The sequence below is a fragment of the Erwinia sp. TECH1 genome (genome assembly GCF_054057575.1).
This window is the reverse complement of sequence record NZ_JBSRZK010000001.1, coordinates 113058-170728: the sequence shown is the minus strand read 5'-3', so window position 1 is coordinate 170728 and position 57671 is coordinate 113058. Positions and strand designations below refer to the sequence as shown.

Below are 57671 nucleotides of genomic sequence, written 5' to 3'. Positions count from 1 at the left end.
ATGGAACCAACCATGTAGAAAGCCTGCTCTGGCAGATGGTCGAATTCACCGTCCATGATGCCTTTAAAGCCACGGATGGTATCTTTCAGCGACACATACTTGCCCGGAGAACCGGTGAAGACTTCTGCCACGAAGAACGGCTGAGACAGGAAGCGCTGCATCTTACGAGAGCGAGCAACAACCAGCTTGTCGTCTTCAGACAGCTCGTCCATCCCGAGGATAGCGATGATGTCTTTCAGTTCCTGGTAACGCTGCAGCAGAGACTGCACGCCACGAGCCACGTCGTAGTGTTCCTGACCAACAACCAGCGGATCCAGCTGACGGCTGGTAGAATCCAGTGGATCAACCGCCGGGTAGATACCCAGAGACGCGATCTGACGGCTCAGTACCACGGTTGCGTCTAAGTGAGCAAAGGTGGTGGCTGGCGATGGGTCAGTCAAGTCATCCGCAGGCACGTAAACGGCCTGTACGGAGGTGATAGAACCGGTTTTGGTTGAGGTGATACGTTCCTGCAGAACGCCCATCTCTTCCGCCAGCGTTGGCTGGTAGCCTACCGCTGATGGCATACGACCCAGCAGCGCGGACACTTCGGTACCGGCCAGGGTGTAACGGTAGATGTTATCGATGAACAGCAGTACGTCACGACCTTCATCACGGAATTTTTCCGCCATGGTCAGGCCAGTCAGGGCAACGCGCAGGCGGTTTCCTGGTGGCTCGTTCATCTGGCCGTAGACCAGAGATACTTTGTCGATAACGTTGGAGTCGGTCATTTCGTGGTAGAAGTCATTACCTTCACGGGTACGCTCGCCCACACCGGCAAAAACGGAGAAACCTGAGTGCTCAGCCGCAATGTTACGGATCAGCTCCATCATGTTTACGGTTTTACCTACACCCGCGCCGCCGAACAGACCAACTTTACCGCCCTTCGCGAACGGACACATCAGGTCGATTACCTTGATACCGGTTTCCAGCAGCTCCTGAGAGTTGGACTGGTCTTCGTATGAAGGTGCAGAACGGTGGATCGCCCAACGCTCTTCTTCGCCGATGTCGCCTTTCATGTCGATTGGCTCGCCCAGCACGTTCATGATACGGCCAAGCGTTGCGGTACCTACCGGTACTTCGATTGGGTGCGCAAGGTCAGCGACTTCCAGACCGCGCTTCAGGCCGTCGGAAGAACCCATTGCGATGGCGCGAACCACGCCACCACCCAGCTGCTGCTGTACTTCCAGCACCAGACGGGTATCACCATTTTTAGTCTCAAGCGCGCTGTACACTTGTGGTACTGCGTCCTGAGGAAATTCGACGTCAACAACGGCGCCGATTACCTGGACAATTTTTCCAGTAGCCATCTTGAATCCTCTACCTAATTCATTAAACCTGGTTAAACCGCGGAGGCTCCACCGACAATCTCGGTAAGTTCCTGGGTGATGCTGGCCTGACGAGCTTTGTTGTATACCAACTGCAGCTCTTTGATCAGGTTTCCGCCGTTGTCGGTCGCAGCTTTCATCGCCACCATACGCGCGGCCTGCTCGCTGGCCAGGTTTTCTACAACACCCTGGTAAACCTGAGACTCGACGTAGCGACGCAGTAACGTGTCCAGCAGCGCTTTCGGATCCGGTTCATACAGATAATCCCAGGTACTCTTCTTCACTACGCCTTCTTCCGGATCTGCTGGCGGTAACGGCAGCAGCTGGATGATTTGCGGTGACTGGGACATGGTGTTGATAAATTTGTTGCTGACAACATAGAGCTTGTCGATACGACCTTCGTCGTAAGCCTGCAGCATGACTTTTACCGGGCCGATCAGATCGGACAGGGAAGGCTTGTCGCCCATGCCCGTCACCTGAGCAACCACGTTGCCGCCGACAGCGCCGAAAAATGAAACACCTTTAGAGCCGATAATCGCCAGATCGCTCTCGACGCCTTTATCCGCCCAGCCTTTCATATCAGCCAGCACTCTTTTGAACAGGTTAATGTTCAAACCACCACAAAGCCCGCGGTCGGTAGACACGACCAGGTAGCCGACGCGCTTAACGTCGCGCTCCTCCAGGTAAGGGTGCTTGTATTCCAGATTGCCTAACGCAATGTGACCAATCACTTTGCGCATGGTCTCTGCATAAGGACGGCTGGCCGCCATGCGTTCCTGCGATTTACGCATTTTGGAGGCGGCGACCATTTCCATCGCTTTGGTGATCTTTTGCGTATTTTGAACGCTTCCGATCTTACTACGTATCTCTTTTGCGCCGGCCATAAGCTTCTCCTCAAAGCCTTGCGGCCTGCCCCGGAAGGGACAAGCCGCCAGACATTACCAGGACTGGGTTTTCTTGAACGTTTCGAGCAGAGCTTTCAGCTTCGCTTCGATATCGTTGTTGTAGTTACCAGCCTGGTTGATTTCCGCCATCAGCTCGCTGTGGTCGCGATCTGCATAGGCCAGAAGCGCTGCTTCGAAGCTGCCGATTTTCGCCAGCTCAACGTCGTTCAGGAAGCCACGCTCGGCGGCAAACAGCACCAGACCCTGCTGCGCTACGGACATCGGCGCATACTGTTTCTGTTTCAGCAGCTCGGTCACTTTCTGACCGTGGCTCAGCTGTTTACGGGTTGCTTCGTCCAGATCGGAAGCGAACTGAGAGAACGCTGCCAGTTCACGATACTGCGCCAGCGCGGTACGAATACCACCGGACAGTTTCTTGATGATCTTGGTCTGCGCAGCGCCACCCACACGGGATACGGAGATCCCTGGGTTAACTGCCGGACGAATACCGGAGTTGAACAGGTTAGTTTCCAGGAAGATCTGACCATCGGTAATCGAGATTACGTTGGTCGGAACGAACGCGGAAACGTCGCCAGCCTGAGTTTCGATGATCGGCAGCGCGGTCAGAGAACCGGTTTTACCTTTTACTGCACCGTTAGTGAAGCGCTCAACGTAGTCGGCGCTCACGCGGGAAGCACGTTCCAGCAGACGGGAGTGGAGGTAGAACACGTCGCCAGGGAAAGCTTCACGACCTGGTGGACGGCGCAGCAGCAGAGAAACCTGACGGTATGCAACGGCCTGCTTGGACAGGTCATCATATACGATCAGCGCGTCTTCACCGCGGTCACGGAAGTATTCGCCCATGGCGCAACCTGCATACGGTGCCAGGTACTGCAGCGCAGCAGACTCGGAAGCGGTAGCCACAACCACGATGGTGTTAGCCAGCGCGTTGTGTTCTTCCAGCTTACGTACCACGTTAGCGATGGTAGAAGCCTTCTGGCCGATAGCCACGTACACGCACTTGATGCCGGAATCGCGCTGGTTGATGATCGCATCGATCGCCATCGCGGTTTTACCGGTCTGACGGTCGCCGATGATCAGCTCACGCTGGCCACGGCCGATTGGGATCATCGCATCTACAGACTTATAACCAGTCTGTACAGGCTGGTCGACCGACTGACGGTCGATAACGCCTGGCGCAATCACTTCGATTGGCGAGAAGCCGTCGTTATCAATGGCGCCTTTGCCATCAATAGGTGCACCCAGGGTGTTCACCACACGACCCAGCAGGCCACGGCCTACCGGAACTTCCAGGATACGACCGGTACACTTAACCTTCATGCCTTCGGCGAGGTCAGCGTATGGGCCCATCACTACGGCACCTACGGAGTCGCGCTCCAGGTTCAGTGCGATAGCGAAGCGGTTGCCCGGCAGTGCGATCATTTCACCCTGCATAACATCGGCCAGGCCGTTTACGCGGATGATGCCGTCGCTGACGGAAACGATAGTACCTTCATTGTGAGCTTCGCTCACGACATTGAACTGAGCAATGCGCTGCTTGATCAGTTCGCTGATTTCGGTGGAATTCAGTTGCATATGCTCCAGTCCCCTTAAGACTGCAAGTCGTCTGCAAGGCGCTCAAGACGGCCGCGTACGCTGCCATCAATGACCATATCACCCGCACGGATGATTACACCTGCCATTACAGACTTATCAATTTTGCAATTCAGCTTAACTTTGCGTGACAGACGTTTTTCCATAGCGGCGCTGATTTTGGTCAGCTGTTCGTCACTCAGTGTAGTGGAAGAGATCACCTCAACGTCCGCGGTCGCATCGTATGCGGCGCGTAGCTGGATAAACTGAGCCAGTACATCGGGAAGCGCTGGTAAACGTTTGTTCTCAGCCATGACCTTAATCAGGTTCTGGCCGGCTTCATCGAGTTGATCACCACAGATAGCGATGAACCGTGCAGACAACGCTTCCGGCGCTAATGCGCCGGAAAGGAGTTCTGCCACTTGTTCATTGCTGGCTACTTCGGTAGCGAACGCCAGCATCTGCTGCCAGCGATCGACATTCTGATGCTCAACAGCAAAGTCAAAAGCTGCTTTGGCGTAGGGGCGAGCTACAGTAGTAAATTCAGACATCAGCCCCTTCCTCCTTACAGTTCAGCGACCAGTTTATCAACGATGTCGCTGTTAGCAGCTTCATCCACGGAACGTTCAATGATTTTCTCGGCGCCGGCGATAGCCAGCATCGCGACCTGCTTACGCAACTCTTCACGTGCACGTTTGCGTTCGGCGTCAATTTCAGCCTGCGCCTGGGTGACGATCTTGTTACGTTCCTGCTCAGCTTCGGCTTTCGCTTCGTCCAGGATCTGCGAACGACGTTTGTTAGCCTGTTCGATGATAACCTGAGCTTCTTCTTTCGCTTTTTTCAGCTGGTCGGACGCATCAGCCTGCGCGAGATCCAAATCTTTTTTGGCACGTTCTGCGGAAGCAAGGCCGTCAGCAACTTCTTTCTGGCGCTTTTCGATAGCAGCCATCAGCGGCGGCCATACGTACTTCATGCAGAACACTACAAACAGGATGAACGCGATGGCCTGGCCGAGGATTGTTGCGTTTAAGTTCACTGCACAATGCCTCTTGTTAAGTTAACTTTTTTCTCCGGTCTGACGACCGGCAGAAGCCGTTCATCGTCGAACTCGCGTCCAACGATGAACATCAGGGTTAGGCGACGGCGAACATCACATACAGACCCAGACCAACAGCGATCATTGGGATTGCATCCACCAGACCCATTACAACAAAGAACTGCGTACGCAGCAGAGGGATCAGATCCGGTTGACGCGCGGCGCCTTCCAGGAATTTACCTCCGAGGATGCCGATACCGATCGCAGCACCGATTGCCGCTAAGCCCATCATCACAGCGGCAGCCATGTACAGCAGATCCATATTCAGGTTTTCCATGACAGTCTCCAGTTTGTTTCAGTTAAAACGCAGTAGTGTTGATAAAAAAATCAGTGTTCTTCAGATGCCATCGACAGATAGACAATCGTCAGTACCATGAAAATGAAAGCCTGTAACGAAATGATCAGGATGTGGAAAATGGCCCATGGCACACTCAGAACCCACTGTGACCACCACGGCAACAGGCCGGCAATCAGGATAAAAATCAATTCACCCGCATACATGTTGCCGAACAGTCGCAGACCGAGAGAAACCGGTTTGGACAGCAGGCTCACGCCTTCAAGGATCAGGTTGATCGGAATGAAGACAGGATGATTGAAGGGTTGCAATGTCAGCTCTTTAGTAAAGCCCCCAATGCCTTTCATCTTGACGCTGTAGAACAGAATCAAAATAAATACGCCCAGCGCCATAGACAGCGTGATGTTCACGTCGGCTGAAGGCACAACACGCAACGCTGGCAGACCCAGAACGTGCTCGCCGATATACGGCAGCAGATCGATAGGCAGCAGGTCCATGAAGTTCATCAGGAAGACCCAGACGAAAATCGTCAGAGCCAGCGGTGCGATTACTTTGCTTTTACCGTGGTACATGTCGCGGACGTTGTTGTCGACGAAGCCAACAACCAGTTCAATCGCCGCCTGCAGTTTTCCCGGAACGCCGCTGGTGGCTGATTTCGCAACTTTGCGAAACAGCACCAGGAATACCAGTCCCAGCACCACAGAGAAAAACATGGAGTCAATATTTAATACCCAGAACGACGGTGCGTCGTGCGGATTCACTAGCTCGAAGGTACGCAGGTCCAGCTGAAGGTTATTCAGGTGGTGACCTATGTATTCCTGCGGCGTAGAGATTTCTCCTGCAGCCATGATGCCTCTTACCCTTTGTTGTTAATTACAGCCGGTGCGACGATTTGCACAATCAGCACCGATAACCAGGTCAGTCCGAGCGGCGTAAATGCCGCCCCAAACACCGCCAGCGCCACGACAAGCAGAAGAATGGTTGCCAGAACCTTCAGCACTTCACCCAGAGCGAAGCTCCAGGCCACGCGTCCTTTAACCGGGTCTCCTGCCTGATGACGCCAGGCAAAAATCATAAACAATACGTTCGGTAGCCAGGCCGCCAGTCCACCCGCAAGCGCGGACAGGCCCCAGGTCAACTCTTTCAGGGCGAACAGCGCGCCGATTATGACAAAAATCACCAGCTGAAGAAGCAGCACGGTTCGGGCAAATTTCACTCTGTAAAGGGACACTGACATGACGCTGAAACTCTCCTGCCCCGTCGGGGGTATGTCGCGTGTCGTATAAAACTGCCTTTGCCGCTTTGAGTCAAGCAGCAAAAAACGAGCAAATTATACGGCGCGCCCCTGCGATTTCAATGGATAAGTAGCGAAATGGTGAACAATTATTTAAATTTCTTTCGCGGGCGCGCTTTTTCAAAACTGTCAGGAATGGCCGACAGGCGGAAAATGCATACGATAAAGGCCAAATATCGCTCATAAAGCGTGCGGAAGATCACAATTCAGTAATATTTTATCCGCATTCCGTTAAGGAATATTCTTAATATCGCTCAGAAAAATATAATTATATCAATAACATTCAACTACTTACTATTTTTTACCGTAAAACCAGCCTGCCAGCCGGATTAAAAGTGTTAATTGACAGTCATTGCAGCCAAAATTTCAGGCTAATCCGCCAGGCAAGCAAAATAAATATCACCACATTATTTTTCACTTCGCGCTGAAAAAGGCGGATCTCGTCCCGAAGAGGTAATATCCTTGATAACACTTTGTGAAATTAACGTTAAATGTAACCAGGTGTGAACGATAATTTCTGCGCGTCATTTTAACCTTACTGAAACATTCCCACCTGAAAAAAAATCACCGCGTATCGCCCGAAAGGCTAAATTTTCGTCGGGCTTTTTAGCCTTTCGCGTTACCTGCGCCTTCCTCTCCCCTGCCCTGCCGGGCTGACTTAACTAAAATCGGGTTTGGTAAGCCTGTGCCGTTCAGCCGCTTTGCTGAATAATCAGGCGATAATACGGTAAAAAATTCGGCTTTTCAGCGTTATTTTCAGGTAAATCACGTTCAATCAGCGCTGCTTGCTGCCAGATTTTGCGGATTAATTACCACCAGGTGACGTTCGCCTTCCAGTTCAGGAACGAGAAGCTTCACCGTCTTGTGATGGGTAAAACCTGCCGGCAGCGCGTCGATCTCATCCTGCGGCACGACGCCTTTCAGCGCATAAAATCGCCCTTTTTCGCCAGGCAGATGATGGCACCAGCTCAGCATATCGTTCAGAGAAGCGAAGGCCCGACTGATCACGCCATCAAAAGGCGGCTCGGCAGGAAACACCTCTACCCTGCTCTGTACCGGATCGATATTTTCCAGTTTCAGCTCATGCTGTACCTGCTTAAGAAAGCGTATGCGCTTGCCCAGGCTGTCCAGCAGCGTGAAGTGCGCTTCAGGACGGACGATAGCGAGCGGTACGCCCGGCAGCCCTGGTCCCGTGCCCACATCGATAAAACGGCTTCCTTCCAGATAAGGCTCAACCACGATGCTGTCCATGATATGCCGTACCAGCATCTGCTGCGGGTCACGCACCGACGTCAGGTTATAAGCCTTGTTCCATTTATGCAGCAGCTCAACGTAGCCTGTCAGCTGCTCTTTTTGTCGATCGGTCAGGAAAATATTGGCGGCTTTCAGCAGCGCGGAAAGTTTATTAATCACGATTACATCCAAATCAGTTAAAGGGACGACCGTAGCCGCCCCGCGAAGCATCAGGCGCTTTTGCGCAGCAGCCCCTGCTTTTTCAGGTAGATCAGAAGAATGGAAATAGCCGCAGGCGTGATCCCTGAAATACGCGAAGCCTGACCTATCGATCCCGGCTTGTGATCGTTCAGCTTGGCGATCGCCTCGTTAGAAAGGCCGCTGACCTGACGGTAATCCAGCTCCACCGGCAGCAGCGTGTTCTCGTTGCGCAGCTGGCGATCGATCTCTTCCTGCTGGCGGGCGATATAGCCTTCGTATTTCACCTGAATTTCAACCTGCTCGGCGGCCTGAGCGTCGCTTAAGGCGGGCGCAAAGGTGCTGAGCGTCATCAGCTGCTGATAGGTCATCTCTGGACGACGCAGCAGATCTTCGCCGTTGGCTTCTTTGGTCAGCGCGGCGCTCAGTACGCCATTCACTTCATCCACGGCTTCAGATTTAGGATGCACCCAGATGTCGCGCAGACGCTGACGCTCCTGCTCAATGCTCTCCAGCTTCTCGTTAAAGCGCGCCCAGCGGGCATCGTCTACCAGACCCAGCTCGCGGCCTTCAGCGGTCAGACGCAGATCGGCGTTGTCTTCACGCAGCATCAGACGGTATTCCGCCCTGGAGGTGAACATGCGGTACGGCTCTTTGGTTCCCAACGTGCAGAGATCGTCAACCAGCACGCCCAGATAGGCCTGATCGCGACGCGGCGCCCAGGTTTCTTTGTCCGCAGAGAGGCGACCGGCATTCAGCCCAGCCAGCAAACCTTGCGCTGCGGCTTCTTCATAGCCTGTCGTGCCGTTGATCTGACCGGCAAAGAACAGACCTTCGATAAATTTGCTTTCCAGCGTTGGCTTCAGATCGCGCGGATCGAAGAAGTCATATTCGATGGCATAGCCCGGACGGACGATCTTCGCGTTTTCCAGGCCCTGCATAGAGCGAACAATCTGCATCTGGACATCAAACGGCAGGCTGGTGGAGATGCCGTTTGGATAAATTTCATTGCTGGTCAGCCCTTCCGGCTCCAGGAAGATCTGGTGCGCGTTGCGATCGGCAAAGCGCATCACCTTGTCTTCGATGGAAGGACAGTAGCGTGGGCCAACGCCTTCGATCACGCCAGCGTACATTGGGCTGCGATCCAGGTTGCTGCGGATGACGTCGTGCGTTTTCTCGTTGGTATAGGTGATGTAGCAAGGCACCTGCTGTGGGTGCTGCGCCACGTTGCCCATAAACGAGAAGACCGGCAGCGGCGTATCGCCATGCTGCGGAGCCAGCACGCTGAAATCAATCGTGCGCGCATCGATACGCGGTGGCGTACCGGTTTTCAGACGGCTGACGCGTAAAGGCAGTTCACGCAGGCGACGAGCCAGCGGGATCGAAGGCGGATCGCCAGCACGGCCGCCGCTGTAGTTATCCAGCCCGATGTGGATCTTACCGTCCAGGAAGGTGCCTACGGTCAGCACAACCGCTTTGGCGCGGAATTTGAGCCCCATCTGGGTCACAGCGCCAACGACGCGATCGTTTTCCACAATCAGATCGTCAACCGCCTGCTGGAAGATCATCAGGTTCGGCTGGTTCTCCAGCGCGGTGCGTACGGCCTGACGATAGAGCACGCGATCCGCCTGAGCACGGGTAGCCCTGACGGCGGGCCCTTTGCTGGCGTTTAGTATCCTGAACTGGATACCGGCTTGGTCAATAGCGTGTGCCATCAGGCCGCCCAGCGCGTCCACTTCTTTAACCAGATGTCCTTTTCCGATGCCACCGATCGCCGGATTGCAGGACATTTGTCCAAGCGTATCAATGTTATGCGTTAAAAGCAGGGTTTGCTGACCCATCCGGGCTGCCGCCATAGCGGCTTCCGTGCCCGCATGACCACCACCGATCACGATGACGTCAAAAGGATCTGGATAAAACATGGTACTGAACCTCGCGGTTGTGCGATTTAAAAGAGTGGGGGATGCCCGGGGCGTGAATTCTACTCAACTTTGGCCGAAGGTGAAAGCGCAGGGCCAGACACGTATTAAAAAGAAGATCTTTTTTATTTAGAGATCTCTTTACTGGATCTTCTATTAGGATCGACGATCTCTGTGGATAAGCCTCTTTTCCTTTCCAAGATCATCAGCTTAAGCGGGATCGTTTGCTGTGAAAGATCGGTGATCCTGCGGCGTATAAGCTGGGATCAAAAAGGCATGTTATGCACAGGCTCGATCCGACCGTACGGTTGTTCTTTGGATAACCACCGGTTATTACCGCTGGATCAGCATAGTTATCCACAGTTGATCGCTATTTAAATAGGCAAATCGGGGAGAAATTTACAAAACTTCGCCTGTTTTTCAGGCGTCGATCGCACAAATTGCTGCGATCCGACGCCCGATCGTCAGCCGATCAGCGTTTTCCAGCTCTCGATCCACACCTCAGCGGGATCTTCGGGGATCTCATGTTCGAGCACGTCAATATCCAGACGGTCGCCGATGCGCTGTGCACCACATGCCGTCAACAATTTGTCCATTTTATCGATCGCACCGCAGAAAAGATCGTATTCACGGTTGCCGATACCTACGGCGCCGTAGCGCAGCTGGCTCAGATCCGGACGCTTCTCTTCTATTTCATCAAACAGCGGCTGCAGGTTATCGGGCAGATCGCCGGCTCCATGGGTAGAGGTCACTACCAGCCACGTTCCTGCTGTCGAAAGCTCGTTCAGCTCTGGCCCGTGCAGTAATTCGGTAGAAAAGCCCGCTTCTTCCAGCTTCTCGGCCAGAAGTTCGGCAACATATTCCGCACTGCCCAGGGTGCTGCCAGTGATTAAGGTTACGTCCGCCATGTGAGATCCCTGTTTGCTAAAGGCGGCTATTGTACGCTGTGATCAGTCTGGGATCTACCTGTGGGTAAGTAAGGTTAATAAATGCAGGAGCGGGTTTAACTGCCGCTTTTGTTTTGCGGGCGAATAAGTGAAAGCACGCCGCGAGCGCCACGTGCCGGACGGACAGGAACGTTCCTGACCTGATATGAGATATTTCAACAAAAATGAGGCGCCGATCTTTTGTGGATAATATTGTGCACAGATCAGGGCTTGATCGTCCGCATGATCGGGTTTTGCAGGGAAATTAACGTCTCGGTGGACTGGATCTCGTCAATGGTCTGGATCTTGTTGATCAGCACCTGTTGCAGCGCGTCGATGGATCGGCACATCACCTTAATAAAGATGCTGTAGTGCCCGGTGGTGTACCAGGCCTCCACCACTTCATCAAGCGCGTCCAGCTTCGCCAGCGCGGCCGGATAGTCTCTGGCGCTTTTTAAAATGATGCCAATAAAGCAGCACACGTCATAGCCAAGCTGGCGAGGATCGATTTCCACCCGCGTACCTTTAATGATGCCTGCCTGCTTCATCTTCTCTACGCGGACGTGGATAGTGCCGGGGCTGACGTTGAACTGCTTGGCCAGCTCGGCATAGGCGGTACGTGCGTTGGCCAGCAGCGCATTGAGGATGCCGCGATCGAGATCGTCGGGTTGCAGATTATCGGGCATAAAGGCTCCGTCATTAAGGATTTGATAATTTGTCAGGGAATAATGTGCAGGAAAGTGAAAATGCAGGCAATAAAATAGCGGATAACTTACGTTACCCGCTATGAGGAAAACTCAACCGCCTGGTCATAGCCAGAGGGCTATCTGATGTTAGCGCTTGCGCCAGACGGTTAGCTGGGCGACGGAATGTTGATATTTGCGCGCCGTTTCGCGGATCACAAACGGCACGTCCTGCGGCGCGGCGATCTCTTCGAAATCTGCCGCCAGCAAACGCTGCAACGCCTGGTAGGTGGTCAGCGCCTCGCCGTTTTCGCGGATGCCGCCCAGCCAGTTCTCTTTTGGCGTGTACTCTTCCAGCCAGGTGTACGGCGACGACAGCATCAATACGCCGCCGGTATTGATCATCCTCGTGACGTCCTGCAAAAAGCGCTTCGGCTGACGCAGCCTGTCGATCAGGTTAGCGGCCAGCACCAGGTCGTAACCCGCCTTTTGCGGCTTCAGGTTGCAGGCGTCGCCCTGCATAAACTGAATGCGGCTGGCCTGCTCTGCGCCAAGGCCGAAATCTTTCAGCCGCACCTGGTGATACTCCACCAGGTCGCCCTCTTCCTGGGTCACATAACGGAAATCCTCGCCGCTGGTCAGCTGGAGCGCCACGTCGATAAAGCGCGCGGAGTAATCCATCCCCACCACTTGCTCAAAATAGCGGGCCAGCTCAAAGCTGGCGCGACCGGTGGCGCAGCCGATATCCAGCGCGCGGCCTCGTTTGTCGGTCATGCGACAGGCGATATCCACCAGCGCCTTCGCATAGTTTTCTGTACCGAAGTAGCCCGGCCCGTACTGGAAGTCCAGGTATTGCGACACCATGCTGTCGGTTTCATACGGATTCAGCATTTTCTTTTCCTGATGGTTGGACACGACGTAGCGAAAGCCCGCGTGCTGGAAAAAGTGGCGGCGGAACGCATAGCGGGAGGATTTAATCGCTTCGTTGCCGGTGGAAATCCAGCTGCCGCCTTTGATTAGCGCATGTTTGCCGTCGAAGGTCGGCGTCGAAAAGTCGTCATAAAGCGGATGGACTTTAAAACCTTCCAGCCCGTTTATCGGCGTGGTCGTCCACTGCCAGACGTTCCCCACCACGTCAAAGAATTCGCCCTGGGCAAAGCGATCGACCGGACAGGAAGAAGCCCACCAGGCCAGATTCAGGTTGCCCGGCGCCTGCAGCCAGCGATCGCCTTCAACCTGCTCACGCAGCAGCAGCCATTCGGCCTCGCTGGGGAGCTGAACGGACTTGCCGGTTTTATCGGCTTTCCAGCGGCAAAAGGCGGCCGCCTCCAGCTGGTTGACTTCGACCGGCCAGTCCCACGGCATCGCGACTTCTTCAGTCATCAAACGCAGCCGTAACTGGTCAGGTTCCTCAGGCGATCCCACCCAGAAAGTCGGCATGGTTGCCTGCGCGAAATTGCGCCAGCCCAGACCTTCCTCATCCCACCAGCGATCGTCCCGATAGCCGCCTGCCGTGATAAATGCAAAAAACTCCGCGTTGCTTGCCAGCATCTGGCTGGCTTCAAAAGGCTTCACCTCGGTGGACAGCGTGCCGTATTCATTATCCCAGCCGTAGGTATCGTCGGTTTTCCCCTGCGTGACGCGTGCGCCGGCAACGGCTATCAGTCTGTTCTGCGGCACGGCGTGGCGATCGTGACGGGCGTCGGGACAGGCCGGCCAGTACGGCTGCGGTTTAACCCAGGCGAGCGGCAGCTGGCGGATCAGCACGCTGGAGGTTTCCAGATGGATCCGCTCATGCTCGATCCCCATCAGGATCACCCAAGCCGGGCTGTCCCAGCCGATCGGCAGCGTCAACGGCATCTCTTTAATGACGCTTTCGACAAGATGACGCACCTTGCCGCGATAGTCGCGCAGCTCGGCAAGCGTCGGCCACGCGTAGTGGGTTGCGTCCAGATCGTCCCAGCTCATCTCATCCACGCCGATAGCCATCATCGCTTCGATATGGTCGTCCACGCGGTTGTCGAGCAGGCCGGCCGCTACCAGCTTATTAATATAGAAAGTCGCGGTATGGCCGAAATAGAAAACCAGCGGATGGCGCAGCGAAATCGCCTTAGTGTAATAAGCCTGCTCATCGGCAAGGCAGTCGAACAGGCTCTCGTAGAGCGCCCACGTTTGTTGGAAATAGCCAAGAAGCTCCTGTCGTTTTTGTTCTGCGTCGCTGCCGCTAAGCAACAACGTGTGAGTTGGGGCAGGTAACTCTGGGGAAAAAGCCTGATGATGTTGTGCCACGTAATACTCCTGAGAACCGTAGGCGGGATAAAGCGTAGCTATGACTATAGCAGGAGAGGATTGTCGGGCAGCGGCAAAGGGAAAATCAGCGCTGCCAGCGGCGCAGCAGACGGCTCTTCAGGCCGGTATCAAAACGCCAGATATGGTCGAAAATGCGCATAATACCCGGTTTTCCATGATCGGACAGCGCAACGGCGTGAAAGCGCTGCTGCTGGAGGAGCTGGTGCTTTTTGACGGTTTTAACCAGATCTTCCGGCAGCCGCTGGGCGATAAAATCGGAAATAATGACGGCGTCGGCATCGTTCCACTCCGGTGTGGCGAGCCTGCCCAGCACCGACTGCAAACAGGCTGCCAGATCGGTGCCGCCGCGAAAGCGCTGGCTGAGAAAGCGGATCGCCTGAGCAATGCCGTCGTCTGCGGTCAGCTCGTAGCCCACCACTTCATGCGCGAACAGCATTATGTAGCAGCGACGGTTATCGGCCAGCGCCACCTTCAACAGGGCCAGGCAAAAGGCCTTGGCGCAGCGTTCGTTAAAGCCGCCCATCGAGCCGGAAGTATCCACGCAGACGATAAAAGGCCCGCGCGGCTGTTCTTCATGCTGCTGGTGGCTGACCGGGCGCTGCGAAACCCTGTCATGCCAGGCTTCGCCCTGCAGCCGATAGGTCAGCAGCCGTTTCTCCACCAGCCTGCGATAGAACTCCAGTTCCAGCTCGCTGATGCCCAGCGCCGCCAGCTCCGGCGGCAGCAGGCGCAGCACGTCGTCGCTTTGGTGAATGCCGTTGACCTCTTCCGGCACGCTGGCAGGTTCCCTGACCAGCTGGTGGAACGCCTCCAGCGGCGCCTGCTCGCTCAGTACCGCTTTGGCTTCGCGGCTGCGGCCCAGCTGTTCCGCCAGTTTTTGCAGCATCGGCTGCTGCGCCAGGAAATCGCCGTAATCGACCATCAGCTGATAATCGCCGCGCTGTAGCGGGCTTTTACTCAAATCCCACAGGCGGCTGGCGGCGGCATCGCTGTTATCCGACAGCACCGGCGCCAGCTGGCCGCTCATCGCCAGCCTTTGCTGTAGCTCCGCCAGCAGCTTTTCCCGCTCGCTGTCGAGCAGCTGCTGATTCAGCGACAGGGTTTGCAGCGTCAGGCTCAGCCGCCAGCGCTGTAAAAACAGCGTATGCTGCGGCTCGCTCATGCTCTGGCCCGCGACGCTATGCGCCACCAGCTCGCGGGCTTTGTCTTTAAACGGCGACTGATGCGAATCCAGGTAAAGCAGGATAGACGGAATTTTCAGGCAAAATGCCTGATGGGCGAGCGGCTGGCACTGTTGGAAAAGCGTAAATTCACCGGCAAGCGCTTCCGGCACCGCTGTTTGTTTCAGCTGCGCCAGGAGCTCCGATTTCCAGCGCGGCAAATCGTGCAGCAGCGCCTTTTTCATGCCGGGAAATTTTTCAAAAAAAAGGGCGAGCTGCGGGCTGGCCAACAGCGTCACCACCAGCTCTTCAATCAGGTCGCCTTCGCTGACCGCCAGAAAGGCGCTGAGCGTATCCAGCGATATCAACGACGCACCTGTTTCAGCTGTTCAGCGACCTGTTGCAGGCTCTCTTCGATCTTCGCCAGCCAGTCGTCGCTGATAAACAGGCAGCGATGATGCTGACTGAACAACGTACGTTGGGCATGCAGCTGTGCCTCTACCTCATCAAGCGCCTCGACGATCTCCTGCGGCAGCCCGTGTTCCAGCGGCTGGCCCGGCAGCATCAGCCGCGAAGTCTGGAGGCTGACATCGCGCACTGTCAGGCAGTCGGCGCCGTCGATATGCAGATCCAGCGTCTGGGCAAAACCAATACCGTTAAGCTTGCCGCGCACTTCGCCGCCTTTTTGCAGCCAGTGGTACAGCGGTTCGCGGCCAATCACGATATGGCTGACCTGCATGTCGTGCAGCATCAGCGGCTTTTGCAGCATCAGCGTCAGCGTGTCGGCGGACAGCGCCTCGGGCAGCTCATAGTGGGGTTTACGGCTGAATATGCCGCCGTGCTTCTCCAGCCTTATCGCCTGCTCTACGCTTTTTTCCTGCTGCAGGCTCAGCCGGCGTGAGGCGATTTGCTGCAGTTTGATCAGCATCGGCTGCTGCTGCCAGGCCTGCTGGGTAATCAGGTTGTCTATCTCGCGATCCAGCAGCGCCATTGAGGCAACGTCGTGCCACAGACAATCTTTCAGCAAAATCAGATCTACCGGCGCGATCGCTTTACGACCGCTGTAAAAAGCGCAGGCCTGTAAAAGATGGATCGCTTTTTTCCAGCGGCGATCGGAAATATAAGGCGCTTCCGGCTGGTTCTCCAGCTGCTGGCGCAGCATAAAAATCAGCTCAAACACCTCTTCCGGCAGCGCAACCTGCGCAATGCCTTTTTGCCATTCGCTATACTCTTCATCAGTAATGCAGAGCGACTCCGCGACGGGATTGCTGTTTTCATCCTGCTGATGGGTCAACATGCTGCGAAAGTTCTGCTTTTCATGCACGTTATCAAGCCACAGCCGGATCAGCATCCGGTCATACAGCGCTTCCAGCCCGCTGTCGGCTTCGGGCAGTTCGTTGGAGGCGGTCACCAGCAGCCGCATCGGGATGGCTTCTTCACAATCGCCGTTGCGAAAGCGGCGCTCGTTGATGGCGGTCAGCAGCGTATTGAGGATAGCCGGCCCGGCTTTCCAGATTTCATCCAGAAAGACGATTTCGGCATCAGGCAGGTAGCCTTTGATCAGGCGCTGATAGCGGCCTTCATCTTTCAGCGCCTGAATGGAAAGCGGCCCGAAAACTTCTTCCGGGGTGGAGAAGCGGGTCATCAGATATTCAAAGGCGCGGGCATGCTGAAAGGCATACTTCAGCCGACGGGCTATCAGGCTTTTGGCAATACCTGGCGGGCCAAGCAAAAAAACGCTTTCGCCGCTTAATGCCGCCAGCAGGCAAAGGCGAATAGCGTGATGGCGTTCGTAAAGTCCCTTTTCTAACGCGTTGCTGAGGCGTGCGATTCTTTCCGCCAGGAGGTGAGGCTGGGACATCATCAAACAGTATCCTTTTCTACGTTCTTGCCAGCGGGCGACTGGCGAGCGCAAACACTACTGGCTATGATGCTTGAAAGAGTTGATATACGTCAGCTTTTTTCTTGTCAAAGGGTGACACAGGCCATTGAAGTCGCTTTCCATACTCCAATTAAGGATAGGCATTCAGAATGATTCGTGCATACTGTGCGTTTTTTGATGGCTTGATAAGCTGGGCGCGTTTCAGCAATCAGCTCCAACAAAAGATCTTCCTATGAGTTCTGATAAAAAGCAGTCCCTTGGCGCCGTGACCTTAGCGGCAATAGGCGTCGTCTATGGCGATATCGGCACCAGCCCTCTCTATACGCTGCGGGAGTGTCTCTCCGGCCAGTTCGGTTTCGGCGTGGAGCGCGATGCGGTATTCGGCTTCCTCTCGCTGATTTTCTGGCTATTAGTGCTGGTGGTCTCGTTAAAATATATCAGCTACGTGATGCGCGCTGACAACGCCGGCGAAGGGGGGATTCTGACCCTGATGTCCCTGGCGGGCCGTCATACCGGTGCCAGAGCCACGGCGGTTTTGGTCATTATGGGGCTGATTGGCGGCAGTTTCTTCTATGGCGAAGTGGTGATCACGCCGGCCGTTTCGGTACTTTCCGCTATTGAAGGGCTGGAAATCGCCGCGCCTAACCTTGATGCCTGGATTGTGCCGCTGGCGATAGCGGTGCTGACGCTGCTGTTTATGATCCAGAAACACGGCACGGGTATTGTCGGTAAACTGTTCGCGCCGGTCATGCTGGCATGGTTCATCATTCTGGCCATACTGGGCGCTCGGGGCATTATGGCTAATCCCGACGTGCTGCACGCGTTGAACCCCTATTGGGCAATGCACTTCTTTTTTGAATATAAAACCGTCTCGTTTTTTGCGCTGGGCGCCGTGGTGCTGGCTATTACCGGCGTGGAAGCGCTGTATGCGGATATGGGCCATTTCGGCAAGCTGCCGATCCGTCTGGCCTGGTTCCTGGCGGTGCTGCCGTCGCTGGTGCTGAACTACTTCGGCCAGGGCGCGCTGCTGCTGAAAAATCCCGAAGCGATCAAGAACCCGTTCTTTCTGCTGGCGCCGGACTGGGCGCTGATCCCTATGCTGATCCTGGCGACGCTGGCGACGGTTATCGCTTCTCAGGCGGTGATTTCCGGCGTTTTCTCACTGACTCGCCAGGCGGTTCGTCTGGGCTATTTACCGCCTATGCGCATCGTGCACACTTCTGAAGAGGAATCCGGTCAAATCTACATTCCGGTCATTAACTGGATACTCTTTTTCTCCGTGGTGATCGTGATTGTCGGCTTTAAACACTCCAGCAACCTGGCAGCCGCCTACGGTATCGCCGTAACCGGTACGATGGTGCTGACCTCCATCCTTTGCACCACCGTGGCGATAAAAAACTGGCACTGGAACCGCTATCTGGTGCTGTTTATCCTGCTTTGCATGTTGTGCATCGACGTTTCGCTCTTTTCGGCCAACCTGGTGAAAGTGTTCTCCGGCGGCTGGCTGCCGTTAAGCCTGGCGCTGGTGATGTTTGTGATTATGACCACCTGGAAAAGCGAGCGTTTCCGTTTGCTGCGCCGGATGCATGAACACGGCAACTCGCTGGAAGCGATGATTGTTTCGCTGGAGAAGTCGCCACCGGTACGCGTGCCGGGCACCGCCGTCTATATGTCGCGCGCGCTGAACGTTATTCCTTTTGCCATGCTGCATAATCTCAAGCACAACAAAGTGTTACATGAACGTGTTGTGCTGCTGACGCTGCGGACGGAAGATGCGCCTTACGTCCATAACGTGCGTCGCGTGTCTATTGAACAGCTTTCCCCCACTTTCTGGCGCGTGGTGGCGAGCTACGGCTGGCGGGAAACGCCTAATATGGAAGAGATTTTCCACCGCTGCGGGCTGGAAGGCCTGAACTGCCGGATGATGGAAACCTCGTTCTTTATGTCGCATGAATCGCTGATTATCGGCAAGCGGCCATGGTATTTGCGTCTGCGCGGCAAGCTGTTTATGGCGCTACAGCGCAACGCCCTGCGCGCCCCTGACCAGTTTGAGATCCCGCCAAACCGGGTTATTGAACTGGGCACCCAGGTCGAAATCTGACAAGCCGGGCTACTGTACTGGGCACCCAGGTCGAAATCTGACAAGCCGGGTTATTGCACCGGGTACCCAAGCCGAAACCTGACCCTGCAAGGCCGACAATCGTCGGCCTTTTGTTTTGCTTACCGCCAGGCATATCCTCATCCCGACTCCTGAAAGAAACGTCGGATTTCTAAACCGGCGGCTTACTGAGCTGCGTGTTCCGGCGCGGCTTAGCGGGTTCTGTCGGCATCTAACCGGGCCAGGGTGTCACCACATACCAGCATGTCACTTTGCCACTACGTCACCATGTCAGCATAACTGCAAAGCCGCCGCCGTCACGATTGGCGCAACGCATCTGCATCCCATGCAGGCGGGCAATACGGTTAACGATAGACAGCCCAAGGCCGCTGCCCGATTTTTCCTGCCCCGGCGGCCGATAAAAACGCTGTCCCAGGCGGCACAAATCTTCTTTGCTGACGCCTGGCCCGTTATCCGTGACGGCCAGGCCGTTTTCATTAATGCTCAGCTGCACCAGGTTTCCTGACTGGCCGTAACGCAGGGCGTTTTCTACCAGGTTACGCATCATTAGCGACAGCAGCAAAGCGTTACCGTTACGGATAACGGGCGAAGGCGGTGCTTCCAGCGCTATCTCCATTCCGGCGGCCTGCGCCTGTGAGTAATGGTCGATCACGGCCTGCTGGAGCAGCTGACGCAGATCCAGGCTTTCCGTTGCCAGATCGGCTTTGCTGTCCAGCCTTGAGAGCGTAAGCAGCTGATCCACCAGACGAGTCGCGCGATCGATACCAAGATCCAGGTTTTGCAGCGCGTGGCGGCGCACCGTTTCGTCATCGTGAGCCAGCTGCGCGACCTCCGCCTGAACCTTGAGCGCGGCCAGCGGGCTTCTTAACTCATGCGCGGCATCGGAAGTAAAACGCCGTTCGCGCAGCAGCATTTCGCTGACGCGTGAGAACAGCGCGTTCAGCTCCGTCAGCAAGGGCTTCACCTCGTTCGGCACCCGCTTTTCCACCAGCGGCGTGCCGTCATCAGGCGTGCGCAGACGCAGCTGGCGGGCAATTCTTTTTAACGGCGCCAGCTCGTGCGTAACCAGCCACAGCAGCAGCAGCAGCATAATCGGCAACGCGATCAGCCAGGGGATCAGGTTGGTCTGGACGATATCGCGGGTCATGTCGTCGCGGTATTCCCACTCCTGACCTACCACCACCACATATTGTTTGTCCGGCGTGGGTAGCCAGACCATACGCCATAAATCGTCATCACCCCGGAGCTTGCCATCGGTAAAACCGTCGCGCCTGTGACTAAAGAGAAAATCCTTGCCGTTGTCGCCATCGTTCATCACCATGCGGCCATCCGCAGTGAAAACGGCAAATGCCAGCGCCTCATCCTCCTGTTCGCCGCGATGATGCTTCAGCAGCTTTTTAGTTTTTGGCAGCGTTAACGGTTCGTGACTCAGCTGCTCGGGATTCATGGTCGCCAGCAGTTTGGCAAACAGCATCTGCTGGGTATCAAACAGCTGATTGATGTTGTGCCGCGTCTGCCACCACGAGCCGATGCTGGCAGCACCCCAGCAGATAAGCGTCAGCAGCAGAAAACCCAGCATTAGGCGCAGGCGCAGGCTTAGTCGATGCATTACGCATCTCCCAGCGTATAGCCGACGCCATGAACGGTACGGATAAACGTGCTGCCCAGCTTTTTGCGCAGGTGGTGGATATGAACTTCAACGGCATTGCTGGAGACGTCGTCATCCCAGCCATACAATTTTTCCTCCAGCTGCGCGCGGGTCAATACGCGACCAGGGTTAAGCAAGAACAGCTCCAGCAGGGCCAGTTCGCGCGGCTTCAGGGGGAGCGGCTCGTCGTTCAGGGTGGCCGTATGCGAACCGGAGGCCATCGCAACCGCGCCGTGGCGGAGCACGGGCTGTAGCTGACCGTGACGTCGTCGAATTAATGCCTGTAGCCGGGCGGCGACTTCGCTGAGGGCGAAAGGTTTGCAAAGGTAGTCGTCGGCGCCCTGCTGCAGCCCGGCAAGCCGCTGCTCCAGGGCATCCCGCGCGGTCAGGATCAGTACCGGCTCGTCCCGACCCTGCTGCCGCCAGCCGCGCAGAATATCCAGGCCGTCAATGCCGGGCAGGCTTAAATCCAGCACTACCGCATCGTAAGAGGTAGCGGAAAGCGCCGCCTGCCCCGTTTTGCCCTCGGTAAACCAGTCGACGCTGAAACCCAGCTTGCTCAGACCTGCTTTAATCCCGTCGCCAATCAGGCGATCGTCTTCAATGACCAAAATTTTCATGGCGACTTCCTCTGTGATTAACGGCTTTATACGAAAGGGAACGGGCGCTGTACAGGCAAAAATCGGGAAAAAAGGCTATTTTTCGGTACGGCTCGCAAACCGCGTATTTGATGATGTCTCTTAAGATCCTGTTAAGAAAAGTTTGTTTAACTGAGCCCTGAACACGACGAATCGCGCAGCGAAAGCTGCCTCACTCCATGGAATAAAGGTGACTATGATGAAAAAAACTGCTGCTTTATTTGCCCTTGCCGCTCTGGTTTCCGGCCCGGTATTCGCTGCTCAGAACGGCGGCTTCAGCGACCCAAGTGCGCCGACCGCGCCGACCGCCAACGTGCAGAAAGGCGGTTTCAGCGGGGATGAAACCGTGGTCACGGTCAAACAGGCGCAGGATATGAAGGACGATGCCTGGGTGACAATGCGCGGCAACATTGAAAAGCGCGTCAGCGATGATGACTATATCTTTCGTGACGCAACCGGCACGATGAAAGTGGATATCGATCATAAGCGTTGGGAAGGCCAGAACATCACGCCAAAAGACAAAGTCGAAATCCAGGGCGAACTGGACAAGGACTTTAATTCCGTCGAGCTTGACGTGAAGAAAATCCGCAAGCTGAACTGATTCAGCTTTGATCGGCTGGCCGAAGGTGAGGCCAGCAGCCCGACTGCGCCACCGACGGGTAAGCGACCTTCGGCGGCGTCTGGATCCGGGGCGGCCGCGTTCTTAGCAGCTTGCCCCGGTTGCGGCTAACGGCTTCCGTAACCGCTAAGCTGGCCCCGTAATGGCTAAGTTAGCCCTGAGGCAGCCAGTCAGGCCTCACAATGGCTGAGCAGGTCTCGCTACGGCTCAGGTCGACATCATCGACAGGTGCATAACGGCAGGCGAGCGGTCGAAACGGCGCCAGGCCAGCGCAATATCAGTATTTAACGCCGCATCGTCAACAGGGCGAAACACCACGCCGGGATGCGCGATGCAGCATAGCGATTCCGGCACGATAGCGAAGCCGAAACCCGCGGCCACCATGCCGATGGACGAGGAAATCTGCGGTGACTGCTGCCCGGTATGCGGCTGAAAGCCGGCGCGCAGGCAGGCGCTGATCACCAGTTCATACAGGCTTGGCGCAACCTCGCGCGGAAACATAATCAGCGTGTCATCAGCCAGCTGCGACAGGGAAATTTTCGGCTGCGCGCCCAGCGCATGGCTGGCAGGCAGCGCCACCAGCATCTTTTCGCTGGCTATCACCTTCAGGTTAAACGCTTTGCTGCTCTCACAGGGCAGGCGAACGAAAGCGGCATCCAGCAAGCCCTCCTGCAAGTCGTGCATTAGCGACGCCATATTTTGCTCACGTGTCAGTATCGTCATTGACGGATAGCGAGCCTGAAAATCCTTCATCAACGCAAAAATCGCCGAATGAAAGGCGACCGAGCTGGCGACACCCAGCGAAAGCTTGCCGGTCACGCCGCGGGCTATCCCTTTGGCTTTCTCCAGCGCATGCCCGGTCAGCTCCAGGATCTGGCAGGCATCCTGATAAAAAGCTTCCCCCGCTTCCGTCAGCTCCACGCCGCGTGACAGCCTCCTCAGCAGCGGCGTACCTATTTCCCGTTCCAGACGCAGAATTTGCTGGCTGAGCGGCGGCTGCGAGATCCCCAGCATTTCTGCGGCACGCGTAAAGTGGCGCGTTTGCGCGACCGCGACAAAATAACGCAGATGGCGGAGTTCCATATCTAATTCGTCTCAAAGTGATGGGCTTTCTATATTGGAATTCATAACTGAATCGAGTCAACATTCAATTAGTAATCCTGAACTGTTTTAGCATAGAGGCAAGTTATGAAACATTCTGTAACCGACTGTTTATGTGAGCAACAGCTGGTTTCAACCGTCAGCGGGCTCCATCAGCAAAGACCAGAAAGCGTCATCTATCAAACCTCTCTGATGAGTGCGTTGCTCAGCGGCGTGTACGAAGGCAACGTTACCGTAGCCGACCTGCTGAAGAAGGGCGATTTTGGTTTAGGCACCTTTAACCAGCTCGATGGCGAGCTGATCGCTTTCGACAGCGAGGTTTATCAGCTGCGTTCCGACGGCAGCGCACGGGAAGCCGATCCGCAGCAGAAAACGCCTTTTGCCGTGATGACCTTTTTCCAGCCTCAGTACCGCCATCGTTTCTCTGCACCGGCCAGCCGTCAGGCTATTCACGATCTGATCGACAGCCAGGTGACTTCGGACAATCAGTTTTGTGCGCTGCGGATCAACGGCCGTTTTTCTGCGGCCTCCACGCGTACCGTACCTTGCCAGCATCGACCCTATCGTTCTATGCCGGAAGTGCTTGGCCAGCAGCCTACCTTCCGGTTCAGCCAGCGCGACGGCGTGCTGATTGGTTTCCGTACCCCGCAGTATATGCAGGGCATCAACGTAGCGGGCTATCACGAACATTTCATTACCGACGATCGCCAGGGCGGCGGCCATCTGCTGGATTACCAGCTGGAAGAGGGCGAGCTGACCTTTGGCGAGATCAGCAAGCTGGTCATCGATCTGCCGGGCGACAGTGATTTTCTGCAGGCCAATCTGAATCCGGAAAATCTGGATTCCGCCATTCGCTCCGTTGAAAGCTAATCCTGAGGAATTAAGATGAAAAACCCAACCGAAACCGCTCTCTGGCAGCACGGCGCCGATTTGGTCGTGGCACAGCTGGAGGCGCAGGGCGTAAAACAGGTCTTCGGCATTCCTGGCGCGAAGATCGACAAAATGTTTGATTCGCTGGTGGACTCGACTATCCAGACCATTCCGGTGCGTCATGAAGCCAACGCTGCCTTTATGGCTGCCGCCGTGGGCCGCCTGACCGGCAACGCGGGCGTGGCGCTGGTGACTTCCGGACCGGGCTGCTCGAATCTGATCACGGGCATGGCGACCGCTACCAGCGAAGGCGATCCGGTGGTGGCGCTGGGTGGACAGGTGAAGCGGGCTGACAGCGCCAAACAGGTGCATCAGAGTATGGATACCGTGTCGATGTTTCGTCCGGTCACCAAATATGCCGTCGAGGTCACCGACTCCAACGCGCTGGCGGAAGTGGTCTCCAACGCCTTCCGTCATGCCGAGCACGGTCGCGGCGGCGGCGCCTTTGTCAGCCTGCCGCAGGATATCGTTGACCAGCCCGCTCGCGGTCAGCTGCTGACCAGTAAAGGCCAGCTGCTGCTGGGGCCTGCGCCGGATGCGGCCATTGCCGCCGTTGCCGCGCAAATTGCCAAAGCAAAAAACCCGGTACTGCTGCTGGGCCTGATGGCCAGCCAGCCGGCAAACAGCGATGCGATCCATCGCCTGCTGGAGCGCAGCCGCATTCCGGTTACCAGCACTTATCAGGCCGCCGGCGCGGTCAGACAGGAACACTTCTCACGTTTTGCGGGCCGCGTTGGGCTGTTTAACAACCAGGCGGGCGACCGTCTGCTGCGCGAGGCCGACCTGATTATCACTATCGGCTACAGTCCGGTTGAGTACGAACCGGCCATGTGGAACAGCGGCGGCGCCACGCTGGTACATATCGACGTGCTGCCCTCCGATGCCGATAACTGCTATCTGCCTGATGCGGAACTGATTGGCGATATTGCCGCCACCGTCGACAAGCTGGCCGAGCGCATTGATACGCCTTTACAGCTCAGCGCAGAAGCGGCAGCCATTCTGGACGATCGGCAACAGCAGCGTCAGCTGTTATCAATGCAGGGCAAAAATCTCAACCAGTTCGCGCTGCATCCGCTGCGGATCGTGCGCGCCATGCAGGACATCATTAACAACGACGTCACGCTGACCGTGGATATGGGCAGCTTCCATATCTGGATCGCTCGCTATCTCTATAGCTTCCGCGCCCGCCAGATCATGATCTCCAATGGGCAGCAGACCATGGGCGTGGCGCTGCCATGGGCTATCGGTGCCTGGCTGGTGGATCCGAGTCGTAAAGTGATCTCGGTTTCCGGCGACGGCGGCTTCTTGCAGTCCAGCATGGAGCTGGAAACGGCGGTCAGGCTGAAAGCCAATATCCTGCACATCATCTGGGTCGATGAGGCCTACAACATGGTGGCGATGCAGGAAGAGAAGAAATATCAGCGCGTTTCCGGCGTGAAATTCGGGCCGGTTGATTTTAAAGCCTATGCGCAGGCGTTCGGCGCAGCGGGCTTTGCGGTGGAAAGCGCGGCTGAGCTGGAGCCGACGCTGCGTAAAGCAATGGATGTCAACGGGCCTGCGGTGGTCGCCGTACCGGTGGATTACGCCGATAACCCAATGCTGATGGGTCAGCTGCATCTGAGCCAGATTCTTTAGTATTCAAGGAGATAATATGAAAACGAAAGTAGCCTTAGTCACGGGTAGCGGCCAGGGGATCGGCAAAGCCATAGCGCTGCGTCTGGCAAAAGACGGTTTTGCCGTGGCGGTCGCGGACTATAACAGCCAGACCGCGCGTCAGGTGGCCGACGAAATCGCCAGCGCAGGCGGTAAAGCGATTGCGGTAACGGTAGATGTCTCAAAGCGTGACCAGGTCATCGCTGCGGTGGAACAGGCTCGTAAAGAGCTGGGCGGGTTTGACGTCATCGTCAACAACGCCGGGATTGCGCCAACTACGCCAATTGAAGAGATCACGGCGGAAATGGTGGATAAAGTTTACGATATCAACGTAAAAGGCGTGATTTGGGGAATGCAGGCGGCAATTCAGGCGTTTAAAGCTGAAGGCCACGGCGGCAAAATCATTAATGCCTGTTCGCAGGCGGGCCATGTCGGCAACCCGGAGCTGGCGATCTACAGCTCCAGCAAGTTCGCCGTACGCGGCCTGACGCAAACCGCCGCCCGCGATCTGGCTCCGTTGGGCATTACCGTCAACGCTTACTGCCCGGGCATTGTTAAAACGCCGATGTGGGACGAGATAGATCGTCAGGTGTCAGAAGCGGCAGGTAAACCGCTGGGCTACGGTACGGCAGAGTTTGCCAAACGCATTACGCTGGGCCGCCTGTCTGAACCAGAAGATGTCTCCGCCTGCGTTTCTTTCCTCGCCGGGCCTGACTCCGACTACATGACCGGTCAGTCGCTACTGATCGATGGTGGAATGGTATTTAACTAATCCCTGCCGACCGCCTTACGAGGCGGTCTTTTTTCATACCGTTCTGATGACCGATCGCTCCTCCTTTCCTGTTGCACATCCTGCGCAAAGCTTGTTAACGAAACGTTTCGATGGCGATCACAGTTCCGTATCATGACGATTGTTTTCCGCCGCCGTTTTTTTACACTCCCGATCAGCGAAACGTTTCGCTCTGGAGTGAAAGATGAAAAAAGGCGCCTTACTGAATTCTGCAATCTCTTCCCTGGTTTCCCGCCTGGGCCACACCGACAGCGTCACTATCGGCGATGCGGGCCTGCCCATCCCTTCAGGGCCGGAGCGCATCGACCTGGCGCTGACCAAGGGCATTCCCGGCTTTATGCAGGTAGTCGAAACCGTAACGAAAGAGATGCAGGTCGAGAGCGCCATCATCGCGGAAGAGATCAAATCTCATAATCCACGGCTCCACGACGAACTTTCCGCACTGCTCGATTTACTGCAACAACGCCAGGGAAACACTATCGCCGTTCAGTACGTTTCTCATCAACAGTTCAAACAGTTAACACAGCGCAGCCATGCGGTTATTCGCAGCGGGGAGTGTTCGCCCTACGCGAACATTATCCTTGGCGCTGGCGTGACCTTCTGAGGCCGTCATGCAACCTTTACTGCAACTACAGGGCATTGAAAAAGCCTTTCCCGGCGTCAAAGCGCTGTCCGGCGCTTCGCTGGCGGTTTACCCCGGCCGCGTGATGGCGCTGGTGGGCGAAAACGGCGCCGGAAAATCTACCATGATGAAAGTGATGACCGGTATCTATGCCCGCGACGCCGGCTCCATTAAATGGCTGGGCGAAGAGGTTAACTTCAGCGGGCCGAAAGCGTCGCAGGAAGCGGGTATTGGCATCATTCATCAGGAGCTGAATCTGATCCCGCAGCTTAGCGTGGCGGAGAACATCTTTTTAGGCCGCGAATTCGTTAACGCTTTCGGCGGCATCCGCTGGAAAAAGCTTTATGCGGAAGCGGACAAGCTGTTACAGCGGCTGAACCTGCGTTTCAACAGCCATAAACTGGTCGGCGACCTGTCGATCGGCGACCAGCAAATGGTCGAAATCGCCAAGGTGCTGAGCTTTGAGTCAAAAGTCATCGTGATGGATGAACCCACCGATGCGCTGACCGATACCGAAACGGCCTCGCTGTTTCGCGTTATCCGGGAGCTGAAAGCGCAGGGCTGCGGCATCGTTTATATCTCGCACCGCATGAAAGAGATTTTTGAAATCTGCGATGACGTCACCGTGTTTCGCGACGGGCAGTTTATCGCCGAAAGAGCGGTCGATACGCTGCACGAAGAAGCGCTGATTGAAATGATGGTGGGCCGCAGGCTGGAAGAGCAGTATCCGCGCCTGAACAAAGCACCGGGTGACGTGCGTTTAACCGTGAAAAACCTTAGCGGGCCGGGCGTAAACGACGTCAGCTTTTCACTGCGTCAGGGCGAGATCCTGGGCGTAGCGGGACTGATGGGCGCGGGCCGTACCGAACTCATGAAGGTGCTGTACGGCGCTTTTCCACGCAGCGGCGGCAGCGTCACGCTCGACGGTAAAACGGTAACGACGCGCACGCCGGAAGAGGGCTTGCGTAACGGCATCGTTTATATCTCTGAAGATCGCAAACGCGATGGGCTGGTGCTCGGCATGTCGGTAAAAGAAAACATGTCTTTAACCGCGCTCGACTACTTCAGCCACGGCGGCGGGCGGTTAAAACATGCCGAAGAGCAGCTGGCGGTCAGCGATTTTATCAAGCTGTTCAACGTAAAAACGCCCTCAATGATGCAGCCGATCGGGCTTTTATCCGGCGGCAACCAGCAGAAAGTCGCTATTGCGCGCGGGCTGATGACGCGGCCTAAGGTGCTGATTCTGGATGAGCCGACGCGCGGCGTGGACGTGGGCGCCAAGAAAGAGATCTACCAGTTAATCAATCAGTTTAAACAAGAGGGGCTGAGCATCATTCTTGTTTCCTCAGAAATGCCGGAAGTGCTGGGCATGAGCGATCGCGTGCTGGTCATGCACGAAGGCCGCCTGAGCGGCGATTTCCCCATTGAACAGGCCACGCAGGAACGCCTGATGGCGGCGGCGGTCGGCAAGCAACATAGCGCGGAGTTGGTCACACCATGAGTACTCAAACCCTACAGGCCAGCCGCGGCAAAGCCTGGCTGCTGGAACAAAAATCGCTGATTGCGCTGGTGGTGCTGATTGCCGTCGTCGCCAGTCAGAGCCCCAATTTCTTTACCCTGAACAATATGTTCAACATTCTGCAGCAGACTTCCGTCAACGCCATTATGGCCGTCGGCATGACGCTGGTGATCCTGACTTCAGGTATCGATCTGTCCGTAGGGTCGCTGCTGGCGCTGACCGGCGCAGTGGGTGCTTCGCTGGTTGGTATAGAGGTTAACGCGCTGGTCGCGGTGGCGGCCTCGCTGGCGCTGGGGGCGCTGATTGGCGCGATAACCGGCACCATAGTGGCAAAGGGCAAAGTGCAGGCGTTTATCGCCACGCTGGTCATGATGCTGCTGCTGCGCGGCGCGACCATGGTTTATACCAACGGCAGCCCGGTGAATACCGGCTTCAGCGATAATGCCGATCTGTTTGGCTGGTTTGGTATCGGACGGCCGCTGGGTATTCCCACGCCGGTCTGGCTGATGGCGCTGACCTTCCTGCTGGCGTGGTACATGCTGCACCATACTCGCCTGGGCCGTTATATCTATGCGCTTGGCGGCAATGAAGCGGCTACTCGCCTTTCCGGCATCAGCGTCAGCCGCGTCAAAATCACGGTCTATGCGCTGAGCGGCATGTTGGCGGCGCTGGCGGGCACCATTGAGGTGGCGCGACTCTCTTCCGCTCAGCCTACGGCGGGCACCGGCTACGAGCTGGACGCCATCGCGGCGGTGGTGCTGGGCGGCACCAGTCTGGCAGGCGGCAAAGGACGCATCATGGGCACGCTGGTCGGCGCGCTGATCCTGGGCTTCCTTAATAACGGCCTGAATCTGCTTGGCGTTTCTTCCTATTACCAGATGATCGTTAAAGCAGTCGTGATCCTGCTGGCGGTGCTGGTGGATAACAAAAAATAACCCTACAGGAATCGAAAATGAAAATGACTAAAATGACGGCGCTGGCCGTGCTGCTCGGCGCAACGCTCAGCGCCAACGCGATGGCGAAAGAGACGCTCGCGCTGGTAGTTTCCACGCTGAACAACCCGTTTTTCGTTTCGTTAAAAGAGGGTGCCCAGAAAGAAGCGGACAAGCTGGGCTACAACCTGGTGGTGCTGGATTCGCAGAACAATCCGGCAAAAGAGCTGGCCAACGTGCAGGATCTTGCGGTGCGCGGCACAAAATTGCTGCTGATTAACCCGACCGATTCCGATGCGGTAGGCAACGCGGTAAAAATGGCGAATCAGGCCAATATCCCAGTGATCACGCTGGATCGCGTGGCTGCTCAGGGCAAAGTCGTCAGCCACGTCGCGTCCGACAACCGCCTGGGCGGCAAAATGGCGGGCGACTATATTGCGAAACGCATCGGCGACCAGGCTAAAATCATTGAGCTGGCCGGGATTGCCGGGACGTCCGCCGCTCGCGAACGTGGCGAAGGCTTCAAAACGGCAGCCGATGCGCATAAATTTGTTATCCTTGCCAGCCAGCCCGCAGATTTTGACCGCACCAAGGGCCTGAACGTGATGCAGAACCTGCTGACGGCCCATCCGGATGTGCAGGCGGTGTTTGCGCAGAACGATGAAATGGCATTAGGTGCGATGCGCGCATTGCAAACGGCGGGCAAATCTGATGTGGTAGTAGTCGGCTTCGACGGCACCGCGGACGGCGTAAAAGCCGTGCAGGGCGGCAAACTCGCTGCCACCGTGGCGCAGCAGCCGGAGCAAATCGGCGTTATCGGCGTGCAAACCGCTGATAAAGTGCTGAAGGGCCAGCAGGTTCAGGCTATCAATCCCGTTGACCTGAAGCTGGTCACTAAATAAATCAAAGAAAAGCATGGCACGCGCCACCTCTTGCAGGTGGCGCCTTTTTCTGGACGCTCCCATGAATAAAACCGGCAGGCTGGCCGTGCTCGGCAGCATCAACGCAGACCATATTCTTAATCTGACCTCCTTCCCCCGTCCCGGTGAAACGGTGATCGGTAAGCAATACCAGATCGCTTTCGGCGGCAAGGGCGCCAATCAGGCCGTCGCGGCCGGACGCAGCGGTGCGGATATCGCTTTTATCGCCTGCGTGGGCGACGACGATATCGGCCAGCGTATCCGTCAGCAGCTGGCGGAAGACCATATCGATATTGCGCCGGTGGAGGTCATCGCTGGCGAATCTACCGGCGTGGCGCTGATCTTCGTTAATGATGAGGGCGAAAACAGCATTGCTATCCATGCTGGCGCGAACGCCGCGCTGTCGCCCGCTCTGGTCGAAAAACAGCGGAAGATCGTTGAAAACGCGGATGCCCTGCTGATGCAGCTGGAATCTCCGCTTGAAAGCGTGCTGGCCGCCGCAAAAATCGCCCGTCAGCATCAGACCAAAGTCATCCTCAATCCTGCGCCGGCCATGCCGCTTCCGGACGAGCTGCTGGCGCTGGTGGATATGATTACGCCGAACGAAACCGAAGCGGAAATCCTCACCGGCGTGGCCGTTGCCTCCGATGAAGACGCGGCGCGCGCGGCATCGGTGCTGCACGATAAAGGCATCCACAGCGTGTTGATTACGTTGGGCAGCCGTGGCGTATGGCTAAGCGAAGCGGGTAAAGGCGAGCGCATCTCAGGATTCAAGGTGCAGGCCGTCGATACTATCGCCGCAGGCGATACCTTTAACGGCGCGCTGATGACCGCGCTGCTGGAAGGCAAGCCGTTACCGCAGGCCGTGCGTTTTGCCCATGCGGCGGCGGCAATTGCCGTCACGCGATCCGGCGCGCAGCCTTCGGTGCCGTGGCGTGAAGAGACCGATCGCTTTTTACAGCAGCAGGAGTAGCCCGTGCCCACAATGAAAGATGTCGCTCGTCTGGCGGGCGTATCGACGTCTACGGTTTCCCATGTCATCAACAAAAACCGCTTCGTCAGCGAGGCGGTGCAGGAAAAGGTTACTGCGGCGATTACTGCGCTGAACTACGCCCCTTCTGCGCTGGCGCGCAGCCTTAAACTCAATCAGACGCACACGATAGGGATGCTGCTTACCGCCAGCAGCAACCCCTTCTATTCGGAAGTGGTGCGCGGCGTGGAAAGAAGCTGTTATGAACGCGGCTACAGCCTGGTGCTGTGCAACACCGAAGGCGACGAGGACAGAATGAACCGCAGCCTGGAAACGCTGCTGCAAAAGCGCGTCGACGGTTTACTGATCATGTGCACCGAAAGTCATCTTCCCTCTCCCGAGATCCTTAATCGCTATCCTTCTATTCCTATCGTGATGATGGACTGGTCGCCCTTTGAAGGCGGCAGCGACATTATTCAGGACAACTCGCTGCTGGGCGGCGAACTGGCGACCCGTTTTCTGATTTCGCGCGGCTATACCCGCATTGCCTGTATCGCCGGGCCGCAGGACAAGACGCCGTCGCGTTTGCGGCTTAACGGCTTTTATCAGGCTATGCAGCAGGCGGAATTAGCCGTGCCTGAGGAGTATGTGGTCAGCGGCGACTTTGAATTTCAGGGCGGCTATCACGCTATGAATCAGCTGCTGGCATTGAGCCCTCGACCGCAGGCGGTATTCACCAGTAACGATGCGATGGCCGTTGGCGTTTACCATTCTCTTTATCAGGCGGGACTGTCGGTGCCTGAAGATATGGCGGTGATCGGCTATGACGATATCGAGCTTGCCCGTTATATGACACCGCCGTTAACCACCATTCACCAGCCCAAAGACGAACTGGGCGAACTGGCTATTGATACGTTGATCCACCGTTTTGCCGATCCCGACGCCAGCCAGCAGCTGCTGGTGCTGACGCCGGAACTGATCGAACGCGGTTCGGTGGCGGAACGCTAGGCGCGTTTTTTCCGCTTTTCCCGGTCGGCAATCAGATGCCGGCCGTCGCCTGGCTTCAGCAGCATAAAGACCAGGCCGGAAAACACCGTTACCACGCCCATCGTCAGGAAAGTGGCGTGGAAGTGATCGACAGTGGTGCCGTCAAAATTGCTATAAAAACGCAGTACTGCCGCGCTGACCGCCACGCCAAAGCTGATAGCCAATTGTTGGGTGACGGCCAGCATACTGTTGCCGCTGCTGGCGTTGCTGTCGTTAAGGTCTGCCAGCGTAATGGTATTCATCGCGGTAAACTGGGTAGACATTGCCATTCCCAGCACAAATAACGGCAGCAGCAGGAGCGCCAGACTGGCCGCAGGCGACTGTAGCGCGAAGCTGGCGATCAGCACGCCAATAATGACGCTGATCCCCGTCAGCGTTTTGCGATAGCCGAACCAGCGCAGCACCTGCGTTACCGTTGATTTCGCCAGGATTGAACCCAGCGCAGTAGGCGCCATCATGCAGCCAGCCAGAATGGCGCTATAACCAAAGCCAACCTGGAGCATCAGCGGCATCAGGAAGGGAATACAGCCTGTACCGAGGCGCGAAGCGATATTGCCTAAGATGCCGACCGAGAAGGTGCGCGTCTTAAACATGGGGAGCGGGATCAGCGGCGTCGGATGACGGCGTGCATGAGCTATATAAAGAAGAAGCAGAAGAATGCCGCCGCTGGTTACCGCCAGCGCTATGCTGCTGGCGATTATTTTTTCGCCGAACAGCTCGATGCCGCTGGAGAGCATCACCAGGCCAATCCCAAAGAGCACAAAGCCGGTAAAATCAAAGCGGCGTTTCGGCGTGGTGAAGTCCGGCATATATTTGCGGGCATAGAAGATACCGAGAACGCCTACCGGAATATTAATCAGGAAGATCCAGTGCCAGCTCGCCCAGGTGACCAGTACGCCGCCAAGCAGCGGGCCCAGCACCGGACCGACCAGGCCTGGCATCGTCACAAAGTTCAGTACGGGCAACAGCTCGCTACGCGGATAGGCTCTTAACAGCGCCAGCCTGGCCACGGGCATCATCATCGCGCCGCCAATCCCCTGCACTATCCTGAACAGAACCAGCATAGTTAAAGAGCCGGAAAGCGCACAGGCCAGCGAACCCAACGTAAATAAAGAAACGGCAGCGATAAAAACTTTCCGGGTGCCAAAGCGATCCGCCAGCCAGCCACTGACCGGGATCAGCATAGCGACGGTCAGGGTATAGCTGATAACAGCAGATTGCATGGCGAGGGGCGAACGGTTAAGGCTTAAGGCGATGGCGGGAAGTGCAGTATTCAATATCGTGGCATCAAGCGCCTGCATAAAGAAAGCCATGGCGGCAATCCACGGAAGTCCGGCCATACTGCGCGCGGATTTTATCATTGGGCATCCTTCTCAGTCGTTATTACCGACAGGAAAATCCTGCGAAGTAAAAAGAATAGCATCGGCAGGCCGGTGATTGTGATGGATATAAAAGAGAATTCGGGGCAATTTGCGGGTTAAATAACCTTAAAAAGTACGTTTATTGTTCCTTTGTTGAAAAAAGAAACGGTCGGAAGTTTTTTTTACAGAAACGCTTGTCAGCCGTCAGAAACTCCCTATAATGCGCCTCCACTGACACGGAACAACGGCCTGACGGTCACCGGGTCAGGAGGTTCAGGAAGCTGAATCGCCGGAGGAAAACTTCTGAAAAAGAGGTTGACTCTGAAGGAGGAAAGCGTAATATACGCCACCTCGCGGCAGGAAGCGAAAGCACTGCTCGCAACGCTCTTTAACAATTTATCAGACAATCTGTGTGGGCACTCGCAGGATTGATATCAAGCGTCTCCGGACGCAAAAAAAATATCAAGTCTTAAGAGTGAACACATAATGAAATTCATTATGACGTTTTACACTTGAGCATCGCTGCACTTGTTGCAGCAAATCGAACTTTTAATTGAAGAGTTTGATCATGGCTCAGATTGAACGCTGGCGGCAGGCCTAACACATGCAAGTCGAACGGTAGCACAGAGAAGCTTGCTTCTTGGGTGACGAGTGGCGGACGGGTGAGTAATGTCTGGGAAACTGCCCGATGGAGGGGGATAACTACTGGAAACGGTAGCTAATACCGCATAACGTCTTCGGACCAAAGTGGGGGACCTTCGGGCCTCACGCCATCGGATGTGCCCAGATGGGATTAGCTAGTAGGTGGGGTAACGGCTCACCTAGGCGACGATCCCTAGCTGGTCTGAGAGGATGACCAGCCACACTGGAACTGAGACACGGTCCAGACTCCTACGGGAGGCAGCAGTGGGGAATATTGCACAATGGGCGCAAGCCTGATGCAGCCATGCCGCGTGTATGAAGAAGGCCTTCGGGTTGTAAAGTACTTTCAGCGGGGAGGAAGGCGATGCGGTTAATAACCGCGTCGATTGACGTTACCCGCAGAAGAAGCACCGGCTAACTCCGTGCCAGCAGCCGCGGTAATACGGAGGGTGCAAGCGTTAATCGGAATTACTGGGCGTAAAGCGCACGCAGGCGGTCTGTCAAGTCAGATGTGAAATCCCCGGGCTTAACCTGGGGACTGCATTTGAAACTGGCAGGCTAGAGTCTTGTAGAGGGGGGTAGAATTCCAGGTGTAGCGGTGAAATGCGTAGAGATCTGGAGGAATACCGGTGGCGAAGGCGGCCCCCTGGACAAAGACTGACGCTCAGGTGCGAAAGCGTGGGGAGCAAACAGGATTAGATACCCTGGTAGTCCACGCCGTAAACGATGTCGACTTGGAGGCTGTTCCCTTGAGGAGTGGCTTCCGGAGCTAACGCGTTAAGTCGACCGCCTGGGGAGTACGGCCGCAAGGTTAAAACTCAAATGAATTGACGGGGGCCCGCACAAGCGGTGGAGCATGTGGTTTAATTCGATGCAACGCGAAGAACCTTACCTGGCCTTGACATCCAGAGAACTTAGCAGAGATGCTTTGGTGCCTTCGGGAACTCTGAGACAGGTGCTGCATGGCTGTCGTCAGCTCGTGTTGTGAAATGTTGGGTTAAGTCCCGCAACGAGCGCAACCCTTATCCTTTGTTGCCAGCGATTCGGTCGGGAACTCAAAGGAGACTGCCGGTGATAAACCGGAGGAAGGTGGGGATGACGTCAAGTCATCATGGCCCTTACGGCCAGGGCTACACACGTGCTACAATGGCGCATACAAAGAGAAGCGAACTCGCGAGAGCAAGCGGACCTCATAAAGTGCGTCGTAGTCCGGATCGGAGTCTGCAACTCGACTCCGTGAAGTCGGAATCGCTAGTAATCGTGGATCAGAATGCCACGGTGAATACGTTCCCGGGCCTTGTACACACCGCCCGTCACACCATGGGAGTGGGTTGCAAAAGAAGTAGGTAGCTTAACCTTCGGGAGGGCGCTTACCACTATTGTGATTCATGACTGGGGTGAAGTCGTAACAAGGTAACCGTAGGGGAACCTGCGGTTGGATCACCTCCTTACCTGAAGATACCTTCGTGCGCAGTGCTCACACAGATTGTCTGATAGAAACGTTAGAGCAAGACGGCTGCGAAGCCGACACGACAGTGTCCCCTTCGTCTAGCGGTTAGGACTCCGCCCTTTCACGGCGGCAACAGGGGTTCGAATCCCCTAGGGGACGCCACTTGCTTGGTGACAGGTGAAAGGTGTCTCCACGAAGTATCTCAAAACTGACTTCACAGTCACGTTTGAGATATTTGCTCTTTAACAATCCGGAACAAGCTGAAAATTGAAACGACATGTCGTTTTCATTCTCCGTAATAAGAATGAAATTAACGATATGTTCGAGTCTCTCAAATGCTTGCAGCTGACAACCGTCTTTCGGGACGCTTGTGGGTTGTGAGGTTAAGTGACTAAGCGTACACGGTGGATGCCCTGGCAGTCAGAGGCGATGAAGGGCGTGCTAATCTGCGATAAGCGTCGGTAAGGTGATATGAACCGCAATAACCGACGATACCCGAATGGGGAAACCCGGTGCACATGTGCATCATTGCAGCATGAATACATAGTGCTGCAAGGCGAACCTGGGGAACTGAAACATCTAAGTACCCAGAGGAAAAGAAATCAACCGAGATTCCCCCAGTAGCGGCGAGCGAACGGGGAACAGCCCGGAACCATCATCAGTTTGTGTGTCAGTGGAAGCGTCTGGAAAGTCGCAGGGTACAGGGTGATACTCCCGTACACAAAGGCATGCTTATTGTGGGTTCGAAGAGTAGGGCGGGACACGTGATATCCTGTCTGAAGATGGGGGGACCATCCTCCAAGGCTAAATACTCCTGACTGACCGATAGTGAACCAGTACCGTGAGGGAAAGGCGAAAAGAACCCCGGCGAGGGGAGTGAAACAGAACCTGAAACCGTGTACGTACAAGCAGTGGGAGCCTTCTTTATGGGGGTGACTGCGTACCTTTTGTATAATGGGTCAGCGACTTATATTCTGTAGCAAGGTTAACCGTATAGGGGAGCCGCAGGGAAACCGAGTCTTAACTGGGCGTTAAGTTGCAGGGTATAGACCCGAAACCCGGTGATCTAGCCATGGGCAGGTTGAAGGTTGGGTAACACTAACTGGAGGACCGAACCGACTAATGTTGAAAAATTAGCGGATGACCTGTGGCTGGGGGTGAAAGGCCAATCAAACCGGGAGATAGCTGGTTCTCCCCGAAAGCTATTTAGGTAGCGCCTCGTGAACTCATCTTCGGGGGTAGAGCACTGTTTCGGCTAGGGGGCCATCCCGGCTTACCAACCCGATGCAAACTGCGAATACCGAAGAATGTTATCACGGGAGACACACGGCGGGTGCTAACGTCCGTCGTGAAGAGGGAAACAACCCAGACCGCCAGCTAAGGTCCCAAAGTCATGGTTAAGTGGGAAACGATGTGGGAAGGCACAGACAGCCAGGATGTTGGCTTAGAAGCAGCCATCATTTAAAGAAAGCGTAATAGCTCACTGGTCGAGTCGGCCTGCGCGGAAGATGTAACGGGGCTAAACCATGCACCGAAGCTGCGGCAGCGACGCGAATGCGTTGTTGGGTAGGGGAGCGTTCTGTAAGCCGTCGAAGGTGGACTGTGAGGTCTGCTGGAGGTATCAGAAGTGCGAATGCTGACATAAGTAACGATAAAGCGGGTGAAAAGCCCGCTCGCCGGAAGACCAAGGGTTCCTGTCCAACGTTAATCGGGGCAGGGTGAGTCGACCCCTAAGGCGAGGCCGAAAGGCGTAGTCGATGGGAAACAGGTTAATATTCCTGTACTCGGTGTTACTGCGAAGGGGGGACGGAGAAGGCTATGTTGGCCGGGCGACGGTTGTCCCGGTTTAAGCGTGTAGGCTTGTGTTCCAGGCAAATCCGGAACACTTCAAGGCTGAGGCGTGACGACGAGGCACTACGGTGCTGAAGCAACAGATGCCCTGCTTCCAGGAAAAGCCTCTAAGCTCCAGGTAACACGGAATCGTACCCCAAACCGACACAGGTGGTCAGGTAGAGAATACCAAGGCGCTTGAGAGAACTCGGGTGAAGGAACTAGGCAAAATGGTGCCGTAACTTCGGGAGAAGGCACGCTGGCGCGTAGGTGGAGGGACTTGCTCCCCGAGCCGAGGCCAGTCGAAGATACCAGCTGGCTGCAACTGTTTATTAAAAACACAGCACTGTGCAAACACGAAAGTGGACGTATACGGTGTGACGCCTGCCCGGTGCCGGAAGGTTAATTGATGGGGTTATCCGCAAGGAGAAGCTCTTGATCGAAGCCCCGGTAAACGGCGGCCGTAACTATAACGGTCCTAAGGTAGCGAAATTCCTTGTCGGGTAAGTTCCGACCTGCACGAATGGCGTAATGATGGCCAGGCTGTCTCCACCCGAGACTCAGTGAAATTGAAATCGCTGTGAAGATGCAGTGTACCCGCGGCAAGACGGAAAGACCCCGTGAACCTTTACTACAGCTTGACACTGAACACTGGTCCTTGATGTGCAGGATAGGTGGGAGGCTTCGAAGCGTGGACGCCAGTCCGCGTGGAGCCGTCCTTGAAATACCACCCTTTAATGGCTGGTGTTCTAACGTGGCCCCGTAATCCGGGGTGCGGACAGTGTCTGGTGGGTAGTTTGACTGGGGCGGTCTCCTCCCAAAGAGTAACGGAGGAGCACGAAGGTCAGCTAATCACGGTCGGACATCGTGAGGTTAGTGCAATGGCATAAGCTGGCTTGACTGCGAGAGTGACGGCTCGAGCAGGTGCGAAAGCAGGTCATAGTGATCCGGTGGTTCTGTATGGAAGGGCCATCGCTCAACGGATAAAAGGTACTCCGGGGATAACAGGCTGATACCGCCCAAGAGTTCATATCGACGGCGGTGTTTGGCACCTCGATGTCGGCTCATCACATCCTGGGGCTGAAGTAGGTCCCAAGGGTACGGCTGTTCGCCGTTTAAAGTGGTACGCGAGCTGGGTTTAGAACGTCGTGAGACAGTTCGGTCCCTATCTGCCGTGGGCGCTGGAGAATTGAGAGGGGTTGCTCCTAGTACGAGAGGACCGGAGTGAACGCACCGCTGGTGTTCGGGTTGTCATGCCAATGGCACTGCCCGGTAGCTAAGTGCGGAAAAGATAAGCGCTGAAAGCATCTAAGCGCGAAACTTGCCTCGAGATGAGTTCTCCCTGTGGCTTTAAGCCACCTGAAGGGACGTTGAAGACGACGACGTTGATAGGCCGGGTGTGTAAGCGCAGCGATGCGTTGAGCTAACCGGTACTAATGACCCGTGAGGCTTAACCTTACAACGCCAGAAGCGTTCTGGCGGGCGTCTGAGAGACGCAGACAATTTTCAGCCTGTTCACGGATAAACCCGCGCGGCCTCAGGGCGGCGTGGGAAACAGAATTTGCCTGGCGGCTTTAGCGCGGTGGTCCCACCTGACCCCATGCCGAACTCAGAAGTGAAACGCCGTAGCGCCGATGGTAGTGTGGGGCCTCCCCATGCGAGAGTAGGGAACTGCCAGGCATCAAATTGCGATAACCCCGACCTCACGGTCGGGGTTTTTTGCGTTTGTGGGCCGGGAAAAAGCGGCCCCGCAGCGGATAAAGCGCGCAGGGGCCCGGAATCTCCCTTTACGGCCCGGCTGCGGGCCAGTGATGCCCTACTTACTGCTGTTCTTCTAACCAGTTTAAAATAAAGTCTGTAACCATAATTGCGTTATTAATATCCAGCAAGGGCACAGGCAAAGAGAAAGCAGAATCTGCGGCAACCGCAATAACGTGTTCATCAAACAGCTCGCTGAAACACTGTTCGCTCCCTCCACGCCACAGCACTATTTTGGGCACCGGCTCATGTTTAAAACCTTCCACTAAAATAATATCTGTCAGAGAAGGATCCATCCGGCTGGCGAGAAAGCGAAGATCCGGCTCATTACGCTCAGGCGTTTCGGTAATCAATGCCCAACGCTGCGGATTATAAACCATCACCTGATCGGCTCCTGCCTTACGTAATTCATAGCTATCCTTGCCGGGCGTATCGATATCCATATTATGATGGGTATGTTTGATCAGGCCTGTACGGATCCCTCGCTGTTTTAAAATGGCAATAACCTGCTTTAACAGCGTCGTTTTGCCTGTCCTGCTCCAGGCCGCGATGGCTAAAAGGGGGATCATCCGCGTTCTCCTGCAATAAGATCTTCATAACGATTAATATTATTAAACGCGTCAGGACAATCGTTAAAATCCACGCTGTGTCCGCCTGCCTGCTGGAGAAAAATCATCACCTTCCGTTCTCCCTTTATCAGAAAGCTTTTCAGTGGCTCAATTAAACTGACATGCATTAATGCCAGAGTGGGATGATCGCGTCCGTCAGATTTAGCCCAAACCACAGGTGCATCCCGTTTAGCCTGCCACAGGCGAGAAACTAAATCTTCTGGCAGTAAAGGGGTGTCGCAAGAGACAAAAACCACCCATTCCGTCTCGATTTTTTCCAGCGCTGCCAGCATACCGGCTAACGGCCCCGGAAAATCCGGCAGCGTATCGGTTATAACCGACAGGCCGGTTTGCTGATAAACAGACAAATTACGGTTGGCGCTGATACACACACGGCTGACCTGAGGTCGTAGGCGACTCAGAACGTGCTGATAGAGCGGTTTTCCCTGATACAGCACCAGCCCTTTATCTTCGCCGCCCATGCGGCTGCCGCGCCCGCCTGCAAGAATGACGCCTGTAATCGAAACGGTATCTGAACCGCAAAAACGCATAAGCTGTAGACCCTCTTTTTTTGTGGGATTAACCCTGCTACCGTAGCGGAACCCGAATCTCACAGGAACCCTATTATGAAATGTCACCGTCTTAACGAGTTAATTTCACTGCTGCAGCCAGCCTGGCAACAGGAACCCGACCTGAATTTAGTGCAATTTTTGCAGAAAATGGCGGATGAGGCAGGATTTACTCAGCCCCTGGCCGACCTGAGCGATGACGTGCTGATTTATCATCTTAAACTACGCAATGCTGACAAAAGCGAAGCTATCCCGGGCCTGCAAAAAGATTATGAAGACGATTTCAAAACGGCGCTGCTTCGCGCGCGCGGCGTTATTAAAGATTAACTGCCGCTGTTCATCCGACGTACGGGCGATTAATGGTATCCTCAATGCATGACGATTATCGATGAGTACGCCGGATGACTGAACCCGCCTTTAACTTTCAAAACCTTAATCCTGATACGATCCTGGATGCGCTCTGGGAAACGGGCATCCGCGTTGAATCGGGGCTTACCGCGCTGAACAGCTACGAAAATCGGGTATATCAGTTTTCCGACGAGGACAAAAAGCGTTACGTGGTGAAATTCTATCGCCCTCAGCGCTGGTCTTCGCTGCAAATCGAAGAAGAACACCGGTTTACTGCCGAGCTGCTGGCTGATGAGGTCCCCGTGGCCGCGCCGCTTGCGCTGCAAGGGCAAACGCTGCATCAACATAACGGCTACTTATTTACCGTTTTCCCCAGCCTGGGAGGACGGCAATACGAAACGGATAACTACGATCATCTGGAATGGGTTGGTCGTTTTCTGGGCCGTATTCACCAGACGGGACGTAAAAAAACCTTTGATGCTCGTCCGACCTTTGGTCTGGAGGAGTATATCCACGAACCTCGTCAGGTGCTTGAATCCAGCACGTTGATCCCGGCTAAGCTGAAACAGAATTTATTGGCAAGCGTCGATCTGCTCAGCGCAACTTTACAAAAGTGCTGGCATACTCAGTGGCAGCCGCTTCGTCTGCACGGCGATTGCCATCCCGGCAATATTCTGTGGCGCGATGGCCCGCTGTTTGTGGATCTGGACGACGCTCGTAATGGCCCTGCCGTACAGGATCTATGGATGCTGGTTAACGGCGATCTTCAGGAGCAGCGTATTCAGTGGGATATCCTGCTGGAAGCCTACGGTGAATTCTGCGAGTTCGACACACACGAATTGTCACTGATTGAGCCTTTACGCGCTATGAGGATGGTTTATTATCTGGCGTGGATTGTGCGCCGCTGGGAAGATCCGGCGTTTCCGGCCAGCTTTCCATGGATGACGGACGAAGATTTCTGGCGCAGACAGATCGCTATTTTCAATGAGCAGACCCGGCTGTTGCAGGAGCCACCGCTGCAGCTGATGCCTGCATTCCAGGGCTGATCGCCTTTTCCGGTCAGCCTCTTTTGCTGTTAGGAGAGAGTTTCCAGATGAAAAAGATTTTATTCGCGCTGATTGGTGTTTTTCTGGCGTTCAGCGCTTCTGCTGCCCAGTTTACCGATGGACAGCAGTACGTCACGATACAGAAACCTGTTACCGGCGAGCCTCAGGTTGTGGAGTTTTTCTCTTTCTTCTGCCCGCACTGCTATGAATTCGAACACGTCTGGCACGTTAGCGACGCGGTGAAAAAAGCCGTGCCTGCCGGCACTAAAGTGACTAAATATCACGTTGAATTCCTCGGCGGCGAAATGGGCAAAGTGGTGACTCAGGCATGGGCCGTTGCCATGGCGCTGGGTGTGGAAGATAAAGTCACTGCTCCGCTGTTTGAAGGCATCCAGAAAACCCAGACCATCACCGATCCGGCCAGCCTGAAAGCGGCCTTTGTGAAGGCAGCCGGCATCAAGCCGGAAGAATACGATGCGGCCTGGAACAGCTTTGTGGTGAAATCGCTGGTAGCCCAGCAGGAAAAAGCAGCGGTCGATGTCGATCTGCGCGGCGTGCCGGCGATGTTTGTTAACGGTAAATATATGGTTAACAACGGTGGCCTGGATACCAGCTCGATGGATAATTACACGCAGCAATACGCTAACGTCGTAAAATTCCTGTTAACCCAAAAGTAAGCCATATTTTGACACAGCGAGGGTTTCAACCTCGCTGTGTCGGTTAAACCGCCTCTTCATTTCCTCGTCAGATCAAAATTCTTCCGATCGCTTTTTCTTGCTAAAGATCCACCAGATCGTTTAGCCGCTAATTTATATCCACATTAATGCAAATTACCTTTGGGCAAGGATCCTTAGCGGTTAAATATTTAAGTTATTGAAAATTATCGATTTAAATAATTGGTATAGCCCGGTACGCCAGCTGTATTAATATGTTATGAAATTTACGCACAAAGTTATCCACAGGAAGCGTTTGCGAAACAGGCCGCAAAACAAAGGCGTGGCGCCCGGAGATATTTCATATTTCCGGTATAGCTGTGGCATCCTTACCCTATAGTGAAATTTAACCCGGAATGTGACAAACCTATGGCACAAATTGCAGAAAACCCGCTTATTCTGGTAGATGGCTCGTCCTACCTGTATCGCGCATATCATGCGTTTCCTCCGCTGACCAACAGCGCCGGCGACCCTACCGGCGCTATGTACGGCGTGCTGAATATGCTGCGCAGCCTGCTGCTGCAATATAAACCCAGCCATGTTGCGGTCGTTTTCGATGCCAAGGGCAAAACGTTTCGTGATGAACTTTTTGAGCACTACAAATCCCATCGGCCGCCTATGCCGGACGATCTGCGTGCGCAGATTGAGCCACTGCACAATATGGTCAGGGCAATGGGACTGCCGTTATTAGCGGTATCGGGCGTGGAAGCCGATGACGTTATCGGTACCCTGGCGCTGGAGGCGGGTAAAAAGGGCATACCCGTTTTAATCAGCACCGGCGATAAAGATATGGCGCAGCTGGTCACGCCAAATATCACCCTTATCAACACCATGAATAACGCTATTCTTGGCCCGGACGAGGTGGTGGAGAAATACGGCATTCCACCCTCGCTGATTATCGATTTTCTGGCGCTGATGGGCGACGCTTCGGACAATATTCCGGGCGTGCCGGGCGTAGGCGAGAAAACGGCGCAGGCGCTGTTACAGGGACTTGGCGGTATTAAAGATATCTATGAGAACCTGGATAAAGTCGCCGATCTCTCCTTCCGCGGTGCCAAAACCATGGCGGCTAAGCTGGAGCAAAACAAGGAGGTCGCTCTCCTTTCTTACCAGCTGGCCACCATCAAAACTGATGTGCCGCTCGATGCAGGCTGTGAAGAGCTGATCGTTAGCGAGCCTGCTGTCGAAGAACTGCTGACGCTGTTCCGTCGCTATGAATTCAAACGCTGGATCACCGATCTGGAAGAGGGTAAATGGCTACAGGGGAAAAAAGGCGGCGCTGCTGCACAGAAAACCCTGGCGGAACAGCCGGAAAGCCCGCAGCCTGAAGCGACCAGCATTCTGGCGACGGATGGCTACGTCACTATCCTTGACGAGGAGACCTTTGCCGACTGGTTGCAAAAGTTACAGGCAAGCGAGCTTTTCGCTTTTGACCTGGAAACCGATTCGCTGGATACGTTGAGCGCCAATATCGTCGGCATCGCTTTCGCTGTGGCGCCGGGTGAGGCCGCTTACCTGCCGGTTGCTCACGACTACCTCGACGCACCTTTGCAGCTCGATCGTAAAGAGGTGCTGGCGCGCCTGAAACCGCTGCTGGAAGATAAAAAACTGTTCAAAGTTGGTCAGAACCTGAAATACGATCGCGGCGTGCTGAACAACTATGGTATTGAACTGCACGGTATTAAATTCGATACCATGCTGGAATCCTACGCGCTAAACAGCGTGGTGGGCCGTCACGATATGGATACGCTGGCTTCACGCTGGCTGAACCATAAAACCGTGACCTTTGAGGAAATCGCCGGGAAAGGTAAAAAGCAGCTGACGTTTAATCAGATTGCCCTTGAGCAAGCGGCGCACTATGCGGCGGAAGATGCGGACGTAACGCTACAGCTGCATCTGAAAATGTGGCCGGAGCTGGAAAAAGAGCAGGGGCCAAAAGAGGTTTTCGAAAATATCGAAATGCCGCTGGTGACGGTGATCTCCCGTATTGAACGTAACGGCGTGCTGATTGACCAGGCTATCCTTGCCAAACATTCTCAGGAGCTGACCACGCGTCTGGCAGAGCTGGAGCAGAAAGCGCACGAGCTGGCGGGTGAGCCCTTTAATCTTTCCTCTACTAAACAGCTGCAAACTATTCTGTTTGAAAAACAGGGGATTAAGCCAACCAAGAAAACGCCCGGCGGCGCGCCGTCCACCAGCGAGGAAGTGCTGGCCGAACTGGCGCTGGACTATCCGCTGCCAAAAGTTATTCTGGAGCACCGTGGCCTTTCCAAGCTGAAATCAACCTACACCGACAAACTGCCGGTAATGATTAATCCGCTGACCGGCCGCGTGCACACTTCTTATCATCAGGCGGTGACGGCCACGGGACGCCTTTCTTCTACCGATCCTAATCTGCAGAACATTCCGGTACGCAATGAGGAAGGACGTCGTATCCGCCAGGCCTTTATCGCTTCTGAGGGCCATCAGATCCTGGCGGCGGACTACTCGCAAATCGAGCTGCGTATTATGGCGCACCTTTCTCAGGACAAAGGGTTACTGAGCGCCTTCTCGGCAGGAGAAGACATTCACCGTGCCACGGCGGCGGAAGTGTTTGGCATGGCGCTGGATAAGGTGACGGGCGAGCAGCGTCGCAGCGCAAAGGCTATCAACTTTGGCCTGATTTACGGCATGAGCGCTTTTGGTTTGTCGCGTCAGCTTAATATCGGCGCGGGCGAAGCCAGAAAATACATGGATCTCTATTTTGAACGCTATCCTGGCGTGCTGGAATATATGGAAAGCACGCGCCAGCAGGCGGCGGAAAAAGGCTATGTCTCTACGCTGGATGGTCGTCGTCTTTATCTGCCGGACATTAAAGCCAGCAACGCGATGCGTCGCAAAGCGGCCGAGCGGGCAGCAATCAACGCGCCAATGCAGGGCACGGCTGCCGATATCATCAAAAAGGCTATGATTGCCGTCGACGGCTGGCTGACGCCGCAGGCTAATCCTGATGTGAAGATGATCATGCAGGTTCACGATGAACTGGTATTTGAGGTGAAAACGTCGGAAATCGAAGCGGCAACGGTGAAAATCCGCGAGCTGATGGAAAACAGTATGCAGCTGGACGTGCCGCTGCGTGTCGATGTGGGCGTAGGGCATAACTGGGACGAAGCGCATTAATCTGAGGCCGGGCTAAGGCCCGGCTTTATCAATGTGATGCCAGAAAGCGCTTTAGCCTGTCAATTAATGAGCGCTTATAAGCGATAACACCGTGCATAACGCCAGCGCTAACCTGTTATCGCTCAAACATTTTTTTTGCGCCTTCGCTACCTGAAAACTATTTTTCTGTGAAGTGTATTCGATAAAAAAGGGAATTTTGTGAAACGGGGCGGTAAAAAATCCTTTTGAGGCCTGAAAAAATCATGTAGAGTTGAAGATGTAGGGTACAGAGGTAAGATGTTCTATCTTTCAAACCGTTTACTTCACGTAACCGGATTTGGCTGAATATTAGCCGCCCCAGTCGTTATGACTGGGGCGTTTTTTATTGGGCGTCGTTCAGCCGGATATCAGGCTTCTGGTAACGTTTCTTCCGTCGCTGGTGGAATTTCACTGAACCAGCTGTCCAGTTTCAGGCGCAATTTATCGACGCCCAATTTCTTAAGCGAAGAGAAAGCTTCAACCTGTACATCGCCGACGAACCCTTTAGCGGCTTCGCGTACCAGATTTAACTGCGCTTTACGCGCGCCGGAAGCCAGCTTGTCCGCCTTGGTCAGCAGCACCAGCACCTGAATGCCGCTCTGTACCGCCCATTCAATCATCTGCCGATCCAGATCCTTCAGCGGATGACGGATATCCATCAGCACAACCAGCCCTTTCAGACACTGACGCATCTGAAGATATTCTGCCAGCGAACGCTGCCATTTTAACTTCATCTCTTCCGGCACTTCGGCATAGCCATAGCCAGGCAAATCCACCAGGCGATAGCCTTCGGTGACCTGAAACAGGTTAATCAGCTGGGTGCGGCCGGGCGTTTTACTGGTACGGGCCAGGCTCTTCTGATTGGTTAGCGTATTCAACGCGCTGGATTTGCCGGCATTAGAGCGTCCTGCAAACGCCACTTCAATACCGATATCGGCTGGAAGGTGGCGGATGTCGGGCGCGCTGGTGACAAAGTGGGTAAGGTTATAATTCCAGCCAGACAAGTTAGAAACTCCAGATAATAAGAACAATTGCGCAGAGTATACCCTGTATGGATTAAAAGCGCCCAGCCGCACGCGGCGCGGCGGTGGCTTTGTAAGAGATTGGCTATACTTTTTGCCAGAACTTTACCTTTTCTTTCCAGCTTTTAAAAATTAAGTTATTTAAAATCAATAGCTTATTATTTTAAGGCCAAACATTAATAAATTTTTTCGTAACTTACCTTGTGAGTTTCTCCATATAGTCTACATTTGTTGTCAGAGCCAGGACGGCTCACTTCAGGATGAAGCGCTCAGGGGGATGCCAGGAAGGTACTGAGCAGGGAAGGAAAGTGTCGGGGAACGGCTCATCTGAAGGGAAAGGACTGCGTCCACGGAGGACGGCATGGCAAGGGAAAACCGGGAAGTTGGATGCCAAAAAGGATGCTGACTTAGTCAGTCCTTCTGCGGAAGGTGCGAAAAAAGGCGACAGGGTGACCTGGCGCCTTTTTTCTTTGTCTGCTTTCTGCTAGATTCCGCCGCAATTCTATACTGAAGATAAACAGTCTGAGAGCAGAAACCATGAAGCAACCTGTACGCGATTCGCAGAAAAAACCGGCGGCAAAAGCGAAGCGTAAAACGCGCGATGAAATCAACACGGAAGCGCGCGATCGTAAACGCGATAAGAAACATCGCGGCCACGCCTCCGGCAGTCGCGCTAACCCCGTAGCGGCGACAAAGAAAAACGGCGAAAGCGCTAAAGAGAAAGATCCACGTATTGGCAGTAAAACGCCGGTAGCGCTGGGCGCTGCTGCCGCGCAGCCCGCGAAAAAAGCTAAGCCGGTGAAAAAAGCCGAAGAGAAGAAACCCCGTCTGACGCCGGAAGAAGAGCTGGCGAAGCTCGAAAACGACGAGCGGCTGGATGCGCTGCTGGATCGGCTGGAAAATGGCGACACCCTGAAAGCAGAAGAGCAGGCGTGGCTTGACCAGACGCTGGATCGCATCGACACGCTGATGGAACAGCTGGGGATCGCGCTGGATGACGAAGTCGAAGATGAAGAAGCTGAAGAGGATATGTATCGCCTGCTTAAAGGCGGTAATTAATCCCGGCGATGCTTTTCGGACTTACTTAAAGGACGGCGCCAACGGGCGCCGTTTCTGCATAAGGTATCTCTGCCAATGATTTGGCCTGGATCAATTTACCTGCTGATTCTGTTCTGCTGCCTGCTCTGGATGTTGGGTAAACTACGGCGTCTGTCCCGGCTGAAAGCCCGGCTACGCAGACCGACCGTCCTGCCGACAGCGCCTCCGCGACGGTCAACACGCCAATGCAGGAGAGAATATCGTGACGCAGACAATTGAGTGGGATCCCGTCCTGCTGCAAAAATATAATATCTCGGGTCCCCGTTACACTTCTTATCCTACCGCGCTGGAGTTCAGCGAGGCTTACCGCGAAGCCGATTTTATCCGTGCCAGCCAGCGTACTCCCCATCGCCCGCTGTCGCTTTATATTCATATTCCTTTCTGCCATCGCCTTTGTTACTTCTGCGGCTGTAATAAAGTCGTTACCCGTCATCAGCATAAAGCTGACGACTATCTGGAAGCTTTAGCCGTAGAAATCGCCAGTCGCGCCGCGCTTTTCCGCAACCGAACCGTGACACAGATGCACTGGGGCGGCGGCACGCCTACTTTTCTCAGTAAAGCGCAGATTTCCACACTGATGGCGCTGCTGCGTCAGCACTTTGCCTTCAGCGACGAGGCGGAGCTTTCCATTGAAATCGATCCGCGAGAAATTGAAGCGGACGTGATCGATCATCTCTTTGCCGCAGGTTTTACCCGGCTGAGCATGGGTGTGCAGGATTTCAATAAAGAGGTGCAGGAAAAGGTTAACCGCGTACAGGATGAGCAGACTATCGTCGCGCTTATCGAGCGGGCAAAGCGGGTGGGCTTCAGCTCTGTTAATCTCGATTTGATTTATGGCTTACCGAAGCAGACGCCGGAAAGCCTTGCCTTTACCCTGCAAAAGGTCATTGCGCTGAACCCCGACAGGCTTAGCGTCTTCAATTATGCGCATATGCCCGCGCACTTTGCCGCGCAGCGGAAAATTAAAGAGGCCGATCTGCCCGATCCCCAACAGAAACTGACCATCCTGCAACAGTCCATTGCCGCGCTGATGGCCTCCGGCTACCAGTTTATCGGTATGGACCACTTTGCCAGACCGGAGGACGAGCTGGCCGTTGCCCAGCGGGAAGGCAAGCTGCATCGCAACTTCCAGGGGTATACCACGCAGGGAGACAACGATCTGCTGGGCCTGGGCGTCTCCGCCATCAGTATGATCGGCGGCGGCTATGCGCAAAACCAGAAAGGGCTAAAAGAGTGGTATGACGCCGTGGCTAAGCAGGGTACGGCGCTCTGGCGCGGCGTAGAGCTGTCGGGCGACGATATCCTGCGCCGCGAGGTGATTAAAACGCTGATGTGTAATTTCTCGCTGGATTTCGCCGCTTTTACCTCGCACGGCGTCACCTTTACCGACTATTTTGCGGAGGATCTGGCGCTGCTTGAGCCGCTGATTGCAGACGGGCTGGTGGAGCGCAGCGAGAAAGGCCTTCAGGTCACTTCTAAGGGGCGCCTGCTGGTCAGGAATATCTGCATGTGCTTTGACCGCTATCTACGCCAGCAAACGCGCCTACAGCAGTTCTCGCGGGTGATCTGAAAAGAGGCGAGCATAAAAAAGCCGGAAACAAAAACGTTCCCGGCTTTTTAGTGCTGAAATTTTTGGCGCCTCAGCCTGGAAATTTCAGCATCGCTGCGCACAGCACGGCGGCCATAGCCGTTTGCGGCAGATGCGCGGCACCCGTCTGCGCGTAGTGCGTCACCACATGAATTAACGATTCCAGCATTATCTTCCTCCCCGATAACGGTTCAGAATGATACTGACTGATACCGATGTGTAAAGTCGCAAAAGCATAAAAAATGCGCGAATCGACGTTTTTTTATGCTTCTTCTGCTTTACTCCATACCCAGCTCTTTCAGCTTGCGGGTCAGCGTGTTTCGCCCCCATCCCAACAGTCGCGCCGCTTCCTGCTTGTGGCCTTGTGTATGACGCAGCGCGGTAGTCAGCAGCGTGCGCTCCATCTCTGGCTGTGCTTCCGATAACAAGTTTTGATGACCGGAACGCAGCGCGCGATCGGCCCACTGCGCCAGCAGCGTCGCCCAGCTGTCGGGCAGTGACTGCACGGGATTGTCCGGCGTGGCGGTTTCAAACAGCTCCGGCGGCAAATCCTGGATCAGCACTTCCTGGCCGGCGGCCATCACCGTCAGCCAGCGGCAGGTATTTTCCAGCTGGCGCACGTTGCCTGACCAGTGCAGGCGGGTCAGCGCCGTTTCGGTTTCGGGATGCAGAATTTTTGCCTCGACGCCCAGCTCGCGTGCCGCGACCTGAAGGAAATAGCGCGCCAGACGAGGGATATCCTCACGACGCTCCCGCAGCGGCGGCAGATGCACGCGGATAACGTTCAGGCGGTGAAACAGATCCTCGCGGAATTTACCTTCCTGTACCCGCAGCTCCAGGTTCTGGTGCGTGGCGGCGATGATCCTGACGTCGACTTTGACCGGCGCATAGCCGCCGACGCGATAAAACTGGCCGTCGGCCAGCACGCGTAATAAACGAGTCTGCACGTCCAGCGGCATATCGCCAATTTCATCCAGAAACAGCGTGCCGCCGTCGGCCTGTTCGAAACGTCCCTGACGGATTTGATTAGCGCCGGTAAATGCGCCTTTCTCATGGCCGAAAAGCTCCGACTCAATCAGATCCTTCGGGATAGCCGCCATATTCAGCGCGATAAAAGGCGCCTTCGCGCGCGGGCTGTGGCGATGCAGCGCGTGCGCCACCAGCTCTTTGCCCGTGCCCGACTCGCCGTTGATCAATACGCTGATTGAAGAACGCGAGAGGCGGCCGATAATACGAAACACGTCCTGCATCGCCGGCGCTTCGCCGATGATATCGGTAGTCGGGCCGCTGACCGGCTGGTTGCGCGGCTGCTGCTGCTCCTGATAGTGGCTGATCGCGCGTTCCACTAACGCCACGGCTTCATCGATATCAAAGGGTTTTGGCAGGTAATCGAATGCGCCTTGCTGATAGGCGCTGACGGCCGCATCCAGATCGGAGTGTGCGGTCATAATAATTACCGGCAGCATCGGATGACGTTGCTTAATTTGTTTCAGTAACGCCAGTCCGTCCATGCCGGGCATACGAATATCGGAAAGCAAAACGTCCGGAGTTTTGGTGGCAAGCGCGTCCAGCACCTCGCTCGCGCTGTCAAACGTGGCGCAGTTTAAACCGGCTCCAGTAAGCGCGCGTTCAAGCACCCAGCGGATGGAGCTATCGTCATCGACGATCCAGACTATCCCTCGTTGCATAGAAACCTCACTGGCGAATAGGCAAATAAACGGAAAATTCGGTGTGGCCAGGCCAACTGTTAAATTCTATTTTTCCCGAATGCTGATCGATCAGGCTGCGGGCGATCGACAGGCCTAAACCGGTGCCGCCTTCGCGGCCGCTCACCATCGGGTAAAACAGCGTGTCCTGTAGCTGAGCCGGAATGCCGGGGCCGTTATCTTCAATATCGATACGGGCCACCAGGCGATAGCGGACGCCGTGCAGCGTTAGCTGAAATGCGGTGCGGGTGCGCAGCGTAATGGCACCGCCTTTTTCTCCCAGCGCCTGTAGCGCGTTACGCACCACGTTTAGCAGCACCTGTTCGATTTGATCCGGGTCATGCGGCAGCTCCGGCAGGCTGGGGTCGTAATCTCTGATCAGCGTAACGTTATCGGGCAGCTCCATTGAGACCAGGTTAACCACGCGCTCGGCGACCTGATGGATGCTTTGCGTAACGTGCATGCCCGGCTGCTGCGGGCCAAGCAGGCGATCCACCAGGTTACGCAGGCGATCGGCCTGTTCGATAATGACTTTGGTATATTCCGTTAAGGCCGGGTCAGGCAGGGCTTTTGCCAACAGCTGCGCCGCGCCGCGTAATCCCCCTAACGGATTTTTAATTTCATGCGCCAGCCCGCGAACTAAATCCCGTGCGGCGACCTGTTGAGCATGCTGAAGCTGTTCCTGACTGAGGCGACGCTGATTGTCCATCGGCGCCATTTCCAGCAGGATTAGCCCGTCCGGCAGCAGCTGCGCCGTTAAAGACATAATATGCGCGCGACTGTCGACGACCAGCGTAACCTCGCTGTCGGTAAACCCCTGACCGGCATTCAGACTCTCGCGCATCACCCCGATGTTCAGGGAAAAATAGCCCATCAAATCCGGCAGCGGCGTGCCAAAGAGCTTGCGGGAGCTTTGCGCCAGCAGTTGCTGAGCGGCGGGATTGGCGTAATGCACCACCAGTTCGCTGTCGACCAGCAGTATGCTGTTAATCAGCGAGTTGAGGATCTGCCCGGCATCGGGCTGCGTGCCTGTTGCCATAACAGCGTTCTCCTGCACCATTTTAGTGCATTATAGTCATGGAACCTGAAATTCGTCTCTCTGCGCGTGGCGCTCACGGCGAAAAAAGCCCATCCGGAGATGGGCTGAAAATTTCCACGGCAACACTATCTCCGGCGTTCGTTACGCTGCGGCCCGTGTTCACCCGAATCACTGAGCCTGCCGTAGCCGCTTTAACGCGACGAGTCGCCGGAGTCAGAAATCAGACGCTGTAGTACAGTTCGAACTCAACCGGGTGCGGCGTCATGCGAACGCGATCCATTTCAGCCTTGCGCAGGTCGATGTACGCATCGATGGTGTCGTCGGTGAACACGCCGCCACGAGTCAGGAACTCACGGTCTTCGTTCAGCGCGTTCAGCGCCTCTTCCAGCGAGCCGGCTACTTTTGGAATTTCAGCTTCTTCTTCCGGCGGCAGGTCGTACAGGTTTTTGTCCATCGCGTCGCCAGGATGGATCTTGTTGATGATGCCGTCCAGGCCAGCCATCAGCAGCGCGGCGAAGCACAGATATGGGTTAGCGGCTGGATCCGGGAAGCGGGCTTCAATACGGCGCGCTTTCGGGCTGGCAACCACTGGAATACGGATAGAGGCGGAACGGTTACGGGCAGAGTAGGCCAGCATAACCGGCGCTTCGTAACCCGGAACCAGACGCTTGTAGGAGTTGGTAGTCGGGTTAGACAGCGCGTTGATCGCTTTAGCGTGCTTGATCACACCGCCGATGTAGAACAGGGCCATTTCAGACAGGCCGCCGTATTTGTCGCCAGCGAACAGGTTGGTGCCGCCTTTGGACAGGGACATATGGCAGTGCATACCGGAACCGTTATCGCCAAAAATTGGTTTTGGCATAAAGGTCGCGGTTTTGCCGAAAGCGTGCGCCACATTGTGCACGACATATTTGTAGATCTGAATTTCGTCGGCTTTTTTGGTCATGGTGTTGAAGCGGGTGGCCACTTCGTTCTGACCTGCGGTCGCCACTTCGTGGTGATGAGCTTCAACAACCAGACCCATCTGCTCCATGGTCAGACACATAGCAGAACGGATGTCCTGTGAAGAGTCGACCGGTGGCACCGGGAAATAGCCGCCTTTCAGGCCCGGACGGTGGCCTTTGTTGCCGCCTTCATATTCTTTGCCGGTGTTCCATGCCGCTTCGATATCATCGATAGCCACGTGAGAGCCAGAGGTGGTCGCGCCGAAACGCACATCGTCAAACAGGAAGAATTCTGGCTCCGGGCCAAACAGCACGGTGTCCGCAATGCCGGAAGAACGCAGGAAATCTTCGGCGCGCTTGGCGATAGAACGTGGGTCGCGATCGTAGCCCTGCATGGTGCCTGGCTCAAGGATGTCACAACGAATGATAAGCGTAGAGTCTTCAAAGAAAGGATCCAGGACCGCGGTGGTCGCGTCCGGCATCAGCACCATGTCGGATTCGTTAATGCCTTTCCAGCCGCCGATGGAGGAGCCGTCAAACATTTTGCCTTCTTCGAAGAAGTCAGCGTTAACCTGGTGAGCAGGAATGGTAACGTGCTGCTCTTTACCTTTGGTGTCAGTGAAGCGCAGGTCAACAAATTTGACTTCATGCTCGTTCATCATCGACAGAACGTGTTCAGCGGACATACTTAACTCTCCTGGATTTGTCATGGTCGTCGGTTAGAGAACTTTCGCGGTGCGCTTTGCTTATCTCGCCCAGCCGACCGATAATTATGTTCTCTGACTGCTTAGCAACCGTTGTGGAAACTGGCCTCTTTCGCTTGTTATAATTAAAGCGAAAACTATGCCAACTTTCTTAATTGATGAAAAAAGCGCTATGATGCGCCCTCTCGTGAAACGGGAGCTGCACCATGATGGAAGTCGCGCACCATTATGGTGCTTTTGCGTGCGGTCAGTGCACAATAATAGTGCATTTTTCTGATAAAGGGTGTTTTTTGCACCGGAAACGGCCCCGAAAGCAATCCCGAAAGTTATCTTTAATTGAAAACTGTGATCCTGTTCAGCTCTTCGATTAATCCGTGTACAATAGCGCGCTATTTCTAATGCCTGAGGCAAAGCTGTGATCGAAAATTTGCGTAACATCGCCATTATTGCCCACGTTGACCATGGTAAAACTACCCTGGTTGATAAGTTGCTGCAGCAGTCCGGGACCTTTGACGCCCGCACCGAAGCGACCGAACGCGTAATGGACTCCAACGATTTGGAGAAAGAGCGTGGGATTACCATCCTCGCAAAAAACACCGCCATTAAATGGAACGACTACCGTATCAACATCGTGGATACCCCGGGACACGCCGACTTCGGCGGCGAGGTAGAGCGTGTGATGTCTATGGTCGACTCGGTGCTGCTGGTTGTGGATGCAATGGATGGCCCTATGCCGCAAACCCGCTTCGTGACCAAAAAAGCGTTTGCTAATGGTCTGAAGCCGATCGTGGTCATCAACAAGGTTGACCGCCCTGGCGCACGTCCTGACTGGGTTGTGGATCAGGTCTTTGACCTGTTCGTTAACCTGGACGCGACCGACGAACAGCTCGACTTCCCGGTTATCTACGCTTCTGCTCTGAACGGTATTGCTGGTCTTGACCACAGCGACATGGCAGAAGACATGACCCCGCTGTATGAAGCCATCGTGCAGCACGTTTCTCCTCCACAGGTAGAAATGGAAGCGCCGTTCCAGATGCAGATCTCGCAGCTGGACTACAACAACTATGTTGGCGTTATCGGCATCGGCCGCATCAAGCGCGGCAAAGTGAAGCCGAACCAGCAGGTCACCATCGTCGATAGCGAAGGCAAAACCCGTAACGGTAAAGTCGGCAAGGTGCTGACTCACCTGGGTCTGGAGCGTATCGACGCGACCGAAGCGGAAGCGGGCGATATCATCGCTATCACCGGTCTGGGCGAGCTGAACATCTCCGACACCATCTGTGACCCACAGAATGTGGAAGCGCTGCCGGCGCTGAGCGTTGATGAGCCGACCGTTACCATGTTCTTTAACGTCAACACCTCGCCGTTCTGCGGTAAAGAAGGTAAGTTCGTTACTTCTCGTCAGATCCTGGATCGTCTGCGTAAAGAGCTGGTGCACAACGTTGCGCTGCGCGTGGAAGAGACCGAAGACGCCGATGCATTCCGCGTTTCCGGCCGTGGTGAACTGCACCTGTCCGTACTGATCGAAAACATGCGTCGTGAAGGCTTTGAGCTGGCGGTATCCCGTCCAAAAGTTATCTTCCGCGAAATTGACGGTCGTAAGCAGGAGCCGTTCGAGAACGTCACCCTGGATATCGAAGAGCAGCATCAGGGCTCTGTGATGCAGGCGATGGGCGAACGTAAAGCGGACATGAAAAACATGGATCCGGATGGCAAAGGCCGCGTACGTCTTGACTACGTGATCCCAAGCCGTGGCCTGATCGGCTTCCGTAACGAATTCATGACCATGACTTCCGGTACCGGCCTGCTGTACTCCACCTTCAGCCACTACGACGACATTCGTCCGGGCGAAGTGGGCCAGCGCCAGAACGGCGTGCTGATCTCTAACGGCCAGGGTAAAGCGGTAGCTTTCGCCCTGTTCAGCCTGCAGGATCGCGGTAAGCTGTTCCTGGGTCACGGCGCAGAAGTTTATGAAGGCCAGATTATCGGTATTCATAGCCGTTCTAACGACCTGACCGTGAACTGTCTGACCGGTAAGAAGCTGACCAACATGCGTGCTTCCGGTACTGACGAAGCGACCACGCTGGTGCCGGCTATCAAGATGACGCTTGAGCAGGCGATTGAATTTATCGATGACGACGAGCTGGTGGAAGTGACTCCGCTGTCCGTACGTATCCGTAAACGTCACCTGACTGAAAACGATCGTAAACGCGCATCACGCGGCAGCAAAGAAGCTTAATCGCTTTTTTTAAGCTGTAATACAGGGCCGGATCTTTCCGGCCCTGTTTTTTTTCGCCTGTGGAACCTTCCTTCCAGATTTCAAAATCCTGCCCTGTTCAGCTTCTCTTTTTACCGCTAGAGTGAATACCTTACCGGAACAAATGGAGATGGCCATGCTGTATATCTTTGATTTAGGTAACGTCATTGTTGATATTGATTTCAACCGGGTTCTGGGCGTCTGGAGCGATCTGGGACGCGTGCCTTTGGCCACGCTGCAAAGCCGTTTTACGATGGGAGAAAGCTTTCATCGTCATGAACGAGGAGAAATCAGCGACGAGGATTTTGCCGAACAGCTGTGCGACGAGCTGGGTCTGGCGCTGAGCTTCGAACAGTTCACCGCAGGCTGGCAGGCCGTTTTTGTCGGCGTCAGGGCGGACACCATCCGTATCATGAACGGACTGCGCGCGCGCGGCCATCGGGTCGTGATCCTGTCTAACACCAACCGGCTGCATCAGCGTTTCTGGCCGTCGCAGTATCCTGAGGTACAAAGCGCGGCGGACAAGCTCTATCTTTCCCAGGAGATGGGGATGCGCAAGCCGGAAGCGCGTATCTATCAGCAGGTGCTGAGCGAAGAGGGCTTCACCGCCGACCAGGCTATTTTCTTTGACGACAACCAGGAAAATATCGACGCGGCGCAGGCGCTGGGCATTCAGAGCGTGCCCGTATTTGATGCGACCACCATACCGGCCTTTTTCGCTAATGCGGCCGATTAACCATTATCGACACCGCCTGCGGGCGACCTGGCGCTGGATAAAGCTGCTGTGGCAGCGTATCGACGAGGATGGCATGACGCTGCTGGCGGGGCATCTTGCCTACGTATCGCTGCTGTCGCTGGTGCCGCTGGTGGCGGTGGTATTTGCGCTGTTCGCCGCGTTCCCGGCCTTCGCCGATGTCAGCAGGCAGCTCAAGCTGTTTATCTTTCAGAACTTTGTGCCGGCGTCCGGCACGGTAGTTCAAAGCTATCTGGAACAGTTTGTCGCCAACGTCAATAAAATGACGGCGGTGGGCGCCTGCGGGCTGGTGGTGACGGCGCTGCTGCTGATGTACTCCATCGACAGCGCGCTAAATGTCATCTGGCGCAGCAAGCGCAAAAGGCCCCTCGTTTACTCTTTTGCCGTCTACTGGATGATCCTGACGCTTGGCCCGCTGCTGGCGGGTGCCAGCCTGGCGATCAGCTCTTATCTGCTGTCGCTGCGCTGGGCTTCGGTCAGCGGCGTCAGCGGACTGATTGACTACGGGCTGCGTATTTTTCCGCTGCTGCTCTCCTGGCTGGCTTTCTGGCTGCTCTACAGCATTGTGCCGACGCGGCAGGTACCGGGGAAAGATGCGCTGGTCGGCGCGCTGGTGGCGGGGCTGCTGTTTGAGCTGGGGAAAAAAGGCTTTGCGCTCTATGTTACGATGTTCCCTTCATATCAGCTTATCTATGGCGTGCTGGCGGTT

47 protein-coding genes, 1 tRNA gene and 3 rRNA genes (2 of these 51 cut by a window edge) are annotated in these 57671 nt (G+C 55.2%); 25 read left to right on the top strand and 26 right to left on the bottom strand.

What is annotated here, in order from left to right:
* The 15 genes from atpD to ravA form a co-directional block, all read right to left on the bottom strand.
* A protein-coding gene (atpD, locus tag ACVWZ0_RS00805) for a F0F1 ATP synthase subunit beta (protein WP_253456846.1) crosses the window boundary here: on the bottom strand, positions 1–1349 show its 5' portion. Its footprint begins 34 nt before the window's first position; 1349 of the gene's 1383 nt are visible here — the first part of the coding sequence; the start codon lies at positions 1347–1349; its stop codon lies beyond the left edge, outside the window.
* Positions 1350–1381: 32 nt separating this feature from the next.
* Positions 1382–2251, bottom strand: a complete 870-nt coding sequence (gene atpG / locus ACVWZ0_RS00800) for a F0F1 ATP synthase subunit gamma (protein WP_253456849.1) — start codon at positions 2249–2251, stop codon at positions 1382–1384.
* A 54-nt stretch (positions 2252–2305) separates the two neighbouring features.
* Positions 2306–3847, bottom strand: a complete 1542-nt coding sequence (gene atpA, locus ACVWZ0_RS00795) for a F0F1 ATP synthase subunit alpha (RefSeq protein ID WP_125289174.1) — start codon at positions 3845–3847, stop codon at positions 2306–2308.
* Between the two features lie 14 nt (positions 3848–3861).
* Positions 3862–4395 carry a F0F1 ATP synthase subunit delta gene (atpH, locus tag ACVWZ0_RS00790; RefSeq protein ID WP_125289173.1) on the bottom strand — a complete coding sequence of 178 codons (534 nt, stop codon included), beginning with the start codon at positions 4393–4395 and terminating at the stop codon, positions 3862–3864.
* A 14-nt stretch (positions 4396–4409) separates the two neighbouring features.
* Complete coding sequence (atpF, locus tag ACVWZ0_RS00785; protein ID WP_253456852.1) at positions 4410–4880, bottom strand: F0F1 ATP synthase subunit B; 471 nt, start codon at positions 4878–4880, stop codon at positions 4410–4412.
* Between the two features lie 97 nt (positions 4881–4977).
* Positions 4978–5217 (bottom strand): F0F1 ATP synthase subunit C, encoded by a 240-nt coding sequence (atpE, locus tag ACVWZ0_RS00780; protein ID WP_003849523.1) that lies wholly within the window; start codon positions 5215–5217, stop codon positions 4978–4980.
* Positions 5218–5267: 50 nt separating this feature from the next.
* Entirely contained in the window at positions 5268–6083 is an 816-nt protein-coding gene (atpB, locus tag ACVWZ0_RS00775) for a F0F1 ATP synthase subunit A (RefSeq protein WP_125289171.1), read from the bottom strand.
* An 8-nt stretch (positions 6084–6091) separates the two neighbouring features.
* On the bottom strand, positions 6092–6472 hold the full coding sequence (gene atpI / locus ACVWZ0_RS00770) for a F0F1 ATP synthase subunit I (RefSeq protein WP_125289170.1): 381 nt from the start codon (positions 6470–6472) through the stop codon (positions 6092–6094).
* An 828-nt stretch (positions 6473–7300) separates the two neighbouring features.
* The gene (gene rsmG, locus ACVWZ0_RS00765; RefSeq protein ID WP_253456855.1) at positions 7301–7942 is read right to left on the bottom strand and encodes a 16S rRNA (guanine(527)-N(7))-methyltransferase RsmG; all 642 of its coding nucleotides are present in this window, start codon (positions 7940–7942) and stop codon (positions 7301–7303) included.
* Between the two features lie 50 nt (positions 7943–7992).
* The gene (mnmG, locus tag ACVWZ0_RS00760; RefSeq protein ID WP_253456858.1) at positions 7993–9882 is read right to left on the bottom strand and encodes a tRNA uridine-5-carboxymethylaminomethyl(34) synthesis enzyme MnmG; all 1890 of its coding nucleotides are present in this window, start codon (positions 9880–9882) and stop codon (positions 7993–7995) included.
* 461 nt (positions 9883–10343) lie between these two features.
* A complete protein-coding gene (gene mioC / locus ACVWZ0_RS00755; protein WP_253456861.1) occupies positions 10344–10787 on the bottom strand; it encodes an FMN-binding protein MioC in 444 nt (147 codons plus the stop codon).
* A 242-nt stretch (positions 10788–11029) separates the two neighbouring features.
* Complete coding sequence (asnC, locus tag ACVWZ0_RS00750) at positions 11030–11491, bottom strand: transcriptional regulator AsnC (protein ID WP_125289166.1); 462 nt, start codon at positions 11489–11491, stop codon at positions 11030–11032.
* 147 nt (positions 11492–11638) lie between these two features.
* Complete coding sequence (gene ovoA / locus ACVWZ0_RS00745; protein ID WP_253456864.1) at positions 11639–13777, bottom strand: 5-histidylcysteine sulfoxide synthase; 2139 nt, start codon at positions 13775–13777, stop codon at positions 11639–11641.
* Positions 13778–13862: 85 nt separating this feature from the next.
* Positions 13863–15326, bottom strand: a complete 1464-nt coding sequence (viaA, locus tag ACVWZ0_RS00740) for an ATPase RavA stimulator ViaA (RefSeq protein WP_253456867.1) — start codon at positions 15324–15326, stop codon at positions 13863–13865.
* Positions 15323–16819, bottom strand: a complete 1497-nt coding sequence (ravA, locus tag ACVWZ0_RS00735) for an ATPase RavA (protein WP_253461173.1) — start codon at positions 16817–16819, stop codon at positions 15323–15325. Before ravA ends, viaA begins: the two co-directional genes overlap by 4 nt.
* Positions 16820–17072: 253 nt before the next feature.
* On the opposite strand from ravA, the gene kup reads away from it, so the two are divergent.
* Positions 17073–18941 (top strand): low affinity potassium transporter Kup, encoded by a 1869-nt coding sequence (kup, locus tag ACVWZ0_RS00730; RefSeq protein WP_253456870.1) that lies wholly within the window; start codon positions 17073–17075, stop codon positions 18939–18941.
* A gap of 280 nt (positions 18942–19221) precedes the next feature.
* Here the strand turns inward: kup and qseC are convergent, their stop codons facing one another.
* Positions 19222–20568 carry a quorum sensing histidine kinase QseC gene (qseC, locus tag ACVWZ0_RS00725; protein WP_253456873.1) on the bottom strand — a complete coding sequence of 449 codons (1347 nt, stop codon included), beginning with the start codon at positions 20566–20568 and terminating at the stop codon, positions 19222–19224.
* A complete protein-coding gene (qseB, locus tag ACVWZ0_RS00720; RefSeq protein WP_253456877.1) occupies positions 20568–21227 on the bottom strand; it encodes a quorum sensing response regulator transcription factor QseB in 660 nt (219 codons plus the stop codon). The genes qseC and qseB overlap by 1 nt, the downstream gene beginning before the upstream one ends.
* Positions 21228–21444: 217 nt before the next feature.
* On the opposite strand from qseB, the gene ACVWZ0_RS00715 reads away from it, so the two are divergent.
* Positions 21445–21846 (top strand): YgiW/YdeI family stress tolerance OB fold protein, encoded by a 402-nt coding sequence (locus ACVWZ0_RS00715; protein ID WP_253456880.1) that lies wholly within the window; start codon positions 21445–21447, stop codon positions 21844–21846.
* 225 nt (positions 21847–22071) lie between these two features.
* Here ACVWZ0_RS00715 and ACVWZ0_RS00710 read toward each other — a convergent pair whose 3' ends face one another.
* On the bottom strand, positions 22072–22947 hold the full coding sequence (locus ACVWZ0_RS00710; protein ID WP_253456883.1) for a LysR family transcriptional regulator: 876 nt from the start codon (positions 22945–22947) through the stop codon (positions 22072–22074).
* Between the two features lie 105 nt (positions 22948–23052).
* Between ACVWZ0_RS00710 and budA the strand changes: the two genes are divergently transcribed.
* The 9 genes from budA (at position 23053) to rbsR (ending at position 32309) form a co-directional block, all read left to right on the top strand.
* Complete coding sequence (budA, locus tag ACVWZ0_RS00705) at positions 23053–23835, top strand: acetolactate decarboxylase (protein WP_253456887.1); 783 nt, start codon at positions 23053–23055, stop codon at positions 23833–23835.
* Positions 23836–23850: 15 nt separating this feature from the next.
* The gene (alsS, locus tag ACVWZ0_RS00700) at positions 23851–25530 is read left to right on the top strand and encodes an acetolactate synthase AlsS (RefSeq protein ID WP_253456890.1); all 1680 of its coding nucleotides are present in this window, start codon (positions 23851–23853) and stop codon (positions 25528–25530) included.
* A 16-nt stretch (positions 25531–25546) separates the two neighbouring features.
* Positions 25547–26320 carry a (S)-acetoin forming diacetyl reductase gene (locus tag ACVWZ0_RS00695; RefSeq protein ID WP_253456895.1) on the top strand — a complete coding sequence of 258 codons (774 nt, stop codon included), beginning with the start codon at positions 25547–25549 and terminating at the stop codon, positions 26318–26320.
* 202 nt (positions 26321–26522) lie between these two features.
* Entirely contained in the window at positions 26523–26942 is a 420-nt protein-coding gene (rbsD, locus tag ACVWZ0_RS00690; RefSeq protein WP_253456898.1) for a D-ribose pyranase, read from the top strand.
* Positions 26943–26949: 7 nt separating this feature from the next.
* Entirely contained in the window at positions 26950–28461 is a 1512-nt protein-coding gene (gene rbsA / locus ACVWZ0_RS00685) for a ribose ABC transporter ATP-binding protein RbsA (protein WP_253456901.1), read from the top strand.
* A complete protein-coding gene (gene rbsC / locus ACVWZ0_RS00680; RefSeq protein ID WP_125289154.1) occupies positions 28458–29414 on the top strand; it encodes a ribose ABC transporter permease in 957 nt (318 codons plus the stop codon). The genes rbsA and rbsC overlap by 4 nt, the downstream gene beginning before the upstream one ends.
* A gap of 17 nt (positions 29415–29431) precedes the next feature.
* Positions 29432–30313 (top strand): ribose ABC transporter substrate-binding protein RbsB, encoded by an 882-nt coding sequence (rbsB, locus tag ACVWZ0_RS00675; RefSeq protein ID WP_253456904.1) that lies wholly within the window; start codon positions 29432–29434, stop codon positions 30311–30313.
* Between the two features lie 61 nt (positions 30314–30374).
* The gene (gene rbsK, locus ACVWZ0_RS00670; protein WP_253456907.1) at positions 30375–31304 is read left to right on the top strand and encodes a ribokinase; all 930 of its coding nucleotides are present in this window, start codon (positions 30375–30377) and stop codon (positions 31302–31304) included.
* A gap of 3 nt (positions 31305–31307) precedes the next feature.
* The gene (rbsR, locus tag ACVWZ0_RS00665; protein ID WP_437177814.1) at positions 31308–32309 is read left to right on the top strand and encodes a ribose operon transcriptional repressor RbsR; all 1002 of its coding nucleotides are present in this window, start codon (positions 31308–31310) and stop codon (positions 32307–32309) included.
* On the opposite strand, the gene mdtD is transcribed toward rbsR, so the two are convergent.
* Positions 32306–33709: a multidrug transporter subunit MdtD gene (gene mdtD / locus ACVWZ0_RS00660; protein ID WP_253456908.1), complete on the bottom strand. Its 1404-nt coding sequence runs from the start codon at positions 33707–33709 to the stop codon at positions 32306–32308. The genes rbsR and mdtD overlap by 4 nt on opposite strands.
* 550 nt (positions 33710–34259) lie before the next feature.
* On the opposite strand from mdtD, the gene ACVWZ0_RS00655 reads away from it, so the two are divergent.
* The 4 genes from ACVWZ0_RS00655 to rrf all read left to right on the top strand — a co-directional run bounded on the left by ACVWZ0_RS00655 (position 34260) and on the right by rrf (position 39311).
* Positions 34260–35802 (top strand): 16S ribosomal RNA (locus ACVWZ0_RS00655).
* Between the two features lie 86 nt (positions 35803–35888).
* Positions 35889–35963, top strand: a tRNA-Glu gene (locus ACVWZ0_RS00650).
* Positions 35964–36182: 219 nt separating this feature from the next.
* Positions 36183–39089, top strand: a 23S ribosomal RNA gene (locus ACVWZ0_RS00645).
* Between the two features lie 106 nt (positions 39090–39195).
* A 5S ribosomal RNA gene (gene rrf, locus ACVWZ0_RS00640) occupies positions 39196–39311 on the top strand.
* Together the 16S, 23S and 5S rRNA genes with 1 tRNA gene alongside form the textbook arrangement of a ribosomal RNA operon.
* A gap of 140 nt (positions 39312–39451) precedes the next feature.
* On the opposite strand, the gene mobB is transcribed toward rrf, so the two are convergent.
* Positions 39452–39958, bottom strand: coding sequence for a molybdopterin-guanine dinucleotide biosynthesis protein MobB (mobB, locus tag ACVWZ0_RS00635; protein ID WP_253456911.1), 507 nt, complete (start codon positions 39956–39958; stop codon positions 39452–39454).
* A complete protein-coding gene (gene mobA / locus ACVWZ0_RS00630) occupies positions 39955–40548 on the bottom strand; it encodes a molybdenum cofactor guanylyltransferase MobA (protein ID WP_253456914.1) in 594 nt (197 codons plus the stop codon). The genes mobB and mobA overlap by 4 nt, the downstream gene beginning before the upstream one ends.
* Positions 40549–40623: 75 nt before the next feature.
* On the opposite strand from mobA, the gene ACVWZ0_RS00625 reads away from it, so the two are divergent.
* From ACVWZ0_RS00625 to ACVWZ0_RS00605, 5 genes are all read left to right on the top strand, one after another.
* Positions 40624–40893 carry a YihD family protein gene (locus tag ACVWZ0_RS00625; RefSeq protein ID WP_125290661.1) on the top strand — a complete coding sequence of 90 codons (270 nt, stop codon included), beginning with the start codon at positions 40624–40626 and terminating at the stop codon, positions 40891–40893.
* Positions 40894–40967: 74 nt separating this feature from the next.
* Positions 40968–41960, top strand: coding sequence for a serine/threonine protein kinase (locus ACVWZ0_RS00620; RefSeq protein WP_253456917.1), 993 nt, complete (start codon positions 40968–40970; stop codon positions 41958–41960).
* Positions 41961–42007: 47 nt separating this feature from the next.
* A complete protein-coding gene (dsbA, locus tag ACVWZ0_RS00615; protein ID WP_253456921.1) occupies positions 42008–42637 on the top strand; it encodes a thiol:disulfide interchange protein DsbA in 630 nt (209 codons plus the stop codon).
* 405 nt (positions 42638–43042) lie between these two features.
* A complete protein-coding gene (gene polA / locus ACVWZ0_RS00610; RefSeq protein ID WP_253456923.1) occupies positions 43043–45832 on the top strand; it encodes a DNA polymerase I in 2790 nt (929 codons plus the stop codon).
* Positions 45833–46108: 276 nt separating this feature from the next.
* Positions 46109–46156: a hypothetical protein gene (locus tag ACVWZ0_RS00605; RefSeq protein ID WP_440135769.1), complete on the top strand. Its 48-nt coding sequence runs from the start codon at positions 46109–46111 to the stop codon at positions 46154–46156.
* 62 nt (positions 46157–46218) lie between these two features.
* On the opposite strand, the gene yihA is transcribed toward ACVWZ0_RS00605, so the two are convergent.
* Positions 46219–46854, bottom strand: a complete 636-nt coding sequence (yihA, locus tag ACVWZ0_RS00600; protein WP_253456926.1) for a ribosome biogenesis GTP-binding protein YihA/YsxC — start codon at positions 46852–46854, stop codon at positions 46219–46221.
* Between the two features lie 555 nt (positions 46855–47409).
* Between yihA and yihI the strand changes: the two genes are divergently transcribed.
* Complete coding sequence (gene yihI / locus ACVWZ0_RS00595; RefSeq protein ID WP_253456928.1) at positions 47410–47931, top strand: Der GTPase-activating protein YihI; 522 nt, start codon at positions 47410–47412, stop codon at positions 47929–47931.
* A gap of 238 nt (positions 47932–48169) precedes the next feature.
* A complete protein-coding gene (gene hemN / locus ACVWZ0_RS00590) occupies positions 48170–49540 on the top strand; it encodes an oxygen-independent coproporphyrinogen III oxidase (protein WP_253461177.1) in 1371 nt (456 codons plus the stop codon).
* Between the two features lie 70 nt (positions 49541–49610).
* Here the strand turns inward: hemN and ACVWZ0_RS00585 are convergent, their stop codons facing one another.
* From ACVWZ0_RS00585 to glnA, 4 genes are all read right to left on the bottom strand, one after another.
* Entirely contained in the window at positions 49611–49727 is a 117-nt protein-coding gene (locus tag ACVWZ0_RS00585) for a YshB family small membrane protein (protein WP_148101258.1), read from the bottom strand.
* Positions 49728–49836: 109 nt separating this feature from the next.
* Positions 49837–51246 carry a nitrogen regulation protein NR(I) gene (glnG, locus tag ACVWZ0_RS00580; protein ID WP_253456931.1) on the bottom strand — a complete coding sequence of 470 codons (1410 nt, stop codon included), beginning with the start codon at positions 51244–51246 and terminating at the stop codon, positions 49837–49839.
* A 7-nt stretch (positions 51247–51253) separates the two neighbouring features.
* Positions 51254–52303: a nitrogen regulation protein NR(II) gene (gene glnL / locus ACVWZ0_RS00575; RefSeq protein ID WP_253456934.1), complete on the bottom strand. Its 1050-nt coding sequence runs from the start codon at positions 52301–52303 to the stop codon at positions 51254–51256.
* Between the two features lie 220 nt (positions 52304–52523).
* Complete coding sequence (gene glnA, locus ACVWZ0_RS00570; RefSeq protein WP_253456937.1) at positions 52524–53933, bottom strand: glutamate--ammonia ligase; 1410 nt, start codon at positions 53931–53933, stop codon at positions 52524–52526.
* Between the two features lie 433 nt (positions 53934–54366).
* Here glnA and typA point away from each other — a divergent pair, with 433 nt between their 5' ends.
* The 3 genes from typA to ACVWZ0_RS00555 form a co-directional block, all read left to right on the top strand.
* Positions 54367–56190 (top strand): ribosome-dependent GTPase TypA, encoded by a 1824-nt coding sequence (gene typA, locus ACVWZ0_RS00565; RefSeq protein WP_125290646.1) that lies wholly within the window; start codon positions 54367–54369, stop codon positions 56188–56190.
* A gap of 154 nt (positions 56191–56344) precedes the next feature.
* Positions 56345–56944: a glucose-1-phosphatase gene (yihX, locus tag ACVWZ0_RS00560; protein ID WP_253456940.1), complete on the top strand. Its 600-nt coding sequence runs from the start codon at positions 56345–56347 to the stop codon at positions 56942–56944.
* Positions 56931–57671, top strand: partial view of a virulence factor BrkB family protein gene (locus tag ACVWZ0_RS00555; protein ID WP_369896567.1) — the 5' portion only. Its footprint extends 183 nt past the window's final position; 741 of the gene's 924 nt are visible here — the first part of the coding sequence; the start codon lies at positions 56931–56933; the stop codon falls past the right edge of the window. The genes yihX and ACVWZ0_RS00555 overlap by 14 nt, the downstream gene beginning before the upstream one ends.

Bases quoted from the DNA above. Each gene is read 5' to 3' on its own strand.
- atpG (WP_253456849.1), bottom strand. From the start codon at position 2,251: ATGGCCGGCGCAAAAGAGATACGTAGTAAGATCGGAAGCGTTCAAAAT.
- atpA (WP_125289174.1), bottom strand. From the start codon at position 3,847: ATGCAACTGAATTCCACCGAAATCAGCGAACTGATCAAGCAGCGCATT.
- atpH (WP_125289173.1), bottom strand. From the start codon at position 4,395: ATGTCTGAATTTACTACTGTAGCTCGCCCCTACGCCAAAGCAGCTTTT.
- atpE (WP_003849523.1), bottom strand. From the start codon at position 5,217: ATGGAAAACCTGAATATGGATCTGCTGTACATGGCTGCCGCTGTGATG.
- atpB (WP_125289171.1), bottom strand. From the start codon at position 6,083: ATGGCTGCAGGAGAAATCTCTACGCCGCAGGAATACATAGGTCACCAC.
- atpI (WP_125289170.1), bottom strand. From the start codon at position 6,472: ATGTCAGTGTCCCTTTACAGAGTGAAATTTGCCCGAACCGTGCTGCTT.
- mnmG (WP_253456858.1), bottom strand. From the start codon at position 9,882: ATGTTTTATCCAGATCCTTTTGACGTCATCGTGATCGGTGGTGGTCAT.
- mioC (WP_253456861.1), bottom strand. From the start codon at position 10,787: ATGGCGGACGTAACCTTAATCACTGGCAGCACCCTGGGCAGTGCGGAA.
- asnC (WP_125289166.1), bottom strand. From the start codon at position 11,491: ATGCCCGATAATCTGCAACCCGACGATCTCGATCGCGGCATCCTCAAT.
- ravA (WP_253461173.1), bottom strand. From the start codon at position 16,819: ATGTCCCAGCCTCACCTCCTGGCGGAAAGAATCGCACGCCTCAGCAAC.
- kup (WP_253456870.1), top strand. From the start codon at position 17,073: ATGAGTTCTGATAAAAAGCAGTCCCTTGGCGCCGTGACCTTAGCGGCA.
- qseC (WP_253456873.1), bottom strand. From the start codon at position 20,568: ATGCATCGACTAAGCCTGCGCCTGCGCCTAATGCTGGGTTTTCTGCTG.
- qseB (WP_253456877.1), bottom strand. From the start codon at position 21,227: ATGAAAATTTTGGTCATTGAAGACGATCGCCTGATTGGCGACGGGATT.
- ACVWZ0_RS00715 (WP_253456880.1), top strand. From the start codon at position 21,445: ATGAAAAAAACTGCTGCTTTATTTGCCCTTGCCGCTCTGGTTTCCGGC.
- ACVWZ0_RS00710 (WP_253456883.1), bottom strand. From the start codon at position 22,947: ATGGAACTCCGCCATCTGCGTTATTTTGTCGCGGTCGCGCAAACGCGC.
- budA (WP_253456887.1), top strand. From the start codon at position 23,053: ATGAAACATTCTGTAACCGACTGTTTATGTGAGCAACAGCTGGTTTCA.
- alsS (WP_253456890.1), top strand. From the start codon at position 23,851: ATGAAAAACCCAACCGAAACCGCTCTCTGGCAGCACGGCGCCGATTTG.
- ACVWZ0_RS00695 (WP_253456895.1), top strand. From the start codon at position 25,547: ATGAAAACGAAAGTAGCCTTAGTCACGGGTAGCGGCCAGGGGATCGGC.
- rbsD (WP_253456898.1), top strand. From the start codon at position 26,523: ATGAAAAAAGGCGCCTTACTGAATTCTGCAATCTCTTCCCTGGTTTCC.
- rbsA (WP_253456901.1), top strand. From the start codon at position 26,950: ATGCAACCTTTACTGCAACTACAGGGCATTGAAAAAGCCTTTCCCGGC.
- rbsC (WP_125289154.1), top strand. From the start codon at position 28,458: ATGAGTACTCAAACCCTACAGGCCAGCCGCGGCAAAGCCTGGCTGCTG.
- rbsB (WP_253456904.1), top strand. From the start codon at position 29,432: ATGAAAATGACTAAAATGACGGCGCTGGCCGTGCTGCTCGGCGCAACG.
- rbsK (WP_253456907.1), top strand. From the start codon at position 30,375: ATGAATAAAACCGGCAGGCTGGCCGTGCTCGGCAGCATCAACGCAGAC.
- mdtD (WP_253456908.1), bottom strand. From the start codon at position 33,709: ATGATAAAATCCGCGCGCAGTATGGCCGGACTTCCGTGGATTGCCGCC.
- mobB (WP_253456911.1), bottom strand. From the start codon at position 39,958: ATGATCCCCCTTTTAGCCATCGCGGCCTGGAGCAGGACAGGCAAAACG.
- mobA (WP_253456914.1), bottom strand. From the start codon at position 40,548: ATGCGTTTTTGCGGTTCAGATACCGTTTCGATTACAGGCGTCATTCTT.
- ACVWZ0_RS00625 (WP_125290661.1), top strand. From the start codon at position 40,624: ATGAAATGTCACCGTCTTAACGAGTTAATTTCACTGCTGCAGCCAGCC.
- ACVWZ0_RS00620 (WP_253456917.1), top strand. From the start codon at position 40,968: ATGACTGAACCCGCCTTTAACTTTCAAAACCTTAATCCTGATACGATC.
- dsbA (WP_253456921.1), top strand. From the start codon at position 42,008: ATGAAAAAGATTTTATTCGCGCTGATTGGTGTTTTTCTGGCGTTCAGC.
- polA (WP_253456923.1), top strand. From the start codon at position 43,043: ATGGCACAAATTGCAGAAAACCCGCTTATTCTGGTAGATGGCTCGTCC.
- yihI (WP_253456928.1), top strand. From the start codon at position 47,410: ATGAAGCAACCTGTACGCGATTCGCAGAAAAAACCGGCGGCAAAAGCG.
- ACVWZ0_RS00585 (WP_148101258.1), bottom strand. From the start codon at position 49,727: ATGCTGGAATCGTTAATTCATGTGGTGACGCACTACGCGCAGACGGGT.
- glnG (WP_253456931.1), bottom strand. From the start codon at position 51,246: ATGCAACGAGGGATAGTCTGGATCGTCGATGACGATAGCTCCATCCGC.
- glnL (WP_253456934.1), bottom strand. From the start codon at position 52,303: ATGGCAACAGGCACGCAGCCCGATGCCGGGCAGATCCTCAACTCGCTG.
- glnA (WP_253456937.1), bottom strand. From the start codon at position 53,933: ATGTCCGCTGAACACGTTCTGTCGATGATGAACGAGCATGAAGTCAAA.
- yihX (WP_253456940.1), top strand. From the start codon at position 56,345: ATGCTGTATATCTTTGATTTAGGTAACGTCATTGTTGATATTGATTTC.